The 57,317-nt window shown below is 63.6% G+C and carries 49 protein-coding genes; 23 read left to right on the forward strand and 26 right to left on the reverse strand.

Going from position 1 to position 57,317, the window contains the following annotated elements; translation table 11 throughout:
• Positions 1-341 precede the first annotated feature (341 nt).
• The 3 genes from ACUJB0_RS30845 (at position 342) to ACUJB0_RS30855 (ending at position 3,791) form a co-directional block, all read left to right on the forward strand.
• The gene (locus tag ACUJB0_RS30845) at positions 342-1,691 is read left to right on the forward strand and encodes a sensor histidine kinase (RefSeq protein WP_444848602.1); all 1,350 of its coding nucleotides are present in this window, start codon (positions 342-344) and stop codon (positions 1,689-1,691) included.
• Positions 1,692-1,762: 71 nt separating this feature from the next.
• Complete coding sequence (locus ACUJB0_RS30850) at positions 1,763-2,530, forward strand: LytR/AlgR family response regulator transcription factor (protein ID WP_444848603.1); 768 nt, start codon at positions 1,763-1,765, stop codon at positions 2,528-2,530.
• A gap of 100 nt (positions 2,531-2,630) precedes the next feature.
• Positions 2,631-3,791 (forward strand): sensor histidine kinase, encoded by a 1,161-nt coding sequence (locus tag ACUJB0_RS30855; RefSeq protein ID WP_444848604.1) that lies wholly within the window; start codon positions 2,631-2,633, stop codon positions 3,789-3,791.
• Between the two features lie 6 nt (positions 3,792-3,797).
• Here ACUJB0_RS30855 and ACUJB0_RS30860 read toward each other — a convergent pair whose 3' ends face one another.
• The 3 genes from ACUJB0_RS30860 to ACUJB0_RS30870 form a co-directional block, all read right to left on the reverse strand.
• A complete protein-coding gene (locus tag ACUJB0_RS30860) occupies positions 3,798-4,889 on the reverse strand; it encodes a porin (RefSeq protein WP_506737539.1) in 1,092 nt (363 codons plus the stop codon).
• A 173-nt stretch (positions 4,890-5,062) separates the two neighbouring features.
• On the reverse strand, positions 5,063-5,716 hold the full coding sequence (locus ACUJB0_RS30865; protein WP_444848605.1) for a class I SAM-dependent methyltransferase: 654 nt from the start codon (positions 5,714-5,716) through the stop codon (positions 5,063-5,065).
• Between the two features lie 15 nt (positions 5,717-5,731).
• The gene (locus tag ACUJB0_RS30870) at positions 5,732-6,673 is read right to left on the reverse strand and encodes a CysB family HTH-type transcriptional regulator (RefSeq protein WP_444848606.1); all 942 of its coding nucleotides are present in this window, start codon (positions 6,671-6,673) and stop codon (positions 5,732-5,734) included.
• A gap of 153 nt (positions 6,674-6,826) precedes the next feature.
• Between ACUJB0_RS30870 and ACUJB0_RS30875 the strand changes: the two genes are divergently transcribed.
• The 8 genes from ACUJB0_RS30875 to ACUJB0_RS30910 are packed head-to-tail and all read left to right on the forward strand — an operon-like array spanning position 6,827 to position 14,448.
• Positions 6,827-8,518, forward strand: a complete 1,692-nt coding sequence (locus ACUJB0_RS30875; protein WP_161091559.1) for a nitrite/sulfite reductase — start codon at positions 6,827-6,829, stop codon at positions 8,516-8,518.
• Complete coding sequence (locus ACUJB0_RS30880) at positions 8,511-9,104, forward strand: DUF934 domain-containing protein (RefSeq protein ID WP_444848607.1); 594 nt, start codon at positions 8,511-8,513, stop codon at positions 9,102-9,104. The genes ACUJB0_RS30875 and ACUJB0_RS30880 overlap by 8 nt, the downstream gene beginning before the upstream one ends.
• A gap of 10 nt (positions 9,105-9,114) precedes the next feature.
• On the forward strand, positions 9,115-9,834 hold the full coding sequence (locus ACUJB0_RS30885) for a phosphoadenylyl-sulfate reductase (RefSeq protein WP_117014593.1): 720 nt from the start codon (positions 9,115-9,117) through the stop codon (positions 9,832-9,834).
• Positions 9,835-9,869: 35 nt separating this feature from the next.
• Entirely contained in the window at positions 9,870-10,811 is a 942-nt protein-coding gene (cysD, locus tag ACUJB0_RS30890; RefSeq protein WP_161085297.1) for a sulfate adenylyltransferase subunit CysD, read from the forward strand.
• Positions 10,812-12,119 (forward strand): sulfate adenylyltransferase subunit 1, encoded by a 1,308-nt coding sequence (locus tag ACUJB0_RS30895; protein WP_444848608.1) that lies wholly within the window; start codon positions 10,812-10,814, stop codon positions 12,117-12,119. It begins immediately after the preceding gene.
• Between the two features lie 5 nt (positions 12,120-12,124).
• Complete coding sequence (gene cobA / locus ACUJB0_RS30900; RefSeq protein ID WP_444848609.1) at positions 12,125-12,886, forward strand: uroporphyrinogen-III C-methyltransferase; 762 nt, start codon at positions 12,125-12,127, stop codon at positions 12,884-12,886.
• 39 nt (positions 12,887-12,925) lie between these two features.
• The gene (locus ACUJB0_RS30905) at positions 12,926-13,675 is read left to right on the forward strand and encodes a hypothetical protein (RefSeq protein WP_444848610.1); all 750 of its coding nucleotides are present in this window, start codon (positions 12,926-12,928) and stop codon (positions 13,673-13,675) included.
• Entirely contained in the window at positions 13,675-14,448 is a 774-nt protein-coding gene (locus ACUJB0_RS30910) for a glutaminyl-peptide cyclotransferase (protein WP_444848611.1), read from the forward strand. Before ACUJB0_RS30905 ends, ACUJB0_RS30910 begins: the two co-directional genes overlap by 1 nt.
• Here ACUJB0_RS30910 and ACUJB0_RS30915 read toward each other — a convergent pair.
• On the reverse strand, positions 14,438-15,292 hold the full coding sequence (locus ACUJB0_RS30915; protein WP_444848612.1) for a LysR family transcriptional regulator: 855 nt from the start codon (positions 15,290-15,292) through the stop codon (positions 14,438-14,440). The genes ACUJB0_RS30910 and ACUJB0_RS30915 overlap by 11 nt on opposite strands.
• Before the next feature lie 94 nt (positions 15,293-15,386).
• Here ACUJB0_RS30915 and ACUJB0_RS30920 point away from each other — a divergent pair, with 94 nt between their 5' ends.
• On the forward strand, positions 15,387-15,878 hold the full coding sequence (locus tag ACUJB0_RS30920) for a lipocalin-like domain-containing protein (protein ID WP_444848613.1): 492 nt from the start codon (positions 15,387-15,389) through the stop codon (positions 15,876-15,878).
• On the opposite strand, the gene ACUJB0_RS30925 is transcribed toward ACUJB0_RS30920, so the two are convergent.
• From ACUJB0_RS30925 to lptF, 3 genes are read right to left on the reverse strand one after another with little or no spacing between them, the layout of a single operon-like run.
• Positions 15,855-16,244, reverse strand: a complete 390-nt coding sequence (locus ACUJB0_RS30925) for a sirohydrochlorin chelatase (RefSeq protein WP_444848614.1) — start codon at positions 16,242-16,244, stop codon at positions 15,855-15,857. The two genes, ACUJB0_RS30920 and ACUJB0_RS30925, sit on opposite strands and share 24 nt — an antisense overlap.
• Before the next feature lie 2 nt (positions 16,245-16,246).
• On the reverse strand, positions 16,247-17,416 hold the full coding sequence (gene lptG / locus ACUJB0_RS30930; RefSeq protein ID WP_161085304.1) for an LPS export ABC transporter permease LptG: 1,170 nt from the start codon (positions 17,414-17,416) through the stop codon (positions 16,247-16,249).
• Positions 17,413-18,519: an LPS export ABC transporter permease LptF gene (gene lptF, locus ACUJB0_RS30935; protein ID WP_444848615.1), complete on the reverse strand. Its 1,107-nt coding sequence runs from the start codon at positions 18,517-18,519 to the stop codon at positions 17,413-17,415. The genes lptG and lptF overlap by 4 nt, the downstream gene beginning before the upstream one ends.
• 131 nt (positions 18,520-18,650) lie before the next feature.
• Between lptF and ACUJB0_RS30940 the strand changes: the two genes are divergently transcribed.
• Positions 18,651-20,144: a leucyl aminopeptidase gene (locus ACUJB0_RS30940; RefSeq protein ID WP_444848616.1), complete on the forward strand. Its 1,494-nt coding sequence runs from the start codon at positions 18,651-18,653 to the stop codon at positions 20,142-20,144.
• A gap of 6 nt (positions 20,145-20,150) precedes the next feature.
• On the opposite strand, the gene ACUJB0_RS30945 is transcribed toward ACUJB0_RS30940, so the two are convergent.
• From ACUJB0_RS30945 to ACUJB0_RS30960, 4 genes are all read right to left on the reverse strand, one after another.
• Positions 20,151-21,851: a methyl-accepting chemotaxis protein gene (locus ACUJB0_RS30945; RefSeq protein WP_444848617.1), complete on the reverse strand. Its 1,701-nt coding sequence runs from the start codon at positions 21,849-21,851 to the stop codon at positions 20,151-20,153.
• Between the two features lie 175 nt (positions 21,852-22,026).
• Entirely contained in the window at positions 22,027-22,470 is a 444-nt protein-coding gene (locus tag ACUJB0_RS30950; RefSeq protein ID WP_117014605.1) for a hypothetical protein, read from the reverse strand.
• Between the two features lie 60 nt (positions 22,471-22,530).
• A complete protein-coding gene (locus ACUJB0_RS30955; protein WP_161085309.1) occupies positions 22,531-22,719 on the reverse strand; it encodes a DUF1653 domain-containing protein in 189 nt (62 codons plus the stop codon).
• Positions 22,720-22,725: 6 nt separating this feature from the next.
• Positions 22,726-23,133, reverse strand: coding sequence for a phiTE_015 family protein (locus ACUJB0_RS30960; RefSeq protein ID WP_117014607.1), 408 nt, complete (start codon positions 23,131-23,133; stop codon positions 22,726-22,728).
• Between the two features lie 418 nt (positions 23,134-23,551).
• Between ACUJB0_RS30960 and xth the strand changes: the two genes are divergently transcribed.
• The gene (xth, locus tag ACUJB0_RS30965) at positions 23,552-24,316 is read left to right on the forward strand and encodes an exodeoxyribonuclease III (RefSeq protein WP_444848618.1); all 765 of its coding nucleotides are present in this window, start codon (positions 23,552-23,554) and stop codon (positions 24,314-24,316) included.
• Here xth and ACUJB0_RS30970 read toward each other — a convergent pair whose 3' ends face one another.
• The 8 genes from ACUJB0_RS30970 to prpB form a co-directional block, all read right to left on the reverse strand.
• A complete protein-coding gene (locus ACUJB0_RS30970) occupies positions 24,317-27,979 on the reverse strand; it encodes a sensor domain-containing protein (protein WP_444848619.1) in 3,663 nt (1,220 codons plus the stop codon).
• Positions 27,980-28,156: 177 nt separating this feature from the next.
• The gene (locus ACUJB0_RS30975) at positions 28,157-29,839 is read right to left on the reverse strand and encodes a cation acetate symporter (protein ID WP_444848620.1); all 1,683 of its coding nucleotides are present in this window, start codon (positions 29,837-29,839) and stop codon (positions 28,157-28,159) included.
• On the reverse strand, positions 29,836-30,144 hold the full coding sequence (locus tag ACUJB0_RS30980) for a DUF485 domain-containing protein (protein WP_161096777.1): 309 nt from the start codon (positions 30,142-30,144) through the stop codon (positions 29,836-29,838). The genes ACUJB0_RS30975 and ACUJB0_RS30980 overlap by 4 nt, the downstream gene beginning before the upstream one ends.
• Positions 30,145-30,242: 98 nt before the next feature.
• A complete protein-coding gene (locus ACUJB0_RS30985) occupies positions 30,243-32,144 on the reverse strand; it encodes a propionate--CoA ligase (protein ID WP_444848621.1) in 1,902 nt (633 codons plus the stop codon).
• Positions 32,145-32,180: 36 nt separating this feature from the next.
• A complete protein-coding gene (prpF, locus tag ACUJB0_RS30990) occupies positions 32,181-33,371 on the reverse strand; it encodes a 2-methylaconitate cis-trans isomerase PrpF (protein WP_444848622.1) in 1,191 nt (396 codons plus the stop codon).
• A gap of 2 nt (positions 33,372-33,373) precedes the next feature.
• Complete coding sequence (acnD, locus tag ACUJB0_RS30995) at positions 33,374-35,971, reverse strand: Fe/S-dependent 2-methylisocitrate dehydratase AcnD (protein WP_444848623.1); 2,598 nt, start codon at positions 35,969-35,971, stop codon at positions 33,374-33,376.
• Positions 35,971-37,116, reverse strand: coding sequence for a bifunctional 2-methylcitrate synthase/citrate synthase (gene prpC, locus ACUJB0_RS31000; protein WP_444848624.1), 1,146 nt, complete (start codon positions 37,114-37,116; stop codon positions 35,971-35,973). The genes acnD and prpC overlap by 1 nt, the downstream gene beginning before the upstream one ends.
• Positions 37,117-37,137: 21 nt before the next feature.
• Positions 37,138-38,025 (reverse strand): methylisocitrate lyase, encoded by an 888-nt coding sequence (prpB, locus tag ACUJB0_RS31005; protein WP_117014614.1) that lies wholly within the window; start codon positions 38,023-38,025, stop codon positions 37,138-37,140.
• A gap of 153 nt (positions 38,026-38,178) precedes the next feature.
• Here prpB and prpR point away from each other — a divergent pair, with 153 nt between their 5' ends.
• The 5 genes from prpR to ACUJB0_RS31030 all read left to right on the forward strand — a co-directional run bounded on the left by prpR (position 38,179) and on the right by ACUJB0_RS31030 (position 43,151).
• Entirely contained in the window at positions 38,179-39,882 is a 1,704-nt protein-coding gene (gene prpR / locus ACUJB0_RS31010; protein ID WP_444848625.1) for a propionate catabolism operon regulatory protein PrpR, read from the forward strand.
• A 51-nt stretch (positions 39,883-39,933) separates the two neighbouring features.
• Positions 39,934-40,389, forward strand: a complete 456-nt coding sequence (locus ACUJB0_RS31015) for a DUF6328 family protein (protein ID WP_444848626.1) — start codon at positions 39,934-39,936, stop codon at positions 40,387-40,389.
• Positions 40,390-40,496: 107 nt separating this feature from the next.
• Positions 40,497-41,375 (forward strand): alpha/beta fold hydrolase, encoded by an 879-nt coding sequence (locus ACUJB0_RS31020; protein WP_444848627.1) that lies wholly within the window; start codon positions 40,497-40,499, stop codon positions 41,373-41,375.
• 7 nt (positions 41,376-41,382) lie between these two features.
• The gene (locus tag ACUJB0_RS31025; RefSeq protein ID WP_444848628.1) at positions 41,383-42,423 is read left to right on the forward strand and encodes a sensor histidine kinase; all 1,041 of its coding nucleotides are present in this window, start codon (positions 41,383-41,385) and stop codon (positions 42,421-42,423) included.
• The gene (locus ACUJB0_RS31030) at positions 42,423-43,151 is read left to right on the forward strand and encodes a LytR/AlgR family response regulator transcription factor (protein WP_444848629.1); all 729 of its coding nucleotides are present in this window, start codon (positions 42,423-42,425) and stop codon (positions 43,149-43,151) included. Before ACUJB0_RS31025 ends, ACUJB0_RS31030 begins: the two co-directional genes overlap by 1 nt.
• 11 nt (positions 43,152-43,162) lie before the next feature.
• Here the strand turns inward: ACUJB0_RS31030 and ACUJB0_RS31035 are convergent, their stop codons facing one another.
• The 4 genes from ACUJB0_RS31035 to clpS form a co-directional block, all read right to left on the reverse strand.
• The gene (locus ACUJB0_RS31035) at positions 43,163-45,607 is read right to left on the reverse strand and encodes an FtsX-like permease family protein (RefSeq protein WP_444848630.1); all 2,445 of its coding nucleotides are present in this window, start codon (positions 45,605-45,607) and stop codon (positions 43,163-43,165) included.
• 254 nt (positions 45,608-45,861) lie between these two features.
• On the reverse strand, positions 45,862-49,203 hold the full coding sequence (locus ACUJB0_RS31040) for a S41 family peptidase (protein ID WP_444848631.1): 3,342 nt from the start codon (positions 49,201-49,203) through the stop codon (positions 45,862-45,864).
• Positions 49,204-49,381: 178 nt separating this feature from the next.
• Positions 49,382-51,688 (reverse strand): ATP-dependent Clp protease ATP-binding subunit ClpA, encoded by a 2,307-nt coding sequence (gene clpA / locus ACUJB0_RS31045; RefSeq protein ID WP_161085325.1) that lies wholly within the window; start codon positions 51,686-51,688, stop codon positions 49,382-49,384.
• Entirely contained in the window at positions 51,685-51,987 is a 303-nt protein-coding gene (clpS, locus tag ACUJB0_RS31050; RefSeq protein WP_090315375.1) for an ATP-dependent Clp protease adapter ClpS, read from the reverse strand. Before clpS ends, clpA begins: the two co-directional genes overlap by 4 nt.
• 324 nt (positions 51,988-52,311) lie before the next feature.
• Here clpS and cspE point away from each other — a divergent pair, with 324 nt between their 5' ends.
• From cspE to ACUJB0_RS31065, 3 genes are all read left to right on the forward strand, one after another.
• Entirely contained in the window at positions 52,312-52,515 is a 204-nt protein-coding gene (gene cspE, locus ACUJB0_RS31055) for a transcription antiterminator/RNA stability regulator CspE (RefSeq protein WP_008446468.1), read from the forward strand.
• Between the two features lie 211 nt (positions 52,516-52,726).
• A complete protein-coding gene (locus ACUJB0_RS31060; RefSeq protein WP_444848632.1) occupies positions 52,727-53,134 on the forward strand; it encodes a glutaredoxin family protein in 408 nt (135 codons plus the stop codon).
• Positions 53,135-53,215: 81 nt separating this feature from the next.
• Positions 53,216-53,395, forward strand: coding sequence for a hypothetical protein (locus ACUJB0_RS31065; protein ID WP_444848633.1), 180 nt, complete (start codon positions 53,216-53,218; stop codon positions 53,393-53,395).
• A gap of 41 nt (positions 53,396-53,436) precedes the next feature.
• Here ACUJB0_RS31065 and chrA read toward each other — a convergent pair whose 3' ends face one another.
• Complete coding sequence (gene chrA / locus ACUJB0_RS31070; protein ID WP_444848634.1) at positions 53,437-54,780, reverse strand: chromate efflux transporter; 1,344 nt, start codon at positions 54,778-54,780, stop codon at positions 53,437-53,439.
• Positions 54,781-54,872: 92 nt separating this feature from the next.
• Entirely contained in the window at positions 54,873-56,126 is a 1,254-nt protein-coding gene (icd, locus tag ACUJB0_RS31075; RefSeq protein ID WP_117014627.1) for an NADP-dependent isocitrate dehydrogenase, read from the reverse strand.
• Positions 56,127-56,287: 161 nt separating this feature from the next.
• Here icd and ACUJB0_RS31080 point away from each other — a divergent pair, with 161 nt between their 5' ends.
• Positions 56,288-56,848 carry a pseudouridine synthase gene (locus tag ACUJB0_RS31080; RefSeq protein ID WP_161091591.1) on the forward strand — a complete coding sequence of 187 codons (561 nt, stop codon included), beginning with the start codon at positions 56,288-56,290 and terminating at the stop codon, positions 56,846-56,848.
• 119 nt (positions 56,849-56,967) lie between these two features.
• Here ACUJB0_RS31080 and ACUJB0_RS31085 read toward each other — a convergent pair whose 3' ends face one another.
• On the reverse strand, positions 56,968-57,258 hold the full coding sequence (locus tag ACUJB0_RS31085; protein ID WP_444848635.1) for a hypothetical protein: 291 nt from the start codon (positions 57,256-57,258) through the stop codon (positions 56,968-56,970).
• Positions 57,259-57,317 lie beyond the last annotated feature (59 nt).

Here is a 57,317-nt window from a genome sequence, read left to right on the forward strand (position 1 = left end):
GTTGTGTCCGTCAGCGAAGAAGAAAGAGTATGAAGCGTTTAGACCGTTTCGTCAACCCCTTCTTTTTCTCCTCACATCACTCAGCAACATGTGCTGTGTTCTGCGAGGGGGAGAACTATAGCAAACGGAAATGAATTCCGCAAGTGCTGCGCCGCAACGCGTGGCCGCCCTTCCCCTATCTCCGCCTCCCATCCCCGTTATTCTGCAGACTGTCGCATGGCATTGGCTGCCATGCCCACAATCCCTTACAGTTGCATCATCCCAATAGCTTTGTCCAATAACAGTTGTTCGCTAAGCTACACTTGCCGCTTGCATGACAATTCATAGAACGAAAGCCTCACATGTTTCCGATGCCTAAAACCCAAGACACCCTGAAAACCGCCGGCGCATGGCTGCACCGCGGTTTCGATGCGACCGCTACCTGGGTTACTCAACTGTCGTGGTGGAAGTTCCTGGTGTTCGCGGTGCTAACGCTGATCGCCGGCTCCATCCTGCAGGACGAGCTGTTCTCGTCCAGCCCGGACGAAGAAGTCGTGATCAAGAACGACAAGCATCCCAAGCGCAAGAACGGCGACACCAATATCCTCATCGACGACAGCGGCATCCACTTCAACCCGCGCGGCAAGATCCGCAACAAGGATACCGACAAGTCCGATAAAAACGATTCCTCCGATTCCAGCAACGAAGACAGTAATTCGCCCCACATGCCGCCGGTAGCCCCTCCGGCCGAACCCGCCGACGCGGCGCCCGCCGCGCCGCCGGCACCTCCGGCCCCGGCCGCTAAAGTGGGCAAGCCAGGCGCCGCATCCGTTCCTGCCCTGCCCACCCTGCCGGGCGAGGAAGTCCACATCGACCTGCCGCCGCAGATCGGCGAAGAGCTGTCGAACGCCATCGAAGAAGCGGTCGACGATGCCGCCGAGCAAAAAGTGACCCGCTACCACCGCCAAGCCTCGACCTGGTTCAAGAGCTTCGTCTCCCTGCTGGTGCTCGCGCTGTTCGGCACCAAGGCGCTGATGGGCGGCAAAAAACGCGCCGAGGCCGAGACCCTGACCGCCAACGCCGCCGTCGAACGCGAATCCATGCAGCGCCAGCTCAGCGAAGCGAAGATGCAAATGATGCAAGCCCAGGTCGAACCGCATTTCCTGTTCAACACCCTGGCCTCGGTCGAGCACCTGATCGAAACCGACCCGCCGCGCGCCTCGGCCATGCAGCGCAGCCTGATCAAATACCTGCGCGCGGTGCTGCCTCAAATGCGCGACAACGCCCTGATCACCAACCTGGGCCGCGAAGCCGACATGGTGGTGGCCTACCTGAACCTGCTGAAAATGCGCATGGAAGAGCGCCTGACCGTCGACTTCGACATCCCCGACGGCCTGCGCACTGCCGCCTTCCCGCCGATGATGCTGCAGTCGATGGTGGAAAACGCCATCAAGCACGGCCTCGAAGCCAAACCCGAGGGCGGCACGCTGAAAGTACGCGCCGACGTGGCCCATAACAAGCTGCGCGTGATCGTCACCGACAACGGCCTCGGCTTCGGCGCCGTGCCCAGCGACGGCACCGGCCTGGGCCTGATGACCATCCGCGAACGCCTGAAACTGCTGCACGGCGACCAGGGCCAGTTGCTGATCGCCGCCAACAGCCCAAGCGGCGTCATCGCCACGATCGAAGTCCCGTACCAGCTGTCCAAATAAGATCGATTGATTATTACAGCGATTCGTTGAATAATTAATTGTTTAAATAATTAACATTGCAGAACACACCCATGCCTACAGCAATTATTGCCGACGACGAACGTTTGATGCGCGACCAACTGCGCATGCGCCTGGGCCAGGTCTGGCCCGAGCTGGAGATCATTGGCGAAGCCAAGAATGGCGACGAGGCGATCGAGCTGGTCGACCAACTCAAGCCGGACTTCACCTTCCTCGACATCCGCATGCCGGGCAAGACCGGCATGGAAGCGGCCACGGTCATCGGCAACAAGAGCCACATCGTGTTCGTGACCGCCTACGACGCCTACGCGGTCGAAGCCTTCGAACGCGGCGCGGTCGACTACGTGCTCAAACCGCCCGAGCAGGAGCGCCTGCAGATCACGGTCGACCGTCTCAAGACCCGCATGAGCAAGCCAGGCGCGGCCGCCGACGTCAACGCCAGCGTGACGGCCATGCTGTCGCAGCTGGCGGAAAAGATCGCCACGCCCAAGCCGACCTATCTGCAGTGGATCCAGGCCAGCATCGGCCAAGACCTGCGCATGATCCCGGTCGAGGAAATCCTGTTCTTCCGCTCGGACGAAAAGTACACCTGCGTGCAGACCGAACGCTACGAGGCGCTGATCCGCAAGCCGGTGCGCGACCTGGCCGAGGAGCTGGACCCGTCGCTGTTCTGGCAGATCCACCGCGCCACGCTGGTCAATGTCAACGCCATCGAGGGCGTGACGCGCGACATCCGCGGCCGCCATCTGGTCATGATCAAGGGCAAACCGGACAAGCTGGAAGTGAGCCGCAGCTTCCTGCACCTGTTCAAGCAGATGTAATACCGCCGCCGACGTCCCGTACGTCTGCGGCATATCAAACCCTAGCCACGCGCTTGCTTTAGTGTGAATCCACGCGGCCGCCGGCCGCATGGAGGCGCGCATGGGTCGAACCCGATCACTACTGTTACTCACGGGCGCCATCGCGCTCGCCAGCCGCCTGTCCTGGCGCATGGGCTGGCAATGCGCGCGCACGGCCACGGCCCACAAGCGCAGCCGCGGCATCATTCAGCACGCCAACGACGCCATCATTTCCACCGACGATCGCCAGCGCATCCTGCAAGCCAATCCCTCGGCGGCCGCCATGTTCGGCACCACGGTACAGGCGATGGAGGGGGCGCCGTTGCAGCAATTCATCCCGCGCGACCAGCGCCTGAGCAACGAGCCGGCCTCCACCCGCTACTTCGGCAATACCGGCATCCGGCTGCGCATGAAAGGCCGCCGCGCCAGCGACTACGCTGTGACCGGGCTCAGGGCCGGCGGCCAGCACTTCCCGCTGGAGGGCTCGATCTCGTCGCTGGCGGAAAACGGCCACCGCATCTACACCATCATCCTGCGCGACATCACCGAGCGCAAGCTGGTGCAGGAGCAGCTGGAACAATCCTACTCGCAGCTGCGCGAGCTGTCGGCCGCGCTGCAGACGATACGGGAAGAGGAACGCAAGCACATCGCCCGCGAGCTGCACGACGACCTGGGCCAGCTGCTGGCGACGCTGCGGGTGGATCTGGCGCTGCTGCAACAACAGCACAACAACGATGCGGCGGCCCGCAAACTCCAGGCCGGCATGGACGAGCTGCTGATGTCGGCGATCACGTCGCTGCGGCGCATCGCCAGCAATTTGCGCCCGCGCGCGCTCGATGAGGGAGGCTTGTATTTTGCGCTGGAGAGCCTGCGGCAGGAGTTCGTCGCGCGCTACGGCATCGCCTGCACGCTGGACGCGAATGAAGAAGACTTGATACTGGACGACGCCTACAGCACGGCCATCTTCCGCATTGCGCAGGAAGCGCTGACCAACATCACCCGCCACGCCGAGGCGAGCAAGGTCATGCTGTCGCTGTACCGCGTTGACGGGCAGCTGAAAATCACCATCCACGACGACGGCCGCGGCATCGCCGAAAAGGATATGGACAAGGCATCGTCCTTCGGCCTGATCGGGATGCGCGAACGCGTCTGGGCACTACATGGCGACATCTCCATCGTCAGCGACGGCGGCACCCGGATCACGATCCGGCTGCCGCTGCCGCCTCAGGAAAACGCCGCCTGATCCCGCTTAGAACGCGTGACGGATGCCGACATTGAAGGCCTTGTCGCCGCTACCAGGTTCGTTGTTGTTACCAACGGTGTAGCCGGCGCCGTTCTTGTTCTTGATCTTGGCGTAGGCGACATACATGCCGGTACGCTTCGACAGCGAGTACAGGTAGCCCAGTGCCCACTGGTCGGCGTCCTGGTTGTTGACGGTCTTGTCGTTCTTGCGGATGTACGAAGCCATGATGGTGCCGCTCGGAGCGACCGGCACTTGCACGCCGATCAGCAGGTCGTTGCTGTCGATGCTGGCTTTAGGCGCCACGGCGTAGCCGTAGGCATTGGCCACCGGCAGTGCCGCGCTGTTCACGCCCTTGTCCGCGCCGTAGGCGAAGAAGGCTTTGACAACCTGGAAGTCGTAGTTGATCGCGAACAGGGTGTTGCGGCCGGTGTCCTGCAGCTTGGCAGGGGTCGCGCCAACAGCGGCGGTGTCGTTGTTGCGGTTGTTGTACACCAGGCGCGCGTTCAGCGGACCGTTGGCGTAGTTCAGGCCGAAGCCGAACTGGCGGCCGGCGGTCGAGCTGCCAGCCTGCTCGCCCAGCGAATACAGGCCGTCGGCGCTGAAGCCTTCCATGACCGGGGTCGAGTACACCAGGGCGTTGCTGGTGCGGGTGTTGGCGCCCGCGGCTGGGAACAGATTCTTGATGCTACCAGCGTAACCAGCGCCGAACGGGTCGGCGACCTGGCTCATGGCGTTGTACAGCATGGTGTATTGACGGCCGATGGTCAGGGTGCCGGCGTCCTTGCTCTTCAGGCCGACGAACGACTGGCGGTTGAACAGCGCGCCATTGGAGTTGTCCAGGGCGCCGTCATCCACTTTCACGCCGGTTTCCAGGGTGAAGATGGCCGACAGGCCGTTGCCCAGGTCTTCTGTGCCGCGGAAGCCCAGACGGGACTGGCCGCCGATACCGCTGGTGACTTTGGTCACGCTGCCTGCGGCGCCGCCGCGCTCGCTGACCAGGCCGGCATCGACCAGGCCATAGATCGTGACATTCGATTGAGCTTGTGCTTGAGCCGCGAAACCGCCGATGATCATTGCTACCAGAGTAAGTTTTTTCACTTGATGTTCTCTACTTGAGGTTGAAAGAAGTAATTGCATGTAATGAATCTACGCGGCGTATCTTGCCTATCAATTACTTCAACAATGTGACATCAACCATTTGTTGTAAATCGGCATCAATATAAAAAAAAGCCGCTGGAGGCGGCTTTAGGGGACTTTAGGTTTAGGGGACTTTATTTCAGCTTGCAACTGAGCAGGTAGTAATACTCCAGCCGCTCGACGCGGATCTGCCGCGCCGACGTGGCGAAGCGCTTGCGCAGCGTGCTGTCGGTCAGGTAGTTCTTCATCACTTCGTAGCGCTGGCCGTCGTCGGCGGTCAGGATCTGGAAAGTGTTGCCTTCCAGGTCGGTGCGCGCGAACACCATGCTGTTGCCATCGACATAAGACTCATCCAGCAGCACCAGCAGCACATCCTTGCCCAGCTTGGCGCGCAGCGTCTTCAGGTATTTTTCCTGGTCTTCGCGCTTGACGTGCGCCCACAGGCCGGCCGCGAACACCGCCGTGTACTTGCCTTCCAGGCCGTCCGGCAGGTCGAAGGCGTCCATCACGCCGAAAGTCACCACGTCCTCGTCCAAGCCACGGGTTTCGGCCAGCGCGATCATTTCCGGGACCAGGTCGGTGGCATGCACCGATTCCGCCACTTCGGCGATCAGGTCGGTCCAGTAAGCGGTGCCGCAGGCCAGCTCCAGGACCTTGTGGCCCTGGAACAGCTCGGCGACCATTTCCTGCAAGTCATCCAGATCGTCGAAGCGCTCTTCCTGCGCGTAGACCTGGTCGTAGTTGTCGGCGTTGACGGCATAAAATTGTGCCAACTGATTGGTAATCATGTCTTACTTTCTAATTTACAGTTCGTAGTGTTCTTTTTCACCGCTCATGGCCTGCTCGATCAACTTGCGGTTGAGCGTAGGCGTCAGCAGTTCAATAAAGGTGTAGATATAGCTGCGCAGGTAAGCCCCCTGCTTGACCGCCACCCGCGACACATTCATGCCGAACAGGTGGCCCACAGGGATAGCGCGCAGGTTCTTGTCGCGCTCGGCGTCGAAGGCCATGCCCGCTATGATACCAATCCCCATGCCCAACTCCACATAAGTCTTGATCACGTCGGCATCGATGGCTTCCAGCAGCACGTCCAGCTTCAGCCCGCGCAGGGAGAAGGCATGGTCGATCTTGCTGCGGCCGGCAAAGGCGCCATCGTAAGTGATAATCGGGAATGCGGCAATTTCTTCCAGCGTGATCTGGCGGGATTTAAGCAGGGGATGGTCGGGCGACACCACCACCACGTGCTCCCATTGATAACACGGCAAAGTTATCAAACCAGTCACGCCGGCGATGGATTCGGTGGCGATGGCCAGGTCGGCCTGGTCGCGCTGGACCATCTCGGCGATCTGCTGGGGATTGCCTTGCAGCAAAGACAACCTTACCTTGGGAAACTTCAGCATGAAGGCCTGCACCACCTTCGGCAGCGTGTAGCGCGCCTGCGTGTGTGTGGTGGCGATGGTAAAACTGCCGCTGTCCTGGGCGGCATATTCCTTGCCGATGCGCTTGAGGCTGTCGATCTCCTGCATAATGAGCTCTACCGATTCCAGCACCAGCCGCCCCGGTTCCGTCAGGCCGCGGATGCGCTTGCCGTGCCGGGTGAAGATATCGACGCCCAGCTCCTCCTCCAGTTCGATAATCGCCTTGGAAACGCCGGGCTGCGAGGTAAACAGCGCCTTGGCGGCATCGGTCAGGTTGTAGTTCTGGCGTACAGCTTCGCGCACGAAGCGCAGTTGGTGAAGGTTCATTGCAGATCCAGGCCCATCATAAATTATTAACGTGCATGCTTATACCCAATACGTATATAAGCAAATAAAGACTAAGTCGTATGGAATAAAGACGAAGTTTATTACTATTAGCGCTAGTTTGGGGGTTCTAGCAAGCGACTATCTAGGAAGAATATGTATCAATACGACCAATATGACCATCTCATCGTCCGCGAACGCATCGCCCAGTACCGGGACCAGGTGCGCCGCCGCCTGTCCGATGAGCTGACCGAAGCCGAATTCCTGCCGCTGCGCCTGCAAAACGGCCTGTACATGCAGCGCCACGCCTACATGCTGCGCATCGCCGTGCCGTACGGCCTGCTGGCATCGAAGCAAATGCGCATGTTCGCGCAGATCGCCCGCAAATACGACCGTGGCTATGGCCACTTCACCACGCGCCAGAATATCCAGTTCAACTGGATCGAGCTGGAACAAACCCCGGACATCCTGACCGACCTGGCCTCGGTGGAGATGCACGCCATCCAGACCTCGGGCAACTGCATCCGCAACACCACCTCCGACCCGTTCGCCGGCGTGGCCGCCGACGAGATCATCGATCCGCGTCCGTACGCCGAGGTGCTGCGCCAGTGGTCCACCTTCCACCCTGAATTCATCGCCCTGCCGCGCAAGTTCAAGGTCGCCATCAACGGCGCCGTCGAAGACCGCGCCGCCATCGCCGTGCACGACATCGGCCTGACCGTGGTGCGCAACGACGCCGGCGAGATCGGCTTCAAGTTCATGGCCGGCGGCGGCATGGGCCGCACGCCCATCCTGGGCAGCGTGATCCGCGACTTCCTGCCATGGCAGCACCTGCTGACCTACACCGAAGCCGTGATGCGCGTGTATAACCAGTACGGCCGCCGCGACAACAAGTACAAGGCCCGCATCAAGATCCTGCTGAAGGCGATCGGCGTCGAGGAATTCACGCGCCAGGTCGAAGCCGAATGGGCGGACCTGAAGGACGGCCCGGAAACGCTGACCGTCGAAGAGATGCAGCGCGTGATCGACTACTTCCAGCCGCCCGCGTACAAGCAGCTGGACGACAGCGACGTGGTCGCGGCGCACGCCGGCAACAAGGCCTTCGCCAACTGGGTCAACCGCAACGTCAAGCCGCACAAGCAGCCCGGCTACGCCGCCGTGGTGCTGTCGCTGAAGAAGACCGGCGTGCCGCCGGGCGACGCCACCGCCGAGCAGATGGACTTCATGGCCGACCTGGCCGACCGCTACAGCTTCGGCGAACTGCGCGTCACGCACGAGCAGAACATCATCCTGGCCGATGTCGAGCAGTCGCAGTTGTACACGCTGTGGGAACAGATCAAGGCCAAGGGCCTGGCCACGCCGAACATCGGCCTGCTGACCGACATGATCTGCTGCCCCGGCGGCGACTTCTGCTCGCTGGCCAACGCGAAATCGCTGCCGATCGCCGCCGCCATCGCGGAGCGCTTCGACAATATCGACTTCCAGCACGACATCGGCGAGATCGAACTGAATATCTCCGGCTGCATCAACGCCTGCGGCCACCACCACGTCGGCAGCATCGGCGTGCTGGGGGTCGACAAGGACGGCAGCGAATGGTATCAAGTGTCGATCGGCGGCGCGCAGGGCAACAACGCCGCCATCGGCAAGATCATCGGACCGTCGTTCTCCGCGCTGCAGATGCCGGAAGTGATAGGCCGCCTGCTGCAGGTGTATGTGCGCGACCGCTACGAAGGCGAGTCGTTCGCCGACTGCGCGCAGCGCCTGGGCGTCGCGCCGTTCAAGGAATTTGTGTACGCCACGCCGATCGTCGAAGCCGGTCGCCTGGTTGGAGAGGATGAATATGTCTGAAGCAGTGAAGAACCTGATCATCAAGGGCCATGAAATCGTCGAAGACGACTGGCAGGTGCTGCGCCTGGCCGAACCGGTCGACGGCGCGCCGAAGCACGACCCGGCCACCGTCGCCGTCCCCGAGGGTAAATTCATCGTTCCGCTGAGCCTCTGGCTGGTGCAGCGCGAGCTGCTGGCCGCGCGCGCCGCCGCCGGCGAGATCGGCGTCTGGATCGCCAGCGACGAGCGCCCGGAAGCGCTGAAGGACGACCTGTCCAAGGTCGCGCTGATCGCCGTCGACTTCCCTAAGTTCACCGATGGCCGCGGCTACTCGATCGCCTACAACCTGCGCACCCGCCTGGGCTGGACCGGCGAACTGCGCGCCATCGGCGACGTGCTGCGCGACCAGCTGTTCTCGATGCGGCGCGTCGGCTTCAACGCCTACGCCACGCGTCCGGACCGCAGCATCCACGATGCGCTGAAAGGCCTGTCCGATTTCTCGGAGACCTACCAGGCGTCGGTGGACCAGAAGGTGCCGCTGTTCCGCCGCCACGCCCGCAATGTCGGCGTCGGCGCCGGCACCAATAACGACGGCTTCGGCATCTGAGGGAGCGGCGATGAGCGACATGAACAAGCTGATTGCGGACACCCGCGCCACGCTGGACCGCATCGTCAAGGACCACAGCCCGGCGGTCTTCGCCTCCAGCCTGGCGGCCGAAGACATGGTGCTGACCGATTTGATCCTGAAATCCAAACTGGATATCGGCATCTTCTCGCTCGAAACCGGACGCCTGCATCCCGAGACGCTGGCCATGCTGGACCGCGTGAAGGAGCACTACGACGGCTACGAGATCGCGCTGTACAAGCCGCAGCCAGAAGCGGTCGACGCCTACGTCGCGCAGAATGGCTTGAACGCCTTCTACGACAGCGTCGAGATGCGCCGCGAGTGCTGCCGCATCCGCAAGGTCGAGCCGCTGGGGCGCGCCCTGGCCGGCAACAAGGCATGGGTGACCGGCCAGCGCCGCGCGCAATCGGCCACCCGCACCTCGCTGATGGTGGAGGAGGACGATCCGGCCCACTTCATGACCAAGTTTAATCCGCTGGCCGACTGGTCGGAGCAGGACGTCTGGAACTACATCCGCGACAATAACGTGCCTTACAATGCACTGCACGACCAGGGTTATCCATCGATCGGCTGCGCACCCTGCACGCGCGCCATCGAACCGGGCGAAGACGTCCGCGCCGGCCGCTGGTGGTGGGAGAATCCGGACTCGAAGGAATGCGGCCTGCACATGGTCGATGGCAAACTGATACGCATTAAATCCGTGGCGGCTTGATTAGCAAGCGCCCCACAAAAGAATAGGCATAGTCCATGAACGCTATTGTTGAAAACCCCGCCGCGCATGCAACGCAAATGAACTCGCGCCACCTCGACGCACTGGAATCGGAAGCGATCCACATCATGCGCGAAGTGGCGGCCGAATGCAGCAACCCCGCCCTGCTGTTCTCGGGCGGTAAGGACTCGGTGGTCCTGCTGCGCATCGCGGAGAAGGCTTTCCGTCCCGGCAAATTCCCCTTCCCGCTGGTGCACGTCGATACCGGCCACAATTTCGAGGAAGTCATCACCTTCCGCGACAAGCGCGTGGCCGAACTGGGCGAACGCCTGATCGTCGGCTCGGTGGAAGAGTCGATCAAAAAAGGCACGGTGCGCCTGCGTAATCCGCAAACCGATTCGCGCAACGCCGCGCAGGCGGTGACGCTGCTGGAGACCATTGCCGCACACGGCTTCGACGCCTGCATCGGCGGCGCGCGCCGCGACGAAGAGAAGGCCCGCGCCAAGGAACGCATCTTCTCCTTCCGCGACGAATTCGGCCAGTGGGATCCCAAATCACAGCGCCCGGAATTGTGGGACCTGTATAACACCCGCGTCCATCCGGGCGAGAACATGCGCGTGTTCCCGATCTCGAACTGGACCGAGCTCGATGTGTGGCAGTACATCGCCCGCGAAAAGCTGGAGCTGCCGCCAATCTACTTCGCCCATGAACGCCAGGTCATTCCGCGCAACGGCCTGCTGGTGCCGCTGACCGACCTGACCCCGGCGCGCGAAGGCGAAACCGTCGAGACCCAAGTGGTGCGCTTCCGCACCGTCGGCGACATCTCCTGCACCTGCCCGGTGTCGTCGGATGCGGCCACGGTGGAGCAGATCATCGCCGAAACCGCGGTCACGCAAATCACCGAACGCGGCGCCACCCGGATGGACGACCAGACCTCCGAAGCATCGATGGAAAAACGTAAAAAAGCAGGATACTTCTAAATGAACGCACTGAATGAGAATCTGACTGAACGCGGCCTGCTGCGCTTCATCACCGCCGGTTCCGTCGACGACGGCAAATCCACGCTGATCGGCCGCCTGCTGTTCGACAGCAAAGGCATCTTCGCCGACCAGCTGGACGCCATGTCGCGCTCCAAGCACAAGCGCACCGTCGGCGAAGCGGTCGACCTGTCGCTGCTGACCGACGGCCTGGAAGCCGAACGCGAACAAGGCATCACCATCGACGTGGCCTACCGCTACTTCGCCACGCCCAAGCGCAAGTTCATCATCGCCGACACGCCGGGCCACGAGCAGTACACCCGCAACATGGTCACCGGCGCTTCGACCGCCGACGCCGTCATCATCCTGATCGACGTGTCGAAAGTGAAGTTGCGCGAGGACGGCGGCGTGGACCTGCTGATCCAGACCAAGCGCCACTCGACCATCGCCCACCTGCTGCAGATCGAGCACGTGATCGTCGCCGTCAACAAGATGGACCTGGTGAACTACGACCAAGCCATCTACGACCGCATCGTCAAGGCCTACGGCGAGTTCGCCGCGAGCCTGGGCCTGAAGGACATCACGCCGATTCCGCTGTCCGCCCTGACCGGCGACAACGTGGTCGACGCCAGCGAGAAACTGAGCTGGTACAAGGGCCCGACGCTGATCGAGCTGCTCGAATCGCTCTCCGTCTACGAAGAATCGCACAACGCGCCGTTCCGCTTCCCGGTGCAGTTGGTGGCGCGCCACAACGGCCACGAAGCCAACGACTTCCGCGGCTACATGGGCCGCATCGAAGCCGGCAAGGTATCGGTCGGCGACAAGCTGGTGGTGCAGCCGTCCGGCCAGAGCGCGACCGTCAAGGACATCGTCACGCTGGAAGGTTCGCACCAGTCGGCGGTGGTCGGTCAATCGGTCACGCTGCTGCTGAACGAATACCTGGACATCTCGCGCGGCGATTTGCTGGCCAGCGCGACGCAACCTGCCACCCTGCTCAAGCAGCTGAAGGCGGACGTGTGCTGGATGTCCGACGAGCCGCTGGACCAGCGCCGCAAGTACTGGATCAAGCACGGCACCAAGCAGACCTCGGCCAAGATCACCGGCATCGACTCGCTGTTGGACATCAACACGCAGCAGCGCCACAGCGCCGAAGGCCTGAAGCTGAACGACATCGCCCGCATCGGCCTGACCGTGCAGCAGCCGCTGGCGGCCGACGCCTACGACGACATCCGCGCGACCGGCGCCTTCATCCTGATCGATGAAGTCACGCACCAGACGGTGGCGGCGGGCATGATCCGTCTCGGCGAGTAATCCAGATGGCATCCCGCGGAAAAGTCTACCTGATCGGCGCCGGCCCCGGCGCCCAGGACCTGATCACGCTGCGCGGCGCGCGCCTGCTGGCGCAAGCCGACGTGGTGATGCACGACGCGCTCGTGACCGCGGAGATGCTGGAACTGTGCCCTCAAGCCGAAAAAATCCTGGTCGGCAAACGCTACGGCCAACTGTCGACCGCACAGCAGTTCATCAACAAGCAGATGGTGGACTACGCGCATAAGGTCCCGCTGGTGGTGCGCCTCAAGGGCGGCGACCCGATGCTGTTCGGCCGCGCCGACGAGGAACTGCGCGCGCTTGAAGAAGCCGGCATCGAAGTCGAAGTCGTCCCCGGCATCACCACCGCGCTGGCCGCGGCGGCGGCCAGCAAGCAGCCGCTGACCAAACGCGGCGTGGCGCGCAGCGTCGCCTTCTTCACCTCCTCGACCGCGCCGGAGCACTCGACGCACGACGCCATCCCGGACACCGACACGCTGGTGCAGTACATGGGCGGCCGCGAAGCCACCGCCACGGCGGAACGCCTGCTGGCGCAGGGCCGCCGTCCCGATACGCCGGTGGTTGTCATCGAAAACTGCAGCCGTCCGGACCAGCGGATCCGCCGCCTGACCGTCGCCTCGCTGGCGCAGGGCCTGGGCGCGGCCCACGGTCCCGTGCTGGTGATGCTGGGCGAAGCGATGACCACCCGCTCCCACCAGAACATCGAACACCCCCAACTCCCTTCAGCTGCAGAGCAACTGCGCGCCTGATCCGTAATAGAATGTCCATACACACCAACCGAGGTAGCGATGGACAAAGTTCAAGAAGTACTGGAACGCGCGTGGAAGGCCCATTCCGAGGGCGCCTTCGATAGCGCGCTGGCCGACTATATCTGGCTGTTCGACGCCAGCGCGGCCGATGCCGACAGCGCGTCGCTGCGCCTTTCCTACATCCTGAGCGCCTGGGCCAAGCTGGCGGAAGAGCACCTGCCGGCACGCCACGCGCTGGTCGAGCTGCGCGACCGCGACAGCCGGCGCCTGCTGGCGCAAGCCGGCGATGCCAATGCCAACGTCGACGCCGCCGCGCTGTTCAACGACATCCGCGCCATCAACGACAAACTGGGCGACCTGCAAAACACCTGGCATCTGTTCCAGCAACTGCCGGAAGCGCTGGCCGCGCAATGCGCCCGCTCGGCGCTGCCGTCGCTGATGGTGTGCGGCGACTACGCGCTGGCCAGGCACCATTTCCCGCATCCGGAGCAGCACCTGGCGCAGGCGGCCGCCCTGCTCAACGAACGGCGCGCCGGCCTGAACGTGCTCACCACCGAGGGCATGCACGCGCTGCTGGCCGAGGTGTACAACTATGTCACCGAACTGGCGCTGGTACTGGACTTGCTGGCCGGCTGCGGCGATACTGCTGCGGCGGAAGCGGCGCGTGCACAGGCGGTGACGCTGGTGCAGTCGCCCGAAGCGCGCGCCTGCGTCCAGGCGGAACTCGACGCCCCCGGCACGACGCTCGACGCCATGATCGAACTCGAAAACTCATCAGCGACCGAATAGTGAAAACAAACTGCGCCAAGACCCTGCTCCTCCTCGCATTGATGCCGGCCGCCGCCGGCGCCTTCGCCGCCATTCCGACCTACGACTTCAAGATCGTCCACACCTATCCGCACGATCCGCAAGCCTTCACCGAAGGCCTGCTGTACCGCGACGGATTCCTGTACGAGAGCACCGGCCTGAATGGCAAATCGTCGATCCGCAAGGTAGAACTGGAGACCGGCAAGGTCCTGAAGACCAAGGACATCCCGCCGCAGTACTTCGGCGAGGGGCTGACGGTATGGAAGGACACCTTGGTCGGCCTGACCTGGCAAACGCAGACCGGCTTCGTGTTCGACCTCGCCACCTTCGAGATGCGCGGTCAGTTCGCCTACCCGGGCGAAGGCTGGGGCCTGACGCAGAACGGCAAGGAGTTGATCATGAGCGACGGCACGGCCACGCTGCGCTTCCTCGACCCCAGGACCTTTCTTGAAGTGCGCCGCGTGAAGGTGACGGCGGACGGAATCCCGGTCGACCAGGTCAACGAGCTGGAAGTGGTGGGCGACGAAATCTACGCCAACCTGTGGCACACCAACACCATCGCCCGCATCGACCCGGCCAGCGGCAAGATCACCGGCTGGATAGACCTGGGCAAGCTGTACCCGGCCGCCGGCAAAGGCCTCAACGGCGAGAACGTCATGAACGGCATCGCCTGGGACGCCGAGAAAAAGCGCCTGTTCGTCACCGGCAAGCTGTGGCCCAAGCTGTACGAGATCAAAATCGTACCTAGGAAGTAAACAGCGCGATCAATTCGTCGGCCACCGCTCGCACCGGCGCGGCACGCCGCACATCCTCATGCATGACGATCCAGAGCTTGCGCCTGACCGGGCAGGCCGGCGAGTCGATGGCGACCAGGCCGCCACGCTGCATCGCGGACAAATATTCGGGCAGCACCGCGACCCCGCAGCCGGCCAGCGTGGCCTGGTACAAGGCGCCCAGGTCGTTGGAGCGCAGGCAGTAGCGGCGCCCGTCGCGTATCTTCTCCAGCCATTGCTGCTGCGGCGTGTCCTGCATCAGCTCATCGTAGCCGGCGAACTCCCATTGCTCCGGTGTGCGCGCAGCCAGATAGTCCGCGCTGGCATACAGGCGATACGCCACCGTCGTCAGCGCCCGCACCACCAGCCCCGGAGCGTCGGGGCGCCTGAAGCGCAGCGCGATGTCCGATTCGCGCCGCATCAGGTCCGTCTCGCGCGACTCGCCGCGCAAATCCAGTTCGATGCCAGGCAGGCGCATTAACGCAGGCTTCAGGCGCGGCGCCAGCAGGTAGGCCGCCAGCGCCGGCGGTGCCGATACCCGCACTTTGCCGTTCAACTGGGCGGCGCCGCTGGCCGCCCGCATCAGGCCGTGCAGGCTCTCTTCCATCATGCGCGCGTGCGGCACCAGCGCCCTGCCGGCCGCCGTCAGCGACCAGCCCCTGGGAAAACGGTCGAACAGCGTCACCGCCAACGCCGCCTCAAGCGCGTCGATGCGCCGGGCAACGGTGGTGTGTTCGACGCCGGCCGCACGCGCGGCGCCGCTCAGCGTGCCGGCGTCGTGCAGCGCAAGGAAGTAGCGGAGGTGGTCCCAGTCTGGTTGGCTCATTGTGCAATTATGCACACATATTGGGCGGATTTCGCCAATTTCGCTCGGATGGTTTTGCCGCTATCGTGACCGTATCGCCACCAGGGAGACCGCCATGAAACTGCTGAACCGACTATTTTGCCTCGTCATGTGGGTGCCGGCCACACAGGCCGCCGGCGCCGCGCCGGACTGTCCGCTGGCCGGCACCTGGACGCTGGTCGCCGCCGACCAGCTGCTGCCGGACGGCAGGCGTGTGCGCGACTATGGCGAAGCGCCCGCCGGCCTGATGATGATCGACCGGCAGGGCCGCTACAGCGTGCAGATCTACCGCTCCGGCCGGCCGCGCTTCGCCGGCGGCGACAAGAAGAGCGGCACGCCGGCCGAATTCGAGGCTGCCGTTCTCGGATCGAGCACGCACTTCGGCACCATCGCCGTCGACAGCGATGCGCGCACGCTGACCTTCAGTATCGCCAGCGCGGCCTTTTCGAATTGGGAGGGAACGCAGCAGAAGCGCAGCTACGAATTGAACGGGGATGAACTCAGCTACCACGTGCCGGCCAGGCCGGACGGGCATATTCCGCTGTCAGTCTGGCGCCGCCTGCGCTGACAGGGAGTCCACGCAATAATCGGCCAGCGCATTGAGCACGGCGGCGTTCTCGCCGGCCGCCTCCACCACGTTGATGCCAACTTGCGGATGATCGATGCGCAACTGGTCGATCATCAGCGGCAGGTCGCGCAGCACATGGCCGCCCTGCCCCAGGAACACCGGCACCACGGTGATCTGCGTGATGCCTTCGGCGGTCAGCTCGGCCACCAGCGCCGGCAGCTGAGGCGTCATCAGCTCAAGGAAGGCCAGCGACACCCGCACCCCGGGCGTGCGCGCCTGCGTCAACTCGCGCAGCCGCTCGAACGGCGCCGCCCAGGATGCGGCGCGGGCGCCGTGCGCGAAAAGGATCAGGGCTTGCTTGGTCATTGCTAATGTCGCTCCACCCACCACAAGGCCCCCAGGGCCAGCAGCAGGAATAATATACTTGGCGCGATCGCCGTGACGATCGCCGGGAAGGCGCTCAGCATGCCCAGGTGGGAGAACAGGGAGTTCACCAGCTGGAAGCTGACACCGATCATGATACCGACAAAGATCTTCAAGCTCACGCCGCCGCTGCGCGTGTGCAGGTAGCCGAACGGCAGCGCCAGCGCCATCAGCACGAAGATGGCCAGCGGGTCGAACAGCTTTTTCCAGAACGCGATCTTGAAGCGCTCCGTCTCCTGCTTGTTCTCCTGCAGGTGGCGGGTGTAGACGGCCAGCTCGTTGGCCGACATGCGCTCGGGGTCCGAGCCGGCCACCGACAGGATCTTCGGCGTGACCTCGGACAGCAGGTCCTTGGTGGCGCTGTGGCGGGTTTCGATCAAGCTGGTGTCCTGGGCGAAGTTGTTGGCCAGGTTAGCCTCGCTGCCCGGCTTGAGCAGCGCTGGATTGGTGAAGATATTTTCCGTCACGTCCGACAGCTGCCAGCTGTTGTTGCCCTTGAAGGTGCCCATCTTGGCCAGCGTGATCGAGCGCAATCGGAAGCTGGTGTCGAATTCGTACAGCTTGACGTCGACCAGCGTGCCATCCGGCTGCACCTGGCGCACGTTGAAGAAGCGCGAGCCGGTCACGGTCCCGCTCATGCCGTCCGACTTGACGATGTCCTTGGTCCATAGCCCGGAGCGGAACTCCGACGAGATCGCGGCGCCGCGCGCGCTCAACTTGATTTTCTCCGCCAGCGGCGCGGTGCGTGGCGCCACCAGCTCGCCGAAGATGAAGGTGACGATCACCAGCACGAAGCCGATCTTGGCCAACATCCAGCCCACCATCCCGGTCGACATGCTGGCCGCGCGCATGATGGTGAACTCGGACGTCGCCGCGAACTGCGCCATGGTGTAGATGGTGCCGATCAGCGCCGCCAGCGGCATCACCTCGTACACGTGGGCCGGCAGGCGCACCAGCACATACAGGAAGGCGTACTGGATGGTGTAGCCGTTCTTGCCGACCGACGGCAGCTCGCCCGTCAGGTCGAAGAACGCCTGCAGCGCCAGGAGGGCGACCACCAGGAATGCCACCGCCTGGAAAATCGTGACGGCGAAATAGCGTTGCAGGATCTTCATGGCGATACGGCTTTCTTGTCAGCGGCGCGCGAGCGCTTCAGCGCCGCCAGCAACGCCAGCGGATGGTAACGATGGTTGAGATTGAGGCGCCACGCGAACAGCGCGACCACCAGCAGCATGACAATCAGGTGCAGCGGCCACCAGGACAGCGCGAAAACCGATTTGCCCTGCTTGACGTTGGCCTCCACCAGCTTGACCAGATTGCTGTAGCTGAAGAAGATCAGCACCGCGATGATCAGGTTGGCCGAGCTGCCCGCGCGCGGATTGACAAAGCCCAGCGGAATCGCCAGCAGTATCAGCACCAGGCAGGTGACCGGCGAGGCGATGCGCCACAACAGCTCCGCGCGGCCGGCCGGCGTGGCGTCGTTAAGCAGATCCATGATCGGCACGGCGGCGACATTGCGCTCGGACTCCAGGTCCTGGGTCTGGTTGGTCACGCGCATGCTGTAGCTTTCGAACTCCATGGTCTGGAAGTCCGACTGGCCGGGCGTGCCCTGGTAGCGGCGGCCGTTCTTGAGCACCAGATAGCGTTCGCCCTTGGCGCCGGTGTTGACCACGCCCTCGCGCGCGACGATGACGGCGGTGCCGTGTTCGTCGATCGTGTTGACGAACACGTTCTGCACCACGGCGCTCTTGCCGGCCACGCCCTCAACGAAGAAGATGCGGTTGGCCGACGCCGATTCCTTGAACTGGCCCGGCGAAACCTTCTGCAAATCCTCGCGCTTTTCGAAGCGCTCCACGTACTCCGAGCTTTTCTGCTTGGCCCACGGCGTGGCGATGAAGCTCAGGGCCGCGGTGGCCAGCACCAGCGGCAGGCCGAAGACCAGCACCGGCGCGATCCACCGGGTCAGGCTCAGGCCGGAGGCGAACCACACCACCATCTCGGAATCGCGATAGGTGCGCGTGACGACCATCAGCACCGAAATAAAGCTGGTGAGGATCACAAGAGTTGGCAGATAATTCAAGGCTGCGAAGGCGATCAGCGCGAGCACGTCGCCGGAGGCCACCTTGCCGCCGGCGGCCATGCCGAGGACGGTGATCAGGGTCCAGGTGACGCAGATGCTGAACAATACGGTGAAGGTGGCGCCGGCGGCACTTGCCATTTCACGTCTCAAGGCGCGTTGAAAGATCATTCGAAAGTTATAATTCGGTAGTTAAGGGCCTCACTGGGCCACAAGTTTAAATAACAGCCTGACAAACAGGCTGGCAATTCGTACACGACACGGAGAATCAAATGGACTTTAGCATAAAAGCATTCGACACAAAAAACACCATCGCTTCGGCCAAAGCCGGCGTTGTCGCCGTCGCGGTCTTTGAGAACAAGAAGCTGTCGCAGGCCGCCAAGGCGCTGGACGGTTCCGGTGAAATCACGGCTGCGCTGAAGTCCGGCGACATCTCCGGCAAGGCCGGCACCACCCTGCTGCTGCGCGGCGCGAAAGGCGCGAGCGCCGAGCGCGTGCTGCTGGTGGGCCTGGGTAGCGACGATGCCGTCAGCGAGAAGAATTTCGCCAGCGGCGTGACCGCGGCGCTGAAGGCTTTCTCCGCGCTGGGCGCGAGCGACGCTATTATCGCACTGCCGATGACCGAAGTGAAAGAGCGCGATGTGAATTGGGCGATCCGCTGCGTGGTCCAAAGCGCGCACGAAAGCGTGTTCCGCACCGATGGCCAGAAGAGCAAGAAGGATCCCGCGCCGACCGGCGTGAAGAAAATCGCGCTGGCGGTCCCGAACACCGCCGCCACCAAGCTGGCGCTGGCCCAGGCCGTGGCGATCGCCAACGGCATGGACCTGACCAAGGAACTGGGCAACCTGTCGGCCAACGTCTGCACCCCGACCTACCTGGCCAACACCGCCAAGAAGCTCGGCAAGGACTACAAGTTCGACGTTGAAGTGCTGGACCGCAAACAGCTGGAAGCGCTGAAGATGAACAGCTTCCTGTCGGTGACCAACGGCAGCGAGCAGCCGCCGAAGTTCATCATCCTCAAGCACATGGGCGGCAAACCGAAGGACGCGCCGGTGGTGTTGGTCGGTAAAGGCATCACCTTCGACACCGGCGGCATCTCGCTGAAAGCCGGTCCAGGCATGGACGAGATGAAGTACGACATGGGCGGCGCCGCTTCGGTGCTGGGCACCTTCCGCGCCATCGGCGAGATGAACCTGAAGCTGAACGTGATCGGCGTGATCGCCGCCTGCGAGAACATGCCTTCCGGCCGCGCCACCAAGCCGGGCGACATCGTCACCTCGATGAACGGCCTGACCATCGAGATCCTCAACACCGACGCCGAAGGCCGCCTGGTGCTGTGCGACGCGCTGGCCTACGCCGAGCGCTTCAACCCGGCCGCGGTGATCGACATCGCCACGCTGACCGGCGCCTGCATCGTCGCCCTGGGCCACCACAAGAGCGGCCTGTTCACGCGCGACGACGACGTGCACAACAAGCTGGCCGACGAGATCATGGCGGCGGGTAAAGCAGCAGGCGACACCGCATGGCGCCTGCCGATCGGCGAGGAGTACAACGAGCAGCTGAAGTCCAACTTCGCCGACCTGGCCAACATCGGCACGCCGGGCGGCGCGTCGTGCACGGCTGCCGCGTTCCTGGAAAACTTCACCCGCAAGTACACCTGGGCGCACCTGGACATCGCCGGCACCGCATGGAAATCGGGCGGCGCGAAAGGCGCCACCGGCCGCCCTGTGCCGCTGCTGTCGAACTTCCTGATCAACCGCGCGTAAGCACGGTCAGAACTCTTCCCACCCTTCGGCGCCGGCTGCCTTGCGGCCGCGCGCCTGCTGGACCGGCGCCGGCAGCCTGGCCGGTTTGGCCTGCGCCCTGCGGACCATGGGCAGCACCGCCGCAGGCGCGCCTGCGCCGGCGCGGCCGCCTTCCAGCTTGAACACGCCAACCATCCGCACCAGTCCCGCCGCCTGATCCTGCAAGGACGCGGCGGCGGCGCTGGCCTCTTCCACCAGCGCGGCGTTTTGCTGCGTTACCTCATCCATCTGCGTAATGGCCTGGCTGACCTGGTCGATGCCGGCGCTCTGCTCCTGCGTGGCCGTGGTGATGCCGCCCATGATGTCGGTGACCCGCTGGATGCTGTCGACGATTTCGCCCATCGTGGCGCCGGCCTGGTCGACCAGCTTCGATCCCGCCTCCACCTTCTCCACCGAATCGCCGATCAGCACCTTGATCTCGTGCGCCGCCGCCGCGCTGCGCTGCGCCAGGTTGCGCACCTCGGTGGCGACGACGGCGAAGCCGCGTCCCTGCTCGCCGGCGCGCGCCGCCTCCACCGCCGCGTTCAGCGCCAGGATGTTGGTCTGGAAGGCGATGCCGTCGATGACGCCGATGATGTTGCCGATCTTGCCGGCCGATTCGTTGATCGAACCCATGGTGCCGACCACCTGCGCCACCACGTCGCCCCCCTTGAGCGCGATGGCCGACGCCGACATGGCCAGATCATTGGCCAGGCGCGCGCTGTCGGCGTTCTGCTTGACGGTCGACGCCAGTTCGTCCATCGACGACGCGGTTTCCTCCAGCGCGGCGGCCTGCTGCTCGGTGCGCGAAGACAGATCGAGATTGCCGGCCGCGATCTGCACCGACGCCGATTCGATCGCGCCTGAGCGGTCGTGCACCTGGCCGACGATGCCGGCCAGGCTGTCGCGCATGGTCTTCATCGCGAACACCAGGCTGGAACGGTCGTGGGGCGCGATGTCGATGCCGACACTCAGGTCGCCGGCCGCGATGCGCGTGGCGATGCCGGCCGCGTAGGCCGGCTCGCCGCCCAGTTGCCGCAGCAGGCTGCGTGTGATCAGCACCGCCGCGACCACGCTGCACAGCAGCGCCAGCGCGCCGAGCACCAGCATCAGCGAACGGGTTTCTTGGTAGGCCTGCTTGATGGCGGCCGCGCCGTCGACGTTTTGTTTTTCCTCGATGGCGGCCAGTTCGCGCAGCAGCTCCCACCATTTTTTCTGCACCGGACGGAACTCGAAGCGCAGCAGATGATAGGCCTCGCTGTTTTTCTTTTCCTGGATCAGCTCCTTGGCCTTGGCGATGAAGGGCGCGGCCAGCAAAGCCTGCGCGCGGATCTTGGCGTACAGCGCTGCCTCCTCGGGCGTGGCGCTGTTAGGGCCGGAGAACATCTCGCCCAGCTTGTTCTGTACTTCGTCGTATTTATCGCTCTGCGCCGCGATGCGCTTGAGCTCGATCTGGATCTCGTCCCGCTGATCCTCGGGCAGCAGGATCAGGTTGCGCAGCGCCAGCGCGCGCTCGGTCACCGTCAAATCCATTTTCGCCACCAGCTTGGACTCCACGCTGTTGACGTCGACGATCTCATCCACCCGCTCCTGCATGCGCCCCATGCGCAGGATGCCGAACATCGTCACGATGGCCAGCAACAACGCCACCAAACCAAACCCCATGCCCAACCGTGTTACCACCCTCATGCCTGAATCATGCATACGCCGCCTCATATCTGTAACAATTAATAATATTTACATATTCAACATTACTAATAGTAACAAATATTGCCGCTTGGCAAATATAGGAATTTTCCTATTCGGGCATAGGAATTGGACTAATTGAGTAGGAATAATCCTACACGCACAGCATGGCGACGGCTCAGTACAGCGTCACGCCGGAGGCTGGCGGAGGCAAGCCATCGCGCTGGGCATCGGCGTGCATCACCACCGTCAGCGTGGCCGGATAGTCGTAGCCGGCGCCGGTGTTCTTGTCGATGAAGTAGCCCACGCCGGCGGTCAGCACCACATTGCCCCACAGGTTGCCGTCGGCCTTGGAGTCGACTTTTTCGTAGGCCCAGCCGGCACCCTCCTTCTGGCAATCGATGCGCAGCGGGCCGGAGCTCTTGCGAAGGGTGACGCGCGCGGGCGTGGTCACAAACCATTTGCCGACGTCGTTGTACAGCACGCAGCCGACGCCGGCGATTTCCCGGTGGTCGAGCACGGTTTGCACCAGCACGTTTTGTTGGGTGGATTCAGTCAGGGAAGCGCAGCCGGACAGCAAGGCCAGCAGCGCGGAAACGCCGGCAACGGGGCGGAAATACATGGTCTGCCTCAGGGTTAGTGGGTCAGACCAGTGTAGCAGCCCGCAAGCGGATCTATATGGTCAATCAAGAGGCGTAAAGCGTTGCACTTTTACGCCATCGACTTCCAGGATTTCAAAAAACACGTCTTTCGGCCGGGTCCAGATGGAACCGTTGGCGGCGCGATAAACGATCATGGTACTCAGATCGGATTCCAGGGTGGCCTCACACACCAGCTCGTAGAGGCCCCCTTTGTAGTGCCTGAAACGCATCCGGGATCAGGCGTTATGCCGTTCCGGTGCGGCAGCCACAGTGCGAACATCCGCCTGTTCCTGCTGCTTCTTCTTCAGACCCTGTACCACTTTCAGGATATCATCCATGCCCCGTTCACCACCCAGGGTGGAGAACGCATCCAGCACCTCGTTCAGCACCTGGTTGCGCACGGCAGCCTCGTCGGAATTGATGACAGGCGGCCGTTGCACGGCGGCCTTGGCCTTTTCCAGCGCGGCGGCTTCCTTTTGCGCGGCGGTCTTGCGGCCGCCCGGCGTTTTGCCGTGCTCTAACGCAGCCTGCCAGATGACCCAGCGGCGTTGCGTTTCAAAAACCAGGTATTCTTCTGGTTTGTCTTCCCGGCGTCGGACGATGTGACCGTCTTTCTGCGCCCACGTCTCAAATGCAGCTCGCATTTTTTATTCCTTTGTAAATGCGCTACGCGCAATTCACTGTTAAAACCACAAGTAATTTCCGTATAGTACCATTTATTGTTAAACCACAACACTAAAATGCACCCGGCCAGCTACTATTTTTAATTGCGTTGCGGAAATACAAGTTTTCCGCGTTATTTGTAACAGTATATTTCTCTTTTGCTTACTTTGTCTTTGTTTACCGTTCTATTTTGACAACAATGAGACACCCCTAGCAATTATTTTTTGATTTCACACATTTTGCAACATTTTAGGCTCTGATAGTGCGCGCACGAAAGAGTTTTTCATGTTTTTTTATAAAAATCGTCAAATTAACAATCTCATGTGTTAAATCAAGATACTGTAAGATTCGTTCAAGTAGGCAACCGCCCCCCGAAAACCCGCAAGGATACTGACCCAGATGAAAATAGCCACATGGAATGTTAACTCACTCAACGTTCGGCTGACGCACGTCTTGAAATGGCTAGAGGAGAACCCTATCGATGTCCTCTGTATTCAAGAAACAAAATTGACTGACGACAAGTTTCCGGCGGCCGCCATCGAGGCCGCCGGCTACCATGTGGTCTACAGCGGCCAAAAAACCTACAACGGCGTGGCCATCCTGTCCAAGCTGCCGATCACCGACGTGATCAAGAATAATCCTCGCTACGAGGACGCGCAGCAGCGCATCCTGGCCGCCACCATCGACGGCGTGCGTGTGGTGTGCGCCTACGTGCCCAACGGCCAGAGCGTCGATTCCGACAAGTACGAATATAAACTGGGCTGGCTGTCCGCCTTCCACGACTGGATCAAGGAAGAAGCCGCGCTGCACCCGCAACTGGCGGTGCTGGGCGACTACAACATCGCGCCGGAAGACCGCGACGTCCACGATCCGGCCGCGTGGGCGGGCCAGGTGCTGGTGTCCGACAAGGAGCGCGCCGCCCTCACCCGCCTGCTCGACATCGGCCTGACCGATTCCTACCGCCTGTTCGAGCAGCCGGAAAAATCGTTCAGCTGGTGGGACTACCGCGCCCTTGGATTCCGCCTCAACAAAGGCCTGCGCATCGACCACATCCTGCTGTCGCCGGCCCTGGTGGCCCGTTGCAGCGCCTGCGTGATCGACCGCGTGCCGCGCAAATGGGAGCAGCCGTCCGACCACGCGCCGGTGATCGCCACGCTGGATTAACTAGATTCGCGGCAGCAGCAGCTGGGCCGTCGCGTGCGGTACCGGCTGCGAAAATAAATATCCCTGCGCGTACTGGCAACCGTTGCGCTGTAACAACGCATACTGTCCTTCGGTCTCCACACCCTCCGCCACCACCGACAATTGCAGGCTGTCCGACAGCGCGATGATGGCCGCCACGATCGCGCGATCCTCCGCGCTTTCCTCCAGCTCCTTGATGAAGGCGCGGTCGATCTTGATCTTCTTGACCGGGAAGCGCTTCAAATACGCCAGGCTCGAATAGCCGGTGCCGAAATCGTCGATCGACAAGCGGATGCCCATGGCGTTGATCTGGCCCAGGATGTCCAGCGTCTGCTCGCCGTGCTGCATCAGCGCCGTCTCGGTGATCTCGAATTCGATCAGCGACGGATCGATGCCGGTTTCGTCGAGGATGGCGCGGATCGATTCGATCAGCCCGCGATGCATGAACTGGCGCGGCGACAGGTTCACCGCCAGCGGCACCGGCGCCAGGCCGGCGCGCAGCCACGCCATGCTTTGCTGGCAGGCCTGGCGTATCACCCACTCGCCGATCGGCACGATCAGGCCATTCTCCTCGATGATGGGGATGAAGTGGTCCGGTAGCACCAGCTGGCCGGTGCCGCCGCCGCGCCGCCAGCGCAGCAGCACCTCCATCGTGTGCAGGCGCCGCGTGCCGATGTCCATGATGGGCTGGAAGTGCAGCTCGAACTCGTCCTGCGCCAGCGCGCCGCGCAGGCTGGACTCCAGCTCGAAGTGCTGCGCCGCCGTCTGGTTCATCGCCTCTTTGAAGTACTGGTAATTGTTCCTGCCGCTGGCCTTGGCGTGGTACATGGCGGCGTCGGCGTGGCGCATCAGCGTCTCGACGTCGCCGCCGTCGTCCGGGTACACGCAGATGCCGATCGACGGCGTGATGTGCAGGTTGCGCCCTTCCAGCGGGAAGCTCTCCGACAGCGCCTCGATGATCTTCTCGGCCACGTGGCTGGCCTCCTCGGACGAGCGGATGCCGGGCACCAGCACCACGAATTCGTCGCCGCCAAGGCGGGCCACGGTGTCGCTGGCGCGCACCGCGCGGCACAAACGGCTCGCCACTTCCTTCAGCAGCTGGTCGCCGGTCATGTGGCCGAGCGAGTCGTTGATGGTCTTGAAGCGGTCAAGGTCGATGAACATCACCGCCAGGCGGCGCTCCGAACGCTGCGCCGCCAGCATGGCGCGGTCCAGACGGTCCGACAACAGCGCGCGGTTCGGCAGGCCGGTCAGGCTGTCGTGGTAGGCCATGTGGTGCACGCGCGCCTCGGCCTGGCGCCGCTCGACGATCTCGCCCTGCAGCAGCGCATTGGCGCCGGCCAGTTCGGCGGTGCGCTCGAGCACCCGCACTTCCAGCTCGTCGCGCGCGCGGCTCACCGCCTCCGCCGCCTCGCGCCGTTCGGTGATGTCGTCCACCAGCCACACCGAGCGCCCGGTGGCCTGCGCCAGGTCGAACGGACGGCCCGACAGGCGGCCCCAGAACGTGCTGCCGTCCTTGCGCACCAGCTGGTATTCGGAGGCGTGCACGCGGCCGGCGTGGAAGTCCAGCGCGGTGGCGGCGCGCGCCTGTTCCCACGCGCCCTTGTCAGCATAGAAGGCCTGTACGCTCAGTTGGTTCATCTCGCCCGGCGCGTAGCCGAACAGTTCTTCCATCTTGGTGTTGCAGCGCAGGTTGCGGCCATGCTCCACCACCGAGATGCCCAGCACCGCGCTGTCCAGGATGGCCTGGTTTTCCAGCAGCGCGTTGCGCAGCGATTCCTCGGCGCGCTTTTGCTCGGTGCGGTCCTCGATCACCCAGATCGTGCCCTGGGTCGGATCCTCGGGATTGACCACGTAGCCGATCAGCTGCGCCCACAAGGTCGTGTCGTCGGCGCGGCGCAGTTCCATCTCGATCTGGAACGGCTTGCCGACCGACAGATAGGGATACGCCTGCTCGCCCAGTTTGTCGTACGATTCCTGCGACGGGTACAGCGCGCGGCCGGGCAGGCCCAGGCCCGAGTCGCCCTCGTAGCGGAACATCTCCGCGAAGCCGCGGTTGTAGCGCGTGATGATACGGTTCTTGGTGAACAGGATGCTCATCGAGGCGTTGGTCATGATGGCCTCGACCTCCATCTGGGTCTGGCGCGTGCTGGTCACGTCCTCCAGGATCCAGATGGTGCCGCCGTCGCTATGCTCGTCGTCCACCGCCTTGGCGCGCACGCGGCACCAGAACAGGCCACCGTCCCTGCGCTTGAACTGGTATTCCTTCTTCTCGAACGGCTGGCCCGCGCCCAGCAGCGGTGCCGCCTCGCGGCCGAATTCCTCGTAGTGCTCCGCCGACGGGAACACCATCGCCGACGGCTGCCCCAGCATCTCGTCGATGTCGTAGCCGAACATCTCGGCCATGCGCGGATTACAGCTCAACATGATCTGCGCCTTGCTGAACAGGATGCCGACCGAGGCGTTGTCCAGGATCGCCTTCTGCTCCAGCAGCAGCTGCCGGGTCTCTTCCTCGTGGCGCTTTTGCGCGCTGCGGTCGTCGAAGATCCAGATCGTGTCCTGCTGCGTGCGGCCCGGATTGATCACGTAGCCGAAGGCGTGCGCCCAGAAGGTCGAGCCGTCCTGGCGCCGCATCTCCATCTCGGCCTGGTACGGTTTGCCGCGCGCCAGCAGCGGACGGGCTTTCTTCACCACCGCGTCGAACGCGTCCTGCGACGGATACAGCGTCGACGTCAGCTGGCCCACGCCGCTGTCGTCGTTGAAGCCGAAGAATTCGGCGAAGCGGCGGTTGTAGCGCAGGATGCGGTTATCGCGCTGGAAGCCGATCGCCAGCGGCGCGCTGTCCATGATGGCCTGCATCTCCAGCAGCGCGCGGCGCAGCTTCTCGACGTCGATGCGGTGATCATTGATGTCCTCCATGATCCACACCGTGCCCTCGGCGGTTTGCACGGGATCGATGGCGCGGCCGTACAGGCGGGCCCAGAACACCGAGCCGTCCTTGCGCCGCATCTGCGTATCCTGCATGAAGGGCAGGCCCTGCGACAGCGGCGGGCGGGCGTTGCGGCTCAATTCAAGGAAGTCCGCCTCGCTCGGATACACGGTCACGCTGGCCATGCCCTCCAGCTCATGGCGGCTGTAGCCCAGCATCTCGGCGCAGCGGATATTGCATTCCTGGATAACGCCATCCTTGGTGAACAGGATGCCGACGGCGGCATTCTCCAGGATGGCCTGCTGCTCCAGCAGCGTCTTGCGCAACGAGCGCTGGTCGCGCTCCGCCGCGCTGATGTCGTGGAAGACCACCGTGGCGCCCTGCACCGCCGCGCCGGCCGGCAGCGGCTTGCTCCACGCCTGCACCGACAGGTATTGGCCGCTGGCGCAGGTCAGGCAGCTGTCCCAGCGTTGTCCCGCGCTGGCCGCGCCCTGCCCCACGTCGAGCGCCGCGTCGAGCGCCTTCATGCTGGCGGCGCGCACGTGGCGCGCGAACAGATCGGCCAGCGGCTTGCCGCATGGGTCGAAGCCCAGCAAGTCCGCCAGTTCCTGATTCGCGGCCAACACCATGCCATCGGTGCCGTAGGCGCACGCGGGAACGCCGATCAGCGCCAGCGCGTCGGCTACAAAATCAGGATTGGTCGAAACTCGGTTCATGTACACCAAAGGCACCCATTCTAAGATGCCACCTTGCCAGTTACTTCTCGGCAGCATAGTTGGCAGATCATAAACCACAATGGGCGCATTAGCCATCGCGCATGCCGGCGGCGGCCCTAAAAACGACAATGCCCGGCGAACCGGGCATTGCTGTCATCCGACTACTTGACAATTACATCAGTGCGCACTGGCTCCAGCGGCGCCGATGCCGGTTTCGGAGCGCATTTCCTGCGCCTCGTAGCCGGCGCGGTCGATGCGTGCACGCGCGCTGCGGTCCATCAGGGAGACCACCCAGATGCTGACGAAGGCGATCGGCATCGAGAAGATGGCCGGCGACGCATAAGGGAACAGCGCGTCGGCATGGCCCAGCACATCGACCCACACCGACTTCGACACCACGGTCAGCACCACGGCGGTGATCAGGCCGACGAAGCCGCCGATGGTGGCACCACGGGTGGTGCAATCCTTCCACAGCACCGACATGAACAGCACAGGGAAGTTGGCCGAGGCGGCGATGGCGAAGGCCAGCGACACCATGAACGCGATGTTCTGCTTCTCGAACACGATGCCCAGCACCACGGCGACGATGCCCAGTGCGACGGTGGTCAGGCGCGACACATACAGTTCCTTGGCGCTGGTGGCCTTGCCCTTTTTGATCACAGTGGCATACAGGTCATGCGACACCGCCGATGCGCCGGACAAGGTCAGGCCGGCCACCACTGCCAGGATGGTGGCGAAAGCCACGGCGGAGATAAAGCCCAGGAAGACGTTGCCGCCCACGGCCTTGGCCAGGTGGATGGCCGCCATGTTGTTCCCGCCCAGGAGTTTGCCGGCGGCGTCCTTGAACTCGGGATTGGTGCTCACCAAAACGATGGCGCCGAAACCAATGATGAAGGTCAGGATGTAGAAGTACGCGATCCAGCTGGTGGCCCAGAACACCGACTTGCGCGCTTCCTTGGCGCTTGGCACGGTGAAGAAGCGCATCAGGATGTGCGGCAGGCCGGCGGTGCCGAACATCAGCGCCATGCCGAAGGAGATCGCCGACACGGGGTCCTTGATGAAGGTGCCGGGGCCCATGATGGCGTCCTTCTTGGCGTGTACTTCCACCGACTTGGCGAACAGCGCCTCGGGGCTGAAGTTGAACTGCGCCAGCACGACGACCGCCATGAAGGTGGCGCCGCCCAGCAGCATCACGGCCTTGATGATCTGCACCCAGGTGGTCGCGGTCATGCCGCCGAACAGCACGTAGACCATCATCAGCGTACCGACCAGCACCACGGCGATCCAGTATTCAAGGCCGAACAGCAGTTTGATCAGCTGCCCCGCGCCGACCATCTGCGCGATCAGGTAGAAGGCCACCACCACCAGCGTGCCGGAGGCGGAGAAGATGCGGATCGGCGCCTGCTTGAAACGATAGGCGGCGACGTCGGCGAAGGTGAAGCGGCCAAGGTTGCGCAGGCGCTCCGCCATCAGGAAGGTGATCACCGGCCAGCCGACCAGGAAGCCGATGGCGTAGATCAGGCCATCGTAACCGTTCAGGAACACGGCGGCGGAAATGCCGAGGAAGGACGCCGCCGACATGTAGTCGCCGGCGATGGCCAGGCCGTTCTGGAAGCCGGTGATGCCGCCGCCGGCGGTGTAGAAGTCGGCCGCCGATTTGGTCTTCGCCGCCGCCCACTTGGTGACGAACAGCGTGAAGATGACGAAGGCGCCGAACATGATGATCGCGGTCCAGTTGATCGGCTGCTTGACCGCCTGGCCGAGATCCGCACCGGCCGCCAGCGCCGCACCGCTGGCGCCCAGCAGCGTCAGGGCGGCCAAGCCGCGAAGGCTAAGCAAGCCACGCTTGGCGGCGTTCATGCTTTCACCCGCTCGTGGATGGCCTGGGTCAGGTCGTCGAACTGCTTGTTGGCGCGGCGGACGTAGGCGCCGGTGATCAGCACCGTGAACACGATCACGAACAGGCCGATCGGCATCCCCCAGGTCATCACCCCGCCACCGGTTTTCGACGCCAGCAGCTCCTTGTCGAAAGCGATGAGCAGGATGTAACCGTAATAGACCAACATCATTACCGCGGTCAGCGCCCAGCCGAAGCGGGAGCGCGTCTTGACCAGCCGGTGGTAGCTGGGGTCGCGCTTTATTTTTTGAACCAGATCGTCATGCATGACTTGTCTCCTATAGTTTATCTGCAGCCTATGCTCTTTTCTTTTCGAGCTTGACTCCACAATAAACCGCCATGCTTACCGGCCCCTTACGCGCACAACTACTTTTTCGCATCGCCATGCAGCGCGTGTTGTATCTGCTGCAGCGAAGCCGGATCCTCGATCGCGGTGAGGTCGCCGGGATTGCGGCCTTCGCAGATGGCCTGTATCGAGCGGCGCAGCAGCTTGCCGGAACGGGTCTTGGGCAGTTGCGGCACGAAGTACACGCGCGACGGCCGCGCCACAGCGCCCAGCTGGTGATCGACCACGCCGAGTATCTCGCGCTCCTGCGCGGCACGGCCCTCGTCATCTGCGATGCGCGTCGCGTCCTTGACGATGACGAAGGCAACCGCCACCTGGCCTTTGAGCTTGTCCTCCACGCCGACCACCGCCACTTCCGATACGTTGGCGTGGCTGGAGATGGATTCTTCGATCTCGCGCGTGCCGAGACGATGGCCTGCTACGTTGATCACATCATCGGTGCGGCCGAGGATGAAGTAGTAGCCGTCGGCGTCGCGCACGCCCCAGTCGAAGGTCGAGTAGACCTGCTGGCCGTCAAAGGTGGACCAGTAGGTGTCGACGAAGCGCTGGTCGTCGCCGTACACGGTCTGCATGCAGCCCGGCGGAAGCGGGCCGTCGACCACCACCACGCCCTTCTCGTTGGCGGCGCATTCCTCGCCGGTGGATTCGTTGAGCAGCTTGACCTTGTAGCCGTACATCGCCACGCCAGGACTGCCCAGGCGCGTCGGCAGATCCTCGACACCCTTGGCGATCGACAGGATCGGCCAGCCGGTTTCGGTCTGCCAGTAGTTGTCGATGATGGGAACGCCCAGCTCTTCGGAAATCCATTTCGACGTGGTCTCGTCCAGCGGCTCGCCGGCCAGGTACAGCGCGCGCAGCGAGGACAGGTCGTACTTGCGCATGAACTCAGGCGGCTGCTTGCGCAGCACGCGGATCGCCGTCGGCGCCGAGAACATGCGCGTGACCTTGTACTTCTCGACGATGCGCCACCAGATGCCAGCGTCGGGGCAGATCGGCAGGCCTTCGTACATGATGGTCGCCATGCCGGCGATCAGCGGGCCGTAGACGATGTAGGAATGGCCGACCACCCAGCCGATGTCGGAGGTGGCGAAGAAGGTTTCGCCGGCGTTGCCGCAGAAGTTGTACTTCATCGACGAGGCCAGCGCCACAGCATAGCCGCCGACGTCACGCTGCACGCCTTTCGGCTTGCCGGTTGTGCCGGAGGTGTAGAGGATGTACGAAGGATCGTTTGATTCCAGCCAGGTCACCGGCACGTGCGCATCCATGTGGGCGACGCGCAGGCTGGCCCAGTCCTCGTCACGGCCGGCCACCACTTCCATCGGCGCCAGGTTGCGGTTCACCAGCAGCACCTTGGCCGGCTTGGCGGTCGACAGCGTGATCGCTTCGTCCAGCAGGTACTTGTAGGGGATGGCCTTGCCGTTGCGTGAACCCGCGTCGGCGGAGACGATCAGCGCCGGCTTGGCATCGTCGATGCGGCTGGCCAGGCTGTTGGCGGCAAAGCCGCCGAACACCACCGAGTGGATGGCGCCGATGCGGGCGCAGGCCAGCATCGTGAACGCCGCTTCGGCGATCATCGGCATGTAGATCAGCACCCTGTCGCCACGGCCGACGCCCAGCGACTGCATCATCGCTGCGCAGCGTTCGACTTCGGTGCGCAGTTCGTTGAACGAGTAGCTGCGCTCCGTGTTGGTTTCGGTGGAGATGGCGATCAGCGCGGCACGGTCACCCTGCGTGGCGCACCAGCGGTCTACCGCGTTGTGACACAGGTTGGTCTGCCCGCCGACGAACCACTTGGCGAACGGAGGATGGGAATAATCCAGCACCTTGGTGCATGGGACGTTCCAGTCGATGAGCGCTGCCTCGTCCTGCCAGAATTGTTCAGGCGTGTCGATAGAGCGCCGATAGAAATCAGCGTAATTCATGTCTCCTCCGTTATGTACGTGTCGCTTAGCTGTGTCTTAGAACGTATCGCCGGGAACGCGTACCCAGCCTTCCATCAGCACGCGGGCGCTGCGGCTCATGACCGCTTTTGTTACGCTCCATTCGCCGTTCTGTTGGGTCGCTTGCGCGCCCACCCGCAAAGTGCCGGACGGATGGCCGAAGCGCACCGCCTCGCGCGCACCGCCGCCCGCCGCCAGGTTCACCAGCGTGCCGGGGATCGCCGCGGCGGTGCCGATGGCGACTGCCGCCGTGCCCATCATCGCGTGATGCAGCTTACCCATCGACATGGCGCGCACCAGCAGGTCCACGTCGGTGGCGGCGACCTCCTTGCCGCTGGACGAGGTATACGGCGCCGGCTTGGCAACGAAGGCCACCTTGGGCGTGTGCTGGCGCGTGGCCGCGTCGTCGTTATGCTTGATGAGGCCCATGCGCAGCGCGCCGTGGGCGCGTATCAGCTCAAACCGCGCCAGCGCCTTGGGGTCGCTGTTGATGGCGTCCTGCAGCTCGGTGCCGAGGTAGCCGATATCTTCCGCGTTGACGAAGATGGTCGGGATGCCGGCGTTGATCATGGTCGCCTTCATGGTGCCCACGCCTGGCACTTCCAGCTCGTCCACCAGCTGGCCGGTCGGGAACATGGAGCCCCCGGCGCCCTCTTCCTCCGCCGCCGGGTCCATGAACTCCAGCTGCACTTCGGCCGCCGGGAAGGTCACGCCGTCGAGTTCAAAGTCGCCGGTTTCCTGCACTTCGCCATTGGTCATCGGTACGTGGGCGATGATGGTCTTGCCGATATTGGCCTGCCACACGCGCACCACGGCCATGCCGTCGCGCGGAACGCGGGCCGCGTCCACCAGGCCGCCGCTGATGGCGAAGGCGCCAACGGCGGCGGACAGGTTGCCGCAGTTGCCGCTCCAGTCGACGAAGGCCTTGTCGATGGAGACCTGGCCAAACAGGTAGTCGACGTCGTGATCCGGCTTGGTGCTCTTTGCCAGGATCACCGATTTGCTGGTGCTGGAGGTGGCGCCGCCCATGCCGTCGATCTGCTTGCCGTACGGGTCCGGGCTGCCGATCACGCGCAGCAGCAAGGCGTCGCGCGCGGCGCCGGGCTGCTGCGCGGCTTCCGGCAGGTCCTGCAGCCGGAAGAACACGCCCTTGCTGGTGCCGCCACGCATATACGTGGCGGGGATCTTGATTTGCGGTTGATGCGCCATGATCATGCAGCCTTCGCGGATTCAAGGAAGTCCTGGGCGAAGCGCTGCAGCACGCCGCCCGCTTCGTAGATCGACACTTCTTCCGCCGTATCGAGGCGGCAGATCACCGGCACTTCGACGCGCTCGCCATTGCGGCGGTTGACCACCAGCGTCAGCGTCGAACGCGGAGTGCGTTCGCCGATCACGTCGTAGCTTTCGGTGCCGTCCAGCGCCAGCGTCAGGCGGTTCACGCCCGGCTGGAACTCCAGCGGCAGCACGCCCATGCCTACCAGGTTGGTGCGGTGGATGCGCTCGAATCCTTCGGCCACGATGGCCTCCACGCCCGCCAGCCGCACGCCCTTGGCCGCCCAGTCGCGCGACGAGCCCTGGCCGTAGTCGGCGCCGGCGATCACGATCAGCGGCTGCTTGCGTTCCATGTAGGTCTCGATGGCCTCCCACATGCGGGTGACTTTGCCTTCCGGTTCCACGCGCGCCAGCGAACCGGCTTTGACCTTGCCGTCGGCATCGCGCACCATTTCGTTCTTCAGCGTCGGGTTGGCGAAGGTGGCACGTTGTGCGGTCAAGTGGTCGCCGCGATGGGTGGCGTAGGAGTTGAAGTCCTCTTCTGGCAGGCCCATTTTCGCCAGGTACTCGCCGGCCGCGCTGTTCAACATGATCGCGTTCGATGGCGACAGGTGGTCGGTGGTGATGTTATCGCCCAGGACCGCCAGCGGCAGCATGCCTTTCAGCGGACGCGCGCCGGCTAGAGCGCCTTCCCAGTACGGCGGACGGCGGATGTAGGTGGTCTGCGGACGCCAGTCGTACAGCGGCTTCACTTTCACGCCGTCGTCTTCCTGCTTGGCGAACATCGGGATGTAGACCTTGTTGTACTGCGCCGGCTTGACGCTGGACGCGACCAGCGCATCGATCTCCTCGTCGGTCGGCCAGATGTCCTTCAGCGTGACCGGCTGGCCATTGGTGTCAAGGCCCAGCACGTCCTTCTCGATGTCGAAGCGGATCGTGCCGGCGATGGCGTAGGCCACCACCAGCGGCGGCGATGCCAGGAAGGCCTGCTTGGCGTAAGGGTGGATGCGGCCGTCGAAATTGCGGTTGCCCGACAATACAGCGGTGGCGTACAGATCGCGATCAATCACTTCCTTCTGGATCACCGGATCGAGCGCGCCGGACATGCCGTTGCAGGTGGTGCAGGCATATGCGACCACGCCAAAGCCCAGCTGCTCCAGCTCCGGCATCAGGCCAGCTTCCTCCAGGTACAGCGTCACGGTCTTGGAGCCGGGCGCCAGCGAGCTTTTCACCCAAGGCTTGCGGGTCAGGCCGCGCGCATTCGCGTTGCGGGCCAGCAGGCCGGCGGCGATCATGTTGCGCGGGTTGTTGGTGTTGGTGCAGCTGGTGATGGCGGCGATGATGACCGCGCCGTCCGGCATCAGGCCAGGCTCGTTCTCCACCACGCCGCTGATGCCGCGCGCGGCCAGCTCGGAGGTCGGCACGCGGTTGTGCGGATTCGAAGGGCCGGCGATGGTGCGCACCACCGACGACAGGTCGAACTTCAGCACGCGCTCGTACTCGGCGGTCTTCAGGGCTTCGCCCCACAGGCCGGTCTCTTTCGCGTAGGTCTCCACCAGCTTGACCAGTTCATCATCGCGGCCGGTCAGCTTGAGGTACTTGATGGTCTGCTCGTCGATGTAGAACATCGCGGCGGTGGAGCCGTATTCCGGCGCCATGTTGGAGATCGTCGCGCGGTCGCCCAGCGTCAGGTGCGATGCGCCCTCGCCGAAGAACTCCAGGTACGACGACACGACCTTCTGCTTGCGCAGGAATTCGGTCAGCGCCAGCACGGTGTCGGTGGCGGTGATGCCGGCTTGCGGCTTGCCCGTCAACTCGACGCCGATGATGTCCGGCAGGCGCATCCACGATGCGCGGCCCAGCATCACACTCTCCGCTTCCAGGCCGCCGACGCCGATGGCGATCACGCCCAGCGCATCGACCATCGGGGTATGCGAGTCCGTGCCGACCAGCGTATCCGGGAAGGCCACGCCGTCCACCGCCTGGATCACTGGCGACATGCGCTCCAAGTTAATCTGGTGCAGGATGCCGTTACCCGGCGGGATCACGTCGACGTTCTTGAACGCCTTCTTGGTCCAGTTGATGAAATCGAAGCGGTCCTCGTTGCGGCGGTCTTCGATGGCGCGGTTCTTGTCGAAGGCGTCGGGATCGAAGCCGCCGCATTCGACGGCCAGCGAGTGGTCGACCACCAGCTGGGTCGGCACCACCGGATTGACCAGCGCGGGATCACCGCCTTGCGCCGCGATGGCGTCGCGCAGACCGGCCAGGTCGACCAGTGCGGTCTGGCCGAGGATGTCGTGGCAGACCACGCGCGCGGGGAACCATGGGAAGTCCAGGTCGCGTTTGCGCTCGATCAGTTGCGACAGCGAGGCGTTGAGCGTCGCAGGATCGCAGCGGCGCACCAGGTTCTCGGCCAGTACGCGCGAAGTGTATGGCAGCTTGGCCCAGGCGCCCGGCTGAATTGCGTCGACCGCGGCGCGCGCGTCGAAGTAATCGAGCTTGGTGCCCGGCAGGGGTTTGCGGAATTGGGTGTTCATTATTTGCGGTCCTTGATCGGCACGAATTTGAGGTCTTCAGGACCGACATAGTTCGCGCTTGGACGAATGATCTTGTTGTCGATGCGCTGTTCGATGATGTGCGCGGCCCAGCCGGACGTGCGCGAGATGACGAACAGCGGCGTGAACATCGCGGTCGGCACGCCCATCATGTGGTACGACACGGCCGAGAACCAGTCCAGGTTCGGGAACATCTTCTTGATGTCCCACATGACGGTTTCCAGGCGCTCGGCGATGTCGAACATTTTCATCGAGCCGGCTTCCTGCGACAGCTTGCGCGCCACTTCCTTGATGACGACGTTGCGCGGATCGGAGATGGTGTACACCGGATGGCCGAAACCGATCACCACTTCCTTGTTGGCGACGCGGTTGCGGATATCCGCTTCGGCTTCGTCGGCGTTCTCATAGCGCTTCTGGATCTCGAAGGCGAATTCGTTGGCGCCGCCGTGTTTGGGGCCGCGCAGCGCGCCGATCGCGCCGGTGATGGCGGAGTGGATGTCCGAACCCGTGCCGGCGATGACGCGGCTGGTGAAGGTGGAGGCGTTGAACTCGTGTTCCGCGTACAGGATCAGCGAAGTATGCATCGCCTGCACCCAGCTGTCGGATGGCTTCTCGCCGTGCAGCAGGTGCAGGAAGTGGCCGCCGATGGAGTCGTCGTCGGTCTCCACGTCGATACGCTTGCCGTTATGGCTGAAGTGATACCAGTACAGCAGCATCGAGCCGAAAGAAGCCATCAGGCGGTCGGCGATGTCGCGCGCGCCCGGCACATTGTGGTCGTCCTTTTCCGGCAGCGTGCAGCCGAGCACCGAGACGCCGGTGCGCATCACGTCCATCGGGTGGGCAGATGCGGGCAGTGCTTCCAGCGCGGACTTCAGCGATTGCGGCAGGCCGCGCAGCGAACGCAGTTTGGCTTTGTAGCCTTTCAGTTCGGCGCTGGTCGGCAGTTTGCCGTGGACCAGCAGGTAGGCGATTTCTTCGAACTCGCAGGTGTTGGCGACGTCGAGGATGTCGTAGCCGCGATAGTGCAGGTCATTGCCGGTTTTGCCGACGGAGCACAGTGCGGTGTTACCTGCGGTGACGCCGGACAGGGCGACGGATTTTTTTGGCTTGAAGGTAGCTTCGGTCATTTCAGGGTCTCCTCGAATCGATTATTTTTTCTGTGCGGCGAACAGTGCATCCAACTTCTGCTCGAAGCTGTGGTAGTTGATGCGTTCATACAGTTCGGCGCGGGTTTGCATGGTGTCGACCACGTTCTGCTGGGTGCCGTCGCGACGGATCGCGCCGTAGACGTTTTCCGCAGCCTTGTTCATGGCGCGGAAGGCGGACAGCGGATACAGCACAAGGCCCACGTCGGCGCCACGCAATTCGTCCACGGTGAACAGCGGCGTCGAGCCGAATTCGGTGATGTTGGCCAGCACCGGCACTTTGACGGCGGCGGCGAATTTTTTATACATATCGAGGCTGATCATCGCCTCCGGGAAGATCATGTCGGCGCCGGCTTCGACGCAGGCGACTGCGCGCTCGATGGCGGCGTCCAGGCCTTCGACGGCCAGCGCGTCGGTGCGGGCCATGATGACGAAGTTCTCATCGGTGCGCGCATCGACGGCGGCGGCGATGCGGTCGACCATCTCCTGCTTGGTGACGATCTCCTTGCCCGGACGGTGGCCGCAGCGCTTGGCGCCGACCTGGTCTTCGATGTGCATGGCGGCGGCGCCGAACTTGATCATGGACTTGACGGTGCGCGCCACGTTGAAGGCGGAGGCGCCGAAGCCGGTGTCGACGTCGACCAGCAGCGGCAGGTCGCACACGTCGGTGATGCGGCGCACGTCGGTCAGCACGTCGTCCAAGTTGGAGATGCCCAGGTCCGGCAGGCCGAGCGAACCCGCCGCCACACCACCACCCGACAGGTAGATCGCCTTGAAACCGGCGCGCTTGGCCAGCAGGGCGTGGTTGGCGTTGATCGCGCCGACCACCTGCAGTGGGGACTCTTCTTGTACGGCTTTGCGGAACGCGGCGCCTGCGGAGTATTGACTCATGTTCTGACCTTTCAATGTTGCAGTGAAGTTGGGCTATGCTTTGCAAGCGGCGTGCCAGATAGGCATGTCATATAAATCAATGACTTACGAAATTACGGTGTTGCATTCATGTTTCAATTTGAAACATCGAAACAGATGAACTACAATTGAAACATGCGCCATTCCACGCCCCTGCCCTTCGATGCCAACGACAAACCGGTGATCTGGACGGTTTCCGTCTCGCGCCTGTACGACCTGTTCCGCGACATCACGCTGGAATACGACGACCTGGCCACGATCGAACCGATCAACCTGGGCTTCGACGAGGCGGCGCGGCACATCCGCGAGCGCATGGCCACCGAGCGTTGCGACGCCGTCATCGCCGCAGGCTCCAACGCGGCGTATTTGAAGGGCCGGCTGTCGGTGCCGGTGGTGATCGCCAAATTCAGCGGCTTCGATGTGATGCAGGCGCTGGCGCGGGCGCGTCGCATGTCGGACCGCATCGGCATCGTCACCTATCAGGACCGCTTGCCGGAACTGGCCGAATTCGCCAACACCTTCGGCTTCGATGTCGAGCAGCGCACCTACGCCACCGAGGAGGACGCGCGCGCGCAGATCAATGATTTGAAAGCGGCCGGCATCAAGGCCATCGTCGGCGCCGGGCTGATTACCGACCTGGCCGAGGAAGCGGGACTGACCGGCGTATTCGTCTACTCCGCCGCCTCGATCCGCCACGCCTTCGACGACGCGCTGGAAATGGCGCGGCTGACGCAACTCGAAGCTAACCGCAGCCGCACGCGCGGCGCCGTCGTGGCGGACACGCTGCGCGCCAAGCATGGCATCAACGACCTGCGCGGCGACTCCGCCGCGATGGAGACGCTGCGCCAGTCGGTGGTGCTGTACGCGAAATCCCCGGCCACGGTGCTGATACAGGCGGAAACCGGCTGCGGCAAGGAGCTGGTGGCGCAGGCCATCCATCGCGAGAGCCCGCGCACGCTGGGCCAGAACCGGCCCTTCGTGGCCGTCAACTGCGGTGCGATTGCGGAGTCGTTGCTGGAGTCGGAGCTGTTCGGCCACGAGGAAGGCGCCTTCACCGGCGCGCGTCGCGGCGGGCATGCGGGCCTGTTCGAGGCGGCCAATCGCGGCACACTGTTCCTCGACGAGATAGGCGAGATGCCGTTGACGCTGCAAACCCGCTTGCTGCGCGTGCTGGAGGAACGGGAAGTGGTGCGCGTGGGTGGCACGCGGCCTATCGCGGTCAACGTGCGCATCATCAGCGCCACGCACTGCGACCTGGAACAGCGCGTGCGCGAAGGCCGCTTCCGCGCCGACCTGTTCTACCGGCTGGCGGTGCTGCGCCTGACGATACCGCCGCTGCGCGCGCGGCTGGAGGACGTGATGACGCTGGCCGAATGGTCGCTGAAGAATGCGCTGGCGTCGCTGGGCGCGCGCCCGCATCCCAACCTGCATGCCGAGATGGCGGCCTGCGCGCCGCTCCTGCAGCACTACGACTGGCCGGGCAATGTGCGCGAGCTGCGCAACCTGACCGAGCGCCTGGCGCTGTTCCTCGCCGCCGAGCCGCTGCAGGCGTTGACGCCCGCCTTCGTCCTCAGCGTGGCGCCGGAGCTGGGCAGGCGCGTGGCCACGCCGTTCGCCGCTGCCCCCGTCGCTGGTTCCGCCGCAGGTCCCGCCTTCGGCTTCGCCGCCGACTCAGCCTCCGGCGCCCTGCCGCACGCCTTGCCGGCTCCCCGCCGGTCCGCCGAAAGCGTGTCGGACGTGCTGGCCCGCTTTGGCGGCCGGCGCGACGCGGCCGCCGACTATCTCGGCATCAGCCGCACCACACTCTGGCGCAAGCTGCGCGCCGAGGCCGGCGAATAGCGCCTGCGTAGCCGTGCGCCGGCGCCAGATGTACGGCGCTAGAATCCCGACATGACGCCGCCGGAACCCAACTCGCTTAAGGAACAACTGCGCAACATCATCGAAGAGGCGCGCATGGTGCTGCCCGGCATACAGGCGCTGTTCGGGTTCCAGACCGTCGCCGTCTTCAACCAGCGCTTCGACGACCTGCCCGCCGCCGCGCAGGCCGTCCATCTGCTGGCGCTGGCGACGGTGGTAATCGCCATCGCGCTGATCATGACACCGGCCGCCTGGCACCGCATCGTGTCGCCTCAGCGCGTGTCGGAATCGATCGTCAAGCTCTCCTCGCGCATGATCTGCGCCGCGCTGTTTCCACTGGCGGTGGGGCTGGCGCTGGACATGTTCGTGGTCTGCTATGTGGTCTCCAGCTCAGTGGCGGCCGGTACCGCTGCCGCCCTGCTGTCGCTGGCGCTGCTGCTGACGCTCTGGTTCGTCCTGCCGCTGCGTGAGCGCGGCAGACGGCGCTAGCCGGATACCGTTCATCCTTTTAAAAAAACCGCTCATCCAGTAGCCGTCGCCGGTGCGATGGCGGTTCGATAGCATGGCCTCACTTAATCACAACAACGGAGGTCAGCATGCCACGCTCGTTCATCAAACGTATCGCCACCATTGCCGCCAGCCTGGCGCTGGCCTACTCCGCCGGTGCTGCCGCCGCGCCCTCGCATCCGGCCTTCAAGGTGCAGGTCACCGGCCAAGGTGCTCCCGTGATCCTGATCCCCGGCCTGGCATCGTCCGGCGAAGTGTGGGACGGCACCGTCGCCCACTACTGCGGCAGCCGCCAGTGCCACGTCGTCACCCTGGCTGGATTTGCCGGCGTGCCCGCCATCGAAGGCCCGCTGCTGCCGGCCGTGGAACGGCAACTAAGCGACTACATCGCCGCCAATAAATTCGACCACCCCATCATCATCGGCCATAGCCTGGGCGGCTTCGTCGGCATGAAGCTCGCCGCCGACCATCCGGACCAGGTGGGCCGCCTGGTCATCGTCGACACCTTGCCGGCACTGGCAGCTGTCCAGATGCCCAGCATAACCAGCGCGCAGATGAAGGAAATGGCGGCCGGCCTGCGGACCCGCATGGAGTCCATGGACGCTGAAACCAAACGCGCCAACCAGATGAAAACCCTGCAGTCCATGATCACCAAGCAGGAAGATATCGACCGCGCCGCCGCTTGGGGCAAGCAATCCGACCCCGCCACCGTCACCAACGCGATGGTCGAGATGATGAGCGAGGACATGCGCCCTGAAGTTAGCCGCATCAAGGCGCCCACGCTGGTGCTGGGCTCCTGGATCGCCTACAAGGATTACGGCAGCAAGCCGATGTTCGAGCAGATGTACAAGAGCCAGTACCAGCAACTGCCCAACGTCAAAGTGGAACTTGCCGACAACGCCCGTCATTTCATCATGTACGACGATCCGGCTTGGATGTATGATCGCATCGATAACTTTTTGAAGTGATTCCATCATGACCGACGACCGTCCACTCATCGCGCGCCTGAACTGGTACTGGCTGTTCCAGCTGGCTGGATGGATGTTCCTGCCAGTGCTGTTGATCGCCATGACGCCGGGCGATAGCCACACACCCCGCATGCTGGGCATCTCCATGTGGGGCGTTGTGACCGGCCTGCTGATTTCGGACACCTGGCACCGGCTGCTCAAGCGCCAGATCCAGAACGGTGTGCGCGTGAGCTGGAAGGCGATGATGGCCGCCATCCTTGTATTGGGGACCATTCATACCGCCGTGCAGACGGTCGGCTACCTGGTCATCAAGCCTTTCGGCGAAGTGCACGGCGTGGCCTGGGTACCGGGCGCGCTGATGTTCTGGTGGGGCGTCTATTTGGTGTGGAACACGTTCTACATGGCGGTGCAGTCGCTGCGCCGCGCCAACCGCCTGGAACAGGAGGCGCTGCGGCTGGAGATCAGCGCCAAGGATGCCGAACTGCGCGCCCTTCAGGCGCAGGTTAATCCTCATTTTTTTTTCAACAGTATGAACAGCGTGCGCGCACTGGTTTATGAGGACAGGGATTCCGCCGCGCTGATGATCGACCAGCTGGCGAGCGTGATGCGCTATGCGCTGCAATCGGGCCAGCACGATACGGTGCCGCTGGCGGCGGAGATCGAAGCCGTGCAAGCCTATCTGGCGATTGAAAAAATCCGTTTCGAGGAACGCATGCAGGTCAGCGTGGAAATCGATCTGGGTCTTGAGCAGGTGCGCATTCCGCCGATGGCCTTGCAGACGCTGGTGGAGAACGCCGTCAAGTACGGCGTCGAGGCCAGCCCCACCGGCAGCGAGATCCGCATCCGCGCGCAGCGCATGGACGACGGCAGGATCCACATCGAAATCGCCAACCTTGGTGCGATTCTGCCGTTTGCCAATTCCACCAAGGTGGGCTTGGTGAACACCCGCAAACGCCTGGCGCTGGCATTGGGTTCGAATGCCAGACTGGATCTGACTGAAAACAGTGGCTGGGTGCGCGCCACGATGACTTTACCGGAGGCCGCTTGATGCGCGCAATATTGATCGACGACGAGCGCCTGGCGCGCGCGGAACTACGCCGTTTGCTGGCGGCGCATCCCGAGGTGGAAATCGTCGGCGAGGCGGCCAACGCGGCCGACGGCATCCAGCAGATCGCCGCGCTCAAGCCGGACCTGGTGTTCCTCGATGTGCAGATGCCGGGCGGTAGCGGCTTCGATATGCTGGCCGCGCTGGACGAGGCGCCCGAGGTGATCTTCACGACGGCGTTCGATCAATACGCGCTGCAGGCATTCGAGGTCAATGCGCTGGACTATCTGCAGAAACCGATCCAGGCGGCGCGCATGGCGGCGGCCTTGCAACGCTGCGCGCTGCGTCATGGGCGCGCGCTGGCGTATGCGGCGGCCGGCGTGCCGGCCGTGGCGTCGACGGCGGCCAAGAAGCTGTTCATCAAGGATGGCGAGCGATGCTGGTTTGTCGGCCTGCAGGATGTGCGGCTGTTCGAATCGGACGGCAACTACACGCGCGTCTATTTCGACAAGCACAAGCCGTTGATGCTGCGTTCCCTGAACCAGCTGGAAGAGCGGCTGGACCCGCAACGCTTCTTCCGCGCCAGTCGGCGCCACATCGTCAACCTGGACTACGTCGACCAGGTCACGCCGAACGATGCCGGCGGCCTCGATCTGCTGCTGCGCGACGACCTCGAAGTCGAAGTCTCCCGCCGCCGCGCCGCGCAGTTCAAAAGCCTGGCCAGCCTCTGAACCAATTCAGCTCAGCTGCGCAACGCCTCGGCGGGCGCCATGCGCATGGCGATCCAGGTGTGGCGGGCGATGGCAATGAGGGCGATGGCCAGCGTTAGCGACAGCGCAATCAGCAGCGTCCAATAACCTATCGGCGCGTGTTCGACGTAGCCAGCGAGATAGCGGCGGATGGCGACCACCGCCAGCGGCGACGCTATCACCGCCGCGGCCAGCACCAGCGCACCGATTTCGCGGACCACCAGCACGCCGATGTCGGCGCCGCGCGCGCCGTGCAGCTTGCGCAGCACGATCTCCCTGGCGCGCCGCTGCACCGTGTTCGCCGATAGCGCGTAGGTGCCGAAGGCGGCGATCGCCAGGGCGATGCCGGTGGCGATGGACATCAGCTTGGCCAGTCGGGCATCGTCGGCATAATTGCGCGCCAGGACGTCGCCGGCGCGGACCACCTTGGGAATCGCATCCGGGAAAAAGCTCGGCCACAACGCTTGCACGCTGCGCTCCACCGCTGCGGGATCGCTTGCGGCACGCACGCTCAGCACCGTCCCCGCCGTCCACAGTTCGTAGGCGGTCGCGCGCGGTGCATCGCGCAGCGAATGGAATCGCAGATCGGGAGCGATGCCGACGATGCGCTTTGAAATCACCTTGTTGTCGAACCCTGTGAACAGCACGGTCTGACCGATCGCCGCTTCGTCGCTGGCGAAACCCAGCTCACGCACGGCGGCCGCGTTCAGCACCACCGGTACGCGGTCATCCTCCTTGTCCCATTCGGCCTGGAACAGGCGGCCGGCCAGCGGCGCTATGCCATACAGCTCGAAGAAATTCGCGCTGACCGATTTCATCTCCATCGTCGCCCCCTGGCCGCCAGGACGCTTCAGCTCACGGGACCAGATCCAATCGAGCCGGCCCACCGGGTCTTCCGATATCGCCACGCCAGCCACGCCTGGCTGCGCCGCCAGGGTCGAGTAGAAGCGACGCGCCTTCTCGCTGTCCCTCACCCGTTCCGGCATATCGACGATGACGAACGGCGCAGGATCGAAGCCGGGCGAGGCGTGCATCGCGTAGTGGGTCTGCCACGCCACCGCGATGGTCACGGCGGCGAAACCCATCGCCACCGACACCTGCAGCACCGTCAGCGCGCGCCGCCATTGCATGCTGCCCCGCGACTCCGTGTCGGGACGGCCGGCCAGCACCTGCGTCGGATGCACGCGCAGCGCCACCCATGCCGGATAGATCGCCGTCAGCACGCCCAGCAAGCCGCCTATGCCAAACGCCGCGACGATATTCTGCAACGTGAACAGGCCGTCCAGCTGGCGGTTGACCAGCTGCGAAAAGACGGGCAACGCCAGCCACGCGAGCATCAATCCAAGCGCGGTGGCCGTCATCGCCACCAGCAGCGATTCGAACAGGAACAGCAGCATGAGCTGCCCCACACCGGCGCCCAGCACCTTGCGCATCGCCACCTCGCGCTGGCGCCGCAGCACGCGCACCATGCTCAGGTTGACGTAGTTGATCGCAGCCATGAGCAGGATCAGCAACGCAAGCGCCGCCAGGCCGGCCACCAGCACCGGATTGGCGCGGTCGCCCGGCATCGATATGAAACTGTTCTGCATCTTGTAGTCGAAGTAGGCATCGCGCAGCGGCGACATGGTCAGCTCGATCGCCTTGCGCGTGCCGAGCCGCGCACGCGTCTCCGGCGGGTATTGATGCAGGCTCGGGGCGGCGTCCACCACTTTCTGCAAGCTGTCGATGATGGCCGGCAGCGATGCGCCGGGATGCACACGTATGAGCATCTTGCCCATCCAGCCATGTTCACCGGTCAGCATCTCGTGCCGTATGTCCGGCCCCGCCACCACCGAATTCACGCCGAAGATCACTTCGAACGGAATCGTGGTGTTAGCCGGCGGCGTCGGCACCACGGCGCCGACTTGCACCGCATTCCCTTCCGCCAGCATCGTGCGCCCCAGCGCATTGGTCGTGCCGAACAGGCGAAGCGCGCCGGCCTCGGTGACGACAAAGCGGTCAGGCTTGTCCAGTGCGCCGGCCAGGTCGCCCTGCACCGCCCGCATTCCCAGCATGTCGGTAAAGCCGGGCATCACCGTCAGCCCGCGCACAGCGAACATGCTTCGGTTGACGCGCACCGTGAGCGGCGTGATCTCCGGCCGCGCCGGAATAAAGAGCGCGGCGCCAGTCACGCCCGGCGTCTTCAGCGCGGGCTCGCGCAGCAGCATCGGTACCACTTCGTGCAGCGGCGAATTGGGATCGATATTGAAATGCTGCTTGGCGACGTAGATCCTGTCCACGTCCGGCAGATGCGCGTCGTACTCCATCGAATAACGCACAAAGCCAAGCAGCAGCAGGCACGCGGCCAGGCCCACGCCCAGCCCAAGCACCACCGCCAGCGTGTAGGCCGGCTCCTGTATCAGCGCGCGCCAGCCGATGCGAAAGTCTCTTAGCTTCATGGATTGAGAGTCCGTGTATGGAAAACCTCTGGCGTTTGCAACATCCATGCCACGGTTGTTATTGCGCTCCGGCGGCCGCTTGTGCGGGCCGGTGTCCGGAAGCGAACGTTATGGCTGTTCACTTCCGAACACTTACTTCACCTTGATCGGGAAGGCGGAATGCACCGGCCACACGGCGGGTTCTTCGCCCGTTCAGCCTTGATGGCTTCAATCGCCGCGACGGCGGCGGATACCTGGTGCTTCATCGTGTCTCCTTATTTCAGCGCGGGGATGGCTTGCGGCTGATAGGGCTTGACCGGTTGCTCCTTCAGCTTCTTGTCCAGCAGCTCCAGCGCCACCTCCAGCTGGCGGTCCTGGCCTTGATACGTTGCGTGCGGCAGGTTGTCCACCTCAACGTCCGGCGACACGCCCACGCCTTCGATCAGCCATTGGCCATCGGCGGTGTTGAACTGGCCGTTCTCGGCGACGCGTGCCATGCCGTTGTCGCTCAGGCGGTTGTTATCGCTGAGCCAAACGCCAGCGCCCGCCGTGCGCTTGCCCACCAGCGGCGCCAATCCCAGCGCCTTGATGCCGGCCGCGAAGGTCTCGCCGTCCGAGTAAGTGTATTCGTCGACCAGCACCACCAGATGGCCGCGGAAGGTGTTCTGCATGTTCGGCGCAGGCAGCGCGCCCGGCGACGACCAGAAGGCCCAGGCCTTGCGCAGCAGCTTCTCGATCACCCAGCTGTCGATATTGCCGCCGTTGTTGCGGCGCACGTCGATGATCAGGCCTTCGCGGTTGACGTTGGCGTAGAAGTCGCGCGCGAAGGAGGCGATGTCGCGCGCTCCCATGGCGCGCAGGTGCAGGTAGCCGATGCGGCCCTTGGACGCGGCGTCCACCTGGCGCGCGCGGCTCTGTTCCCAGTCGCTGTAGCGCAAGCTGGCCTGCTTGCCCATGTTGACCGGCGTGACGATGACCGAACGCGCCGCGTCACCCTTGCCTTCCTTGCGCTTCACCTGCAGCAGCACCTGCTTGTCCGCCTGGTTCAGCAGCAGGTCGGCGATGTCGCGCGCTTCCAGCACCGGCTTGCCGTTGACGGCGGTGATGACGTCGCCCTCCTTCACGTCCACGTCCGGCTGCAGCAGCGGGCCGCGTTCGGAAGGCAGCTCCGGTTCGCTGCGGTAGATGTGGTCGACGCGGTAGCCATCCGCGCTGCGCGTGAGCAGCGCGCCCAGTCCCGCAGGCGCGCCTTCCGGCGCGGGACGGCGCACGTCGCCGGGCGCGATCTGCGAGTGCAGCGCGCCCACTTCACTGATCATCATGCCCAGCACGTCGTTCAGTTCCGCGCGGTCGGTCACGCGCTCGACCAGCGGCGCGTACTTGGCGCGCACGCCGGTCCAGTTCACGCCGCGCATCTTGGCGTCGTACAGGAAGTCGCGGTGCATGCGCCAGGCGTCGTTGAACATCTGCGTCCACTCCAGGCGCGGGTTGGAGGTGAAGGTCCAGTCGTCCACCTTGACCTTGGCCTTGGAGACGTCGGCCGGCGCCTTGGCGCCCGCCTCCACCACCAGCATGTCGCCAGGGCCGCTGGCGGCGAAGGTACGGTAGTACAGGTGCTTCTTGTCGAAGGCCAGGTCGTATTCGCGTACGCCGCTGACGAAGACCTCCGGCTGCGGCCCGTTGGCGGCGATCGCCAGCGTTTTCAGGTTGGCCTTGCCGTCGTTGCCGTCGGCGTCGAGGAAGTACAGGCGCTTCTCGTCGAGCTCCAGGTCGCGGTAGTTACCGGCGGCCAGCGGTACTTCGTAGAGCCGGTCCGCCAGCCCGGCGTAGACGATGGCCGGCAGCGCCTTGCCGGCTTTCTTTTCCGGCACGGCCTTGGCCACGGCTTTTTCCACCGCCTTCTCGGCGGCCTGCTCGACGGCCTTTTCCGCCGCGCCCTCGGCCGGCTTGTCGCCCGGTTTGTTCAGCTCATCGTCCGGCTTGAAGGGGAAGCGGTTGCCCGGCTGGAGCGCCAGCGCGTACACGCCGGTGCGCTTGTCGAACACCGGTCCCATATTGCGATCGCCCCACGGCGAGCCGTTCGCCAATTGGAAGTTGCGGGCCGAGAGGAAGTACAGCCATTTGCCATCCGGCGAAAACGCCGGCGAGACCGAGTTGTAACGGTCGCCGGTGACGAAGGCCAGTTGCTTCGATTCGAGGTTGTACAGGCCGATCTGGTTGCGCTGCTCGGTGCTGGCGACGCGCACCAGCGCCAGGTTCTTGCTGTCGCCGGCCCACAGCACATCGCCGTGCCGGTCGGAGCCGTCCTTGCTGCCGTCGTCGATGACGGTGTTGGCCTTGGTCGCCAGGTCCAGCATCCACAGGCGGCCTTTCTTGTCGGTGTGGGCCAGCCAGCGGCCGTCCGGCGATGGATACAGCTGCCAGCGGTGGCTGTTGCCGTCCTTGGTCAGCTGCTCGCCCTTGCCGGAACCGTCGGCGGCGAATTTCCAGATTTCGTTTTCGCCGGTGCTGTCGACGATGGCGTACACCCACTTGTCGTCGTGGCTGAAGACCGCCTCGCGGGCACGCGCACCTGGCGGCACGGCGATTTCGACGCGGCGCAGCGAGCCGGTGCCGGCCACGCTGACGCGGCCGCGCGCGGTCAGCACCAGGCGCTCGCCCTTGCTGGAGATCTGGACGTTGGTCAGGTTCTCCAGCGGCGAGCGGATCTGGCGGGCGCGCTGCTGGTCGAAGTCCGAGACCAGGTTGATGGCCAGCTGCTCGTCCTTCGCGGCGGCCAGGTCCAGCACGTGCAGGTCGGCGCCGAGTTGATAGGCGATGCGGCCGTCGCCCAGCGCGGCGTTGCGCACGTCCCAGCCGGTGTGGTTGGTCAGCTGGCGCGGATCGCTGCCGTCGGGCGCCATCGACCACAGGTTGTCGGAGCCGCCGCGGTCGCTGATGAAATACAGGCGGCCCTGCCACCACATGGGCCGCTTGTTGTTGCCGGCGTCGGAGGCCAGCAGTGGCACCGCTTCCGCGCCGCCGGCCAGGTCGTAGCGCCACAGCCGCGCGTGGGCGCCGCCACGGTAGTTCTTCACATTGTCGTTGGTCAGGGCCAGGCCGTTGCGGGTGAAGTACAGCGTCTTGCCGGCGTCGTCCAGCACCGCGTCGTTGGCGTCGGCCACAGGGAACACGCGGCGTTGCAGGTCGCCCGGCTTGACCGCCGCGATGACGTTGTTGCGCGACGGGCCCTTGGTGTCGAGCGTGGTCACCAGCACCTCGCCCTGCGCGGTCCAGCCCAGCACATTCACCGCGCTGTTTTCAAACGTGATGCGCTTGGGCAGGCCGCCTTCCAGCGGCATCACGTAGGCTTCCTGTCCGCCTTCGTAGGAGGCCGAGAAGGCGACCCATTTGCCGTCGTGCGAAATGGCGGCGTTGGTCTCGGCCGCCGGGTGGGTGGTCAGGCGCTGCGCGGCGCCGCCGTGCAGGCCGGTCTTCCACAAGTCGCCCTCGGCGGTGAAGACCACGGCTTCGCCACGGATGGCGGGATAGCGGTAGTAGGCATCGGCGGCGGAGGCGGTGCCGGACAGCAGGCCGGCGGACATCAACATCAGGGAGAGCGGGCGGGACAGGGTCATGGGACAGTTTCAATGTTTGTCAAATGGAACGACAATTCTGGCACAGCTTTGTGCAAACCGAATAACGTTTCTTGCACCCCCGTATGCTTTTTGCGATATGGCACGCGCGCCCGGCGGTGCGGGCATAAAAAAACCCGCGCCACTTGCGTGGGCGGGTTTCTTGTCGGGCCTGAGCGGCTTATTCGACTTCGACGGTCTCCGGAGGGAGCGTCGGCGCGGCGTCCGGCGGTTCCGGGAACTCCAGCTTGACCTGGTCCTTGTCGTCCAGGTCGACCGTCACGCGGCCACCGGTGACCAGGCGGCCGAACAACAGCTCGTCGGCCAGCGCCTTGCGGATCATGTCCTGGATCAGGCGCGCCATCGGCCGTGCGCCCATCAGCGGATCGAAGCCCTTCTTCGCCAGGAACTTGCGCAGCTTCTCGCTGAATACCGCTTCGACTTTCTTCTCGTGCAGCTGCTCTTCCAGCTGCATCAGGAACTTGTCGACCACGCGCAGGATGATTTCCTCGTCCAGCGCGCGGAAGCTGATGGTGGCGTCGATACGGTTGCGGAACTCCGGCGTGAACATGCGCTTGATGTCGGCCATCTCGTCGCCTGCCTGCTTGGAATTCGTGAAGCCGATCGAGGTCTTCTGCAAGCTCTCGGCGCCCGCGTTGGTGGTCATGATGATGATCACGTTGCGGAAGTCGGCCTTGCGTCCGTTGTTGTCGGTCAGCGTGCCGTGGTCCATCACCTGCAGCAGGATGTTGAAAATGTCCGGATGGGCTTTTTCAATCTCGTCCAGCAGCAGCACCGCGTGCGGCTTCTTGGTGATGGCTTCGGTCAGCAGGCCACCCTGGTCGAAACCAACGTAGCCCGGCGGCGCGCCGATCAGGCGCGACACGGCGTGACGCTCCATGTACTCCGACATGTCGAAGCGGATCAGCTCGATGCCGAGGATGAAGGCCAGCTGCTTGGCCACCTCGGTCTTGCCGACGCCGGTCGGACCGGAGAACAGGAAGGAGCCGATCGGCTTGTCGGTCTTGCCCAGGCCGGCGCGCGCCATCTTGATCGCCGAGGCCAGCGCTTCGATCGCGGGATCCTGGCCGAACACCACGTTGCGCAGGTCGCGGTCGATGGTCTGCAGCTTGCTGCGGTCGTCCTGGTTGACGGTCTGCGGCGGGATGCGCGCGATCTTGGCGATGATGTCCTCGATCTCGGTCTTGCCGATGGTTTTCTTCTGCTTCGATTTCGGCAGGATGCGCTGGGCCGCACCGGCTTCGTCGATGACGTCGATGGCCTTGTCCGGCAGGTGGCGGTCGTTGATGAAGCGGGCAGCCAGCTCGGCGGCGGTCGACAGCGCCGACGACGAATACTTCACGCCATGGTGTTCCTCGAAGCGCGACTTCAGGCCGCGCAGGATCTGCACGGTCTGCTCGACGGTCGGCTCGTTGACGTCCACTTTCTGGAAGCGGCGGCTCAGGGCGTGGTCTTTTTCAAACACGCCGCGGAACTCGGTGTAGGTGGTCGCGCCGACGCATTTCAGCTGGCCGTTGGCCAGGGCTGGCTTGAGCAGGTTGGACGCGTCCAGCGTGCCGCCCGAGGCCGAGCCGGCACCGATGATGGTGTGGATCTCGTCGATGAACAAGATGCCGTTCGGATTGTCCTTGAGCTGTTTCAGCACGGCCTTCAGGCGCTGTTCGAAATCGCCCCGGTACTTGGTGCCGGCCAGCAGCGCGCCCATGTCCAGCGAGTAGACGATGGCGTTCTGCAGGATTTCCGGCACGTCGTTCTGGGTGATGCGGTAGGCCAGGCCCTCGGCGATCGCGGTCTTGCCCACGCCGGCTTCGCCCACCAGCAGCGGATTGTTCTTGCGGCGGCGGCACAGGATCTGGATCACGCGGTCGACCTCGTCCTCGCGGCCGATCAGCGGATCGATCTTGCCCTCGGCGGCGGCCTTGTTCAAATTCTGCGTGAACTGGTCGAGCGGGCTTTCCTTGGTCTGGCCTTCGCCGCCAGGTGCGCCCTCTTCCACGCCTTCCGAGGCCTTGGCGGCGTCGGACTGCTGGTCCTTGCGCACGCCGTGCGAAATGAAGTTGACCACGTCCAGGCGCGTTACGCCCTGCTGGTGCAGGTAGTAGACCGCGTGCGAGTCCTTCTCGCCGAAGATGGCCACCAGCACGTTGGCGCCGGTGACTTCCTTCTTGCCATTGGACGCCGACTGCACGTGCATGATGGCGCGCTGGATCACGCGTTGGAAGCCGAGCGTGGGCTGGGTGTCCACTTCGCCCGTGCCGGGCACGGTCGGCGTGTTGTCGCCAATGAAGTTGGTCAGGGTTTTGCGCAGGTCTTCAATGTTGACGGCGCAAGCGCGCAACACTTCGGCGGCCGAAGGATTGTCAAGCAGGGCCAGCAGCAAGTGCTCCACCGTGATGAATTCGTGCCGTGCCTGCCGAGCTTCGACAAACGCCATGTGCAAACTTACTTCTAATTCCTGCGCAATCATACTTCCTCCATCACACATTGCAGGGGGTGCCCCGCCTTGCGTGCATGCGTTAAAACGAACTCCACTTTGGTACAGGCTATATCTTTTGAGAACACGCCGCACACTCCTTTGCCGTAGCGATGAACACTGAGCATTATTTGCGTGGCCGTTTCACGGTCTTTATTGAAATACTCCTGGATGATGGCCACCACGAATTCCATCGGGGTGTAGTCATCATTGAGCAACGCCACCTGGTACAAAGGTGGCGGCTTCAGCGCTTGCCGCTCCAAGAGGGTTTCGGTGTCATGCTTGGTTGCCATACGCTTATATTCTAATGCTTTCGGGGTTGATGCAATGGGCATTTCACACTGCCCATCCAATTGTTTTCCATCTTACGCGTTTTCTGAACTTGACGCAGATGGCGACCCATTAGTCAAAATCAAGAGTTGCTTTTTCGCCAATTGGGTTAAAAGTAGCAAAATGCATACAAATCTGCTTGACTTTAGAATTTGGTCCGCTAACAATGCGTTATCGACTGCGTGCAGAAATGTACAAGGTGATAAGAAGTGAGGCGTGAGGAGGGGGCAAGAAGCTTCTTGCTTTTATGGCTCGTGTGATCCGTTTTAATTTTGAAAGTTCTTTTTATGGCAACAGGTACAGTTAAGTGGTTCAATGATTCCAAAGGTTTTGGCTTCATCACTCCAGATGACGGCGGCGAGGATTTGTTCGCTCACTTCTCCGCAATCAACATGAACGGTTTCAAGACCCTCAAAGAAGGTCAAAAAGTTCAATTCGAAGTCACGCAAGGCCCTAAAGGCAAGCAAGCTTCCAACATCCAGTCCGCTTAATTCCTTAAGCAACAGATGTGAAAAACCTCGCCCTGCGGGGTTTTTTTTCGTCCCTACCTTCCAGCAAGTGTTGCAGAACGCCTACACCGCCCCGCCGCGTGACAATTCAATAGAATCGACAAAGTTGAAGAATGCATAATCTTATTCGTTAAGGTAATAGTGCCCATCAGGCACGTCCCTGCACCGCCGTTCATCTCTTACCAAGGGTCGCATGAATAGCATACACATCAAGAAGATCAAGACCGGCCTGGCCTATGCCGCCATTCTCGCACTGGGCCTGGGGGTGGGCCGCGTGGCCTCCAAAGTTCCGCAGTGGCTGACGCCGGCCTACGTCGAAGGCAACTACCAGGCCTACTATCCCGACGCTTCCACCAGGGTGGCGGTGTATGGCACCAAGACCTGCCCCTATTGTGCCCAAACACGCGCCTACCTGAACGAGCACCACATCCCCTACGCCGACATCGACATCAGCCACGCCGGCAAGGGCCAGCGCGACTACCAGAGCTTCGGCGAGACCGCCGTGCCGGTGATCCTGATCGGCAACCGCCGCATCACCGGTTTCAAGGTACCGGTCATCGAGGCCGCGCTCGAACAGCTCAAGCCGGCGACCGGCGGCTGATCCATTCGATTCGGGGACCGTGTATGCGGACGGCACGGTTGCAGGCATCACCCACGTCCAACCACCTTGGAGGAGCGCAATATGAATAAGAAACTGAAACTGTTTTTGTTTGCAATCGGTATCGGCGCGGCATCGGCACCGGCCATGGCCAGCTGCATCCACTACTGCGTTGTCGAATACAAGGCATGCATGAATTCCGGCCAGCCAGCCGATCAGTGCAATGAAGAGCTCACCGCCTGCGAAGACGCCTGCGGCGGCTAAGCTTGTGTTGACGGGCCAGCGCCAGCGGCGCCGCCCGTCCATTAAAGCGCCGGCGCCAGCAGCTTGAACAGCAAGCCCGCCACCGCGCACGCGGCGATCACGCGCGGCACTTTTTGCTTGTAGCGCAGCAAGGCCACCGCCGCCCCCACCCCGATCAACGCCGCCACCCAGTCGGGCGCGCCACCGAAGCCCGCCGGCCACAGCACGTGATAGGCGAAGAACAGCGCCAGGTTCAGGATCACGCCGACCACCGCCGCCGTGATGCCGGTCAGCGGCGCGGTGAAGCTGATGTCGTCGCGCGTAGCTTCGACCAGCGGTCCGCCGGCCAGGATGAACACGAACGACGGCAGGAAGGTGAACCACGTCACCAGCACCGCCGCCACCGCGCCCGCCAGCGGCAAGAGCGCCGCGCCGAACGGCACCTGCCCATAGCCGCCCACAAAGCCTACAAACGCCACCACCATGATCAGCGGACCGGGCGTGGTTTCGCCCAGCGCCAGGCCGTCTATCATCTGCGTCGCGCTCAGCCAGCCGTAGTGCGCGACCGCGCCCTGGTACACGTAGGGCAGCACCGCGTAGGCGCCGCCGAAGGTCAGCATGGCGGCCTTGGTGAAGAACCAGGCCATCTGCGTGTAGGTGTGCCGCCAGCCCACCGTGGCCATCAACAGCGCCATCGGCGCCAGCCACAGCAGCGCGCCGCAGCCGGCCACCAGCGCCAGCCGGCTCCAGCGGAACTGCGCGTGCGGCGGCGGCGCCGTGTCGTCGTCAATCACGGCCGCGCCATACGAGGCCTGGGCCGCGCCGTGGCCGCCGCCGGCCGTGAACGCCTGCGGCAAAAAGCGGCCGCCGGCATAGCCCGCCAGCGCGGCGCCGGCGACGATCAGCGGGAACGGCAGTTGCAGCGCGAAGATGGCCACGAAGGCGGCGCCGGCGATGCCCCACAGCCAGCCGTTGCGCAAGGCGCGCGTGCCGATGCGGTGCGCGGCCTGCAGCACGATGGCCGTGACCGCCGGCTTGATGCCGTAGAACAGCCCCGCCACCAGCGGCTGCTGGCCGAACGCCATGTACAGCCACGACAGCAGCACCAGCAACAGCAACGACGGCAGCACGAACAGGCCGCCGGCGATGATGCCGCCGCGCGTGCGGTGCAGCAGCCAGCCGATGTAGGTGGCCAGCTGTTGCGCCTCGGGGCCGGGCAGAAGCATGCAGTAGTTGAGCGCGTGCAGGAAGCGGCGCTCGGAGATCCAGCGCCGGCGCTCGACCAGCTCCTGGTGCATGATGGCGATCTGACCGGCCGGTCCGCCAAAGCTGATGCAGCCCAGTTTGAGCCAGAAGCGGAAGGCTTGCCAGAGCGTCGGCGCCGGCGGCGCGGTGGTGGGCGTCATCGTGGTTCCTGTCAAAAAAAATGCCCCGTCAGCCTGAACGCGCTCAAGATCGCGCTCAGTGCAGACGGGGCCGGTGCATGCCGGTGGCTGGCTTACATCTGTTCGATCATCACGTCGCCGAAGCCCGAGCACGAGACCTGGGTCGCGCCTTCCATCAGGCGGGCGAAGTCGTAGGTGACCTTCTTCGAATCGATGGCTTTTTCCATCGACTTGATGATCAGGTCGGCCGCTTCAACCCAGCCCATGTGGCGCAGCATCATCTCGGCGGACAGGATCAGCGAACCAGGGTTCACGTAGTCCTTGCCAGCGTACTTCGGCGCGGTGCCGTGGGTGGCTTCGAACATGGCGACCGAGTCCGACATATTGGCGCCCGGCGCGATGCCGATGCCGCCCACCTGGGCCGCCAGCGCGTCCGAGATGTAGTCGCCGTTCAGGTTCAGGGTGGCGATCACGCTGTACTCGATCGGGCGCAGCAGGATCTGCTGCAGGAAGGCGTCGGCGATCGAATCCTTGATGATGATGTCGCGGCCGGTCTTCGGGTTCTTGAACTTGCACCATGGGCCGCCATCGATCAGCTCGGCGCCGAATTCTTTTTGCGCCAGCTCGTAGGCCCAGTCACGGAAGCCACCCTCGGTGTACTTCATGATGTTGCCCTTGTGGACGATGGTGACCGACGGCTTGTCGTTGTCGATGGCGTACTGGATCGCCTTGCGCACCAGGCGCTGCGTGCCTTCGATCGACACCGGCTTGATGCCCAGGCCGGAGGTGGCCGGGAAGCGGATCTTGGTGACGCCCATTTCCTTGATCAGGAAGTCCATCAGCTTCTTGGCGCCTTCCGAGCCCTGCTGGTACTCGATGCCGGCGTAGATGTCTTCCGAGTTTTCGCGGAAGATGACCATGTCGGTCTTCTCCGGTTCCTTGACCGGCGACGGCACGCCGGTGAAGTAGCGCACCGGGCGCAGGCAGACGTACAGGTCCAGCTGCTGGCGCAGCGCCACGTTGAGCGAGCGGATGCCGCCGCCGACCGGCGTGGTCAGCGGGCCCTTGATCGACACCACGTAATCCTTCAGCACCTGCAGGGTCTCCTCCGGCAGCCACACGTCCGGGCCGTACACGGTGGTCGATTTCTCGCCCGCGAAGATTTCCATCCAGCTGATCTTGCGCTTGCCGCCGTAGGACTTGGCCACGGCCGCGTCGATCACCTTGATCATCACCGGGCTGATGTCCACGCCGGTGCCATCGCCCTCGATGTAGGGAATGATCGGGTTATCTGGTACATTCAGGGAAAAATCGGCGTTGACGGTGATTTTTTGGCCGTCGGCAGGTACTTTGATATGCTGATACATCGTGTTCTCCGAAGTGGACGCTCGGCGGGCAGCGGGCTGCTCCCGCCAAGTCTTCTATAAGACATAAGACAGGTGTGTGGCATTATGCACCAGTATTTTCACAGGCGCCATGGTTTTCATTACAACCTTCAAGCCTACACCAAAATCATCCGAAGAGAAGTATGTCACTCATTCTATTTAACAAACCTTTCCAGGTGCTGTGCCAGTTCTCCCCGCAGGACGGCCGCGCCACGCTGGCCGACCATCTGAAGATTCCCAACATCTACCCCGCCGGCCGGCTCGACGCCGACAGCGAGGGCTTGATGCTGCTCACCGACGACGGCAAGCTGCAGCACACCATCGCCCATCCCGACCACAAGGAAGCCAAGGTGTATCTGGTGCAGGTGGACGGCGTGCCGGACGCGGCCAGCCTGGCCAGGCTGCAGGCGCCGCTGGACCTGGGCGACTTCGTCACCAAGCCGTGCAAGGCGGTGCGGATCGCCGAGCCGGAGTGGCTGTGGCCGCGCAATCCGCCGATCCGCAGCCGCGCCGAGCACCCGACCAGCTGGTTGGCGATCACGCTTCAGGAAGGAAAAAACCGCCAGGTGCGGCGCATGACGGCGGCGGTCGGCCTGCCGACGCTGCGGCTGGTGCGCAGCGCCATCGGCGCCATCTCGCTGGCGACCCACCCGCTGATGCCGGGCGAGTGGATGGAAGTGTCGGCCAAGGACCTGGCCGGTTAGATTGATGCGTTGCAGCACATAAATTTCTGTTTTTCGAGCATTTTTGTGTCAACTAGAAATTTTGAGCGGCGTTAATGAGATAGATTCATATGAATCTTCGTTTTTTTTAGCTGGTTAAATCAACTGCCAAAGGAACTCATCATGTCCAAGATCATCGCTGCCCTGGTTGCCTCCCTGTTTGCTGCTTCCGCTTTCGCTGCCGCTCCGTCGGCTTCGGCATCCGCTTCGGCCGCTGCTTCGGCCCCGATGGCATCGGCCCCTTCCGCATCGGCCTCCGCCTCCGCACCAAAAGCTAAGAAAGCCAAACACAAGAAAGCCTCCGCATCGGCAGAAGCTTCCGCCTCGATGCCAGCCAAGTAATCGCTGCCATCCCAGCAAGCCGGCCCCGGGCCGGCTTTTTTTACGTCCACGCATGCGAAAAAACCCGCGCTGACCGAAGCCAGGCGGGTTCTTGCTTTAAATCCCAGCG

The organism is Duganella caerulea, from assembly GCF_040362985.1.
Taxonomy (GTDB): Bacteria; Pseudomonadota; Gammaproteobacteria; order Burkholderiales; family Burkholderiaceae_D; genus Rugamonas; species Rugamonas vulcania.

Excerpts from the sequence above, each read along its gene's own strand:
- ACUJB0_RS30845 (WP_444848602.1), top strand. The coding sequence starts at position 342 with ATGTTTCCGATGCCTAAAACCCAAGACACCCTGAAAACCGCCGGCGCA.
- ACUJB0_RS30850 (WP_444848603.1), top strand. The coding sequence starts at position 1,763 with ATGCCTACAGCAATTATTGCCGACGACGAACGTTTGATGCGCGACCAA.
- ACUJB0_RS30855 (WP_444848604.1), top strand. The coding sequence starts at position 2,631 with ATGGGTCGAACCCGATCACTACTGTTACTCACGGGCGCCATCGCGCTC.
- ACUJB0_RS30865 (WP_444848605.1), bottom strand. The coding sequence starts at position 5,716 with ATGATTACCAATCAGTTGGCACAATTTTATGCCGTCAACGCCGACAAC.
- ACUJB0_RS30870 (WP_444848606.1), bottom strand. The coding sequence starts at position 6,673 with ATGAACCTTCACCAACTGCGCTTCGTGCGCGAAGCTGTACGCCAGAAC.
- ACUJB0_RS30875 (WP_161091559.1), top strand. The coding sequence starts at position 6,827 with ATGTATCAATACGACCAATATGACCATCTCATCGTCCGCGAACGCATC.
- ACUJB0_RS30880 (WP_444848607.1), top strand. The coding sequence starts at position 8,511 with ATGTCTGAAGCAGTGAAGAACCTGATCATCAAGGGCCATGAAATCGTC.
- ACUJB0_RS30885 (WP_117014593.1), top strand. The coding sequence starts at position 9,115 with ATGAGCGACATGAACAAGCTGATTGCGGACACCCGCGCCACGCTGGAC.
- cysD (WP_161085297.1), top strand. The coding sequence starts at position 9,870 with ATGAACGCTATTGTTGAAAACCCCGCCGCGCATGCAACGCAAATGAAC.
- ACUJB0_RS30895 (WP_444848608.1), top strand. The coding sequence starts at position 10,812 with ATGAACGCACTGAATGAGAATCTGACTGAACGCGGCCTGCTGCGCTTC.
- cobA (WP_444848609.1), top strand. The coding sequence starts at position 12,125 with ATGGCATCCCGCGGAAAAGTCTACCTGATCGGCGCCGGCCCCGGCGCC.
- ACUJB0_RS30905 (WP_444848610.1), top strand. The coding sequence starts at position 12,926 with ATGGACAAAGTTCAAGAAGTACTGGAACGCGCGTGGAAGGCCCATTCC.
- ACUJB0_RS30915 (WP_444848612.1), bottom strand. The coding sequence starts at position 15,292 with ATGAGCCAACCAGACTGGGACCACCTCCGCTACTTCCTTGCGCTGCAC.
- ACUJB0_RS30920 (WP_444848613.1), top strand. The coding sequence starts at position 15,387 with ATGAAACTGCTGAACCGACTATTTTGCCTCGTCATGTGGGTGCCGGCC.
- ACUJB0_RS30925 (WP_444848614.1), bottom strand. The coding sequence starts at position 16,244 with ATGACCAAGCAAGCCCTGATCCTTTTCGCGCACGGCGCCCGCGCCGCA.
- lptG (WP_161085304.1), bottom strand. The coding sequence starts at position 17,416 with ATGAAGATCCTGCAACGCTATTTCGCCGTCACGATTTTCCAGGCGGTG.
- lptF (WP_444848615.1), bottom strand. The coding sequence starts at position 18,519 with ATGGCAAGTGCCGCCGGCGCCACCTTCACCGTATTGTTCAGCATCTGC.
- ACUJB0_RS30940 (WP_444848616.1), top strand. The coding sequence starts at position 18,651 with ATGGACTTTAGCATAAAAGCATTCGACACAAAAAACACCATCGCTTCG.
- ACUJB0_RS30945 (WP_444848617.1), bottom strand. The coding sequence starts at position 21,851 with ATGAGGGTGGTAACACGGTTGGGCATGGGGTTTGGTTTGGTGGCGTTG.
- ACUJB0_RS30950 (WP_117014605.1), bottom strand. The coding sequence starts at position 22,470 with ATGTATTTCCGCCCCGTTGCCGGCGTTTCCGCGCTGCTGGCCTTGCTG.
- ACUJB0_RS30955 (WP_161085309.1), bottom strand. The coding sequence starts at position 22,719 with ATGCGTTTCAGGCACTACAAAGGGGGCCTCTACGAGCTGGTGTGTGAG.
- ACUJB0_RS30960 (WP_117014607.1), bottom strand. The coding sequence starts at position 23,133 with ATGCGAGCTGCATTTGAGACGTGGGCGCAGAAAGACGGTCACATCGTC.
- xth (WP_444848618.1), top strand. The coding sequence starts at position 23,552 with ATGAAAATAGCCACATGGAATGTTAACTCACTCAACGTTCGGCTGACG.
- ACUJB0_RS30970 (WP_444848619.1), bottom strand. The coding sequence starts at position 27,979 with ATGAACCGAGTTTCGACCAATCCTGATTTTGTAGCCGACGCGCTGGCG.
- ACUJB0_RS30975 (WP_444848620.1), bottom strand. The coding sequence starts at position 29,839 with ATGAACGCCGCCAAGCGTGGCTTGCTTAGCCTTCGCGGCTTGGCCGCC.
- ACUJB0_RS30980 (WP_161096777.1), bottom strand. The coding sequence starts at position 30,144 with ATGCATGACGATCTGGTTCAAAAAATAAAGCGCGACCCCAGCTACCAC.
- ACUJB0_RS30985 (WP_444848621.1), bottom strand. The coding sequence starts at position 32,144 with ATGAATTACGCTGATTTCTATCGGCGCTCTATCGACACGCCTGAACAA.
- prpF (WP_444848622.1), bottom strand. The coding sequence starts at position 33,371 with ATGGCGCATCAACCGCAAATCAAGATCCCCGCCACGTATATGCGTGGC.
- acnD (WP_444848623.1), bottom strand. The coding sequence starts at position 35,971 with ATGAACACCCAATTCCGCAAACCCCTGCCGGGCACCAAGCTCGATTAC.
- prpC (WP_444848624.1), bottom strand. The coding sequence starts at position 37,116 with ATGACCGAAGCTACCTTCAAGCCAAAAAAATCCGTCGCCCTGTCCGGC.
- prpB (WP_117014614.1), bottom strand. The coding sequence starts at position 38,025 with ATGAGTCAATACTCCGCAGGCGCCGCGTTCCGCAAAGCCGTACAAGAA.
- prpR (WP_444848625.1), top strand. The coding sequence starts at position 38,179 with ATGCGCCATTCCACGCCCCTGCCCTTCGATGCCAACGACAAACCGGTG.
- ACUJB0_RS31015 (WP_444848626.1), top strand. The coding sequence starts at position 39,934 with ATGACGCCGCCGGAACCCAACTCGCTTAAGGAACAACTGCGCAACATC.
- ACUJB0_RS31020 (WP_444848627.1), top strand. The coding sequence starts at position 40,497 with ATGCCACGCTCGTTCATCAAACGTATCGCCACCATTGCCGCCAGCCTG.
- ACUJB0_RS31025 (WP_444848628.1), top strand. The coding sequence starts at position 41,383 with ATGACCGACGACCGTCCACTCATCGCGCGCCTGAACTGGTACTGGCTG.
- ACUJB0_RS31030 (WP_444848629.1), top strand. The coding sequence starts at position 42,423 with ATGCGCGCAATATTGATCGACGACGAGCGCCTGGCGCGCGCGGAACTA.
- ACUJB0_RS31035 (WP_444848630.1), bottom strand. The coding sequence starts at position 45,607 with ATGAAGCTAAGAGACTTTCGCATCGGCTGGCGCGCGCTGATACAGGAG.
- ACUJB0_RS31040 (WP_444848631.1), bottom strand. The coding sequence starts at position 49,203 with ATGACCCTGTCCCGCCCGCTCTCCCTGATGTTGATGTCCGCCGGCCTG.
- clpA (WP_161085325.1), bottom strand. The coding sequence starts at position 51,688 with ATGATTGCGCAGGAATTAGAAGTAAGTTTGCACATGGCGTTTGTCGAA.
- clpS (WP_090315375.1), bottom strand. The coding sequence starts at position 51,987 with ATGGCAACCAAGCATGACACCGAAACCCTCTTGGAGCGGCAAGCGCTG.
- cspE (WP_008446468.1), top strand. The coding sequence starts at position 52,312 with ATGGCAACAGGTACAGTTAAGTGGTTCAATGATTCCAAAGGTTTTGGC.
- ACUJB0_RS31060 (WP_444848632.1), top strand. The coding sequence starts at position 52,727 with ATGAATAGCATACACATCAAGAAGATCAAGACCGGCCTGGCCTATGCC.
- ACUJB0_RS31065 (WP_444848633.1), top strand. The coding sequence starts at position 53,216 with ATGAATAAGAAACTGAAACTGTTTTTGTTTGCAATCGGTATCGGCGCG.
- chrA (WP_444848634.1), bottom strand. The coding sequence starts at position 54,780 with ATGACGCCCACCACCGCGCCGCCGGCGCCGACGCTCTGGCAAGCCTTC.
- icd (WP_117014627.1), bottom strand. The coding sequence starts at position 56,126 with ATGTATCAGCATATCAAAGTACCTGCCGACGGCCAAAAAATCACCGTC.
- ACUJB0_RS31080 (WP_161091591.1), top strand. The coding sequence starts at position 56,288 with ATGTCACTCATTCTATTTAACAAACCTTTCCAGGTGCTGTGCCAGTTC.